Source organism: Streptomyces sp. NPDC085900, assembly GCF_044540925.1.
Taxonomy (GTDB): Bacteria; Actinomycetota; Actinomycetes; order Streptomycetales; family Streptomycetaceae; genus Streptomyces; species Streptomyces gilvifuscus.
On record NZ_JBITSP010000009.1, the window covers coordinates 286,293 to 343,963 of the forward strand.

The 57,671-nt window shown below is 70.6% G+C and carries 48 protein-coding genes and 1 riboswitch (2 of these 49 cut by a window edge); of the genes, 17 read left to right on the top strand and 31 right to left on the bottom strand.

The window, feature by feature from the left end:
• The 3 genes from ACIGDI_RS29600 to ACIGDI_RS29610 form a co-directional block, all read right to left on the bottom strand.
• Nucleotides 1–143, bottom strand: partial view of a M23 family metallopeptidase gene (locus tag ACIGDI_RS29600; protein WP_399902840.1) — the 5' portion only. Its footprint begins 631 nt before the window's first position; only the first 143 of its 774 coding nucleotides appear in the window; the start codon lies at nt 141–143; its stop codon lies off the left edge, out of view.
• 12 nt (nt 144–155) lie between these two features.
• A riboswitch (cyclic di-AMP (ydaO/yuaA leader) is annotated at nt 156–320 on the bottom strand.
• A gap of 203 nt (nt 321–523) precedes the next feature.
• Entirely contained in the window at nt 524–1,912 is a 1,389-nt protein-coding gene (locus ACIGDI_RS29605; RefSeq protein WP_399902843.1) for a M16 family metallopeptidase, read from the bottom strand.
• Nucleotides 1,909–3,303 (bottom strand): M16 family metallopeptidase, encoded by a 1,395-nt coding sequence (locus ACIGDI_RS29610; RefSeq protein ID WP_399902846.1) that lies wholly within the window; start codon nt 3,301–3,303, stop codon nt 1,909–1,911. Before ACIGDI_RS29610 ends, ACIGDI_RS29605 begins: the two co-directional genes overlap by 4 nt.
• 318 nt (nt 3,304–3,621) lie before the next feature.
• Between ACIGDI_RS29610 and ACIGDI_RS29615 the strand changes: the two genes are divergently transcribed.
• Nucleotides 3,622–6,075 carry a DNA topoisomerase (ATP-hydrolyzing) subunit A gene (locus tag ACIGDI_RS29615; RefSeq protein WP_399902848.1) on the top strand — a complete coding sequence of 818 codons (2,454 nt, stop codon included), beginning with the start codon at nt 3,622–3,624 and terminating at the stop codon, nt 6,073–6,075.
• Here the strand turns inward: ACIGDI_RS29615 and ACIGDI_RS29620 are convergent.
• Nucleotides 6,072–7,151: a CobW family GTP-binding protein gene (locus ACIGDI_RS29620; protein ID WP_399902851.1), complete on the bottom strand. Its 1,080-nt coding sequence runs from the start codon at nt 7,149–7,151 to the stop codon at nt 6,072–6,074. The genes ACIGDI_RS29615 and ACIGDI_RS29620 overlap by 4 nt on opposite strands.
• 320 nt (nt 7,152–7,471) lie before the next feature.
• On the opposite strand from ACIGDI_RS29620, the gene ACIGDI_RS29625 reads away from it, so the two are divergent.
• The 4 genes from ACIGDI_RS29625 to ACIGDI_RS29640 all read left to right on the top strand — a co-directional run bounded on the left by ACIGDI_RS29625 (nt 7,472) and on the right by ACIGDI_RS29640 (nt 9,588).
• Nucleotides 7,472–7,966, top strand: coding sequence for a DUF6082 family protein (locus ACIGDI_RS29625; protein ID WP_399902854.1), 495 nt, complete (start codon nt 7,472–7,474; stop codon nt 7,964–7,966).
• A gap of 132 nt (nt 7,967–8,098) precedes the next feature.
• Nucleotides 8,099–8,335: a hypothetical protein gene (locus ACIGDI_RS29630; protein WP_399902857.1), complete on the top strand. Its 237-nt coding sequence runs from the start codon at nt 8,099–8,101 to the stop codon at nt 8,333–8,335.
• 283 nt (nt 8,336–8,618) lie between these two features.
• A complete protein-coding gene (locus ACIGDI_RS29635) occupies nt 8,619–8,804 on the top strand; it encodes a hypothetical protein (RefSeq protein ID WP_399902860.1) in 186 nt (61 codons plus the stop codon).
• A gap of 112 nt (nt 8,805–8,916) precedes the next feature.
• Complete coding sequence (locus ACIGDI_RS29640; protein WP_399902863.1) at nt 8,917–9,588, top strand: DUF6082 family protein; 672 nt, start codon at nt 8,917–8,919, stop codon at nt 9,586–9,588.
• 44 nt (nt 9,589–9,632) lie between these two features.
• Here the strand turns inward: ACIGDI_RS29640 and ACIGDI_RS29645 are convergent, their stop codons facing one another.
• Entirely contained in the window at nt 9,633–10,799 is a 1,167-nt protein-coding gene (locus ACIGDI_RS29645) for a citrate synthase/methylcitrate synthase (RefSeq protein WP_399902865.1), read from the bottom strand.
• A gap of 110 nt (nt 10,800–10,909) precedes the next feature.
• Between ACIGDI_RS29645 and ACIGDI_RS29650 the strand changes: the two genes are divergently transcribed.
• Nucleotides 10,910–12,184, top strand: a complete 1,275-nt coding sequence (locus ACIGDI_RS29650; protein WP_399902868.1) for a citrate synthase — start codon at nt 10,910–10,912, stop codon at nt 12,182–12,184.
• 86 nt (nt 12,185–12,270) lie between these two features.
• Here ACIGDI_RS29650 and ACIGDI_RS29655 read toward each other — a convergent pair whose 3' ends face one another.
• Entirely contained in the window at nt 12,271–12,741 is a 471-nt protein-coding gene (locus tag ACIGDI_RS29655) for a MarR family winged helix-turn-helix transcriptional regulator (RefSeq protein ID WP_399902870.1), read from the bottom strand.
• A gap of 35 nt (nt 12,742–12,776) precedes the next feature.
• On the opposite strand from ACIGDI_RS29655, the gene ACIGDI_RS29660 reads away from it, so the two are divergent.
• From ACIGDI_RS29660 to ACIGDI_RS29675, 4 genes are all read left to right on the top strand, one after another.
• On the top strand, nt 12,777–14,021 hold the full coding sequence (locus ACIGDI_RS29660; protein ID WP_399902873.1) for a multidrug effflux MFS transporter: 1,245 nt from the start codon (nt 12,777–12,779) through the stop codon (nt 14,019–14,021).
• A 62-nt stretch (nt 14,022–14,083) separates the two neighbouring features.
• Nucleotides 14,084–15,025, top strand: a complete 942-nt coding sequence (locus ACIGDI_RS29665; RefSeq protein WP_399902876.1) for a sucrase ferredoxin — start codon at nt 14,084–14,086, stop codon at nt 15,023–15,025.
• 116 nt (nt 15,026–15,141) lie between these two features.
• Nucleotides 15,142–16,812, top strand: a complete 1,671-nt coding sequence (locus tag ACIGDI_RS29670) for an ATP-binding protein (protein WP_399902879.1) — start codon at nt 15,142–15,144, stop codon at nt 16,810–16,812.
• Entirely contained in the window at nt 16,812–17,492 is a 681-nt protein-coding gene (locus ACIGDI_RS29675) for a response regulator (RefSeq protein WP_272176430.1), read from the top strand. Before ACIGDI_RS29670 ends, ACIGDI_RS29675 begins: the two co-directional genes overlap by 1 nt.
• A 53-nt stretch (nt 17,493–17,545) precedes the next feature.
• On the opposite strand, the gene ACIGDI_RS29680 is transcribed toward ACIGDI_RS29675, so the two are convergent.
• The 3 genes from ACIGDI_RS29680 to ACIGDI_RS29690 form a co-directional block, all read right to left on the bottom strand.
• On the bottom strand, nt 17,546–18,607 hold the full coding sequence (locus tag ACIGDI_RS29680; RefSeq protein ID WP_272176374.1) for an ABC transporter substrate-binding protein: 1,062 nt from the start codon (nt 18,605–18,607) through the stop codon (nt 17,546–17,548).
• Nucleotides 18,608–18,703: 96 nt separating this feature from the next.
• Nucleotides 18,704–19,561 carry an ABC transporter permease gene (locus ACIGDI_RS29685; RefSeq protein ID WP_399902883.1) on the bottom strand — a complete coding sequence of 286 codons (858 nt, stop codon included), beginning with the start codon at nt 19,559–19,561 and terminating at the stop codon, nt 18,704–18,706.
• The gene (locus tag ACIGDI_RS29690) at nt 19,551–20,366 is read right to left on the bottom strand and encodes an ABC transporter ATP-binding protein (RefSeq protein ID WP_142143113.1); all 816 of its coding nucleotides are present in this window, start codon (nt 20,364–20,366) and stop codon (nt 19,551–19,553) included. Before ACIGDI_RS29690 ends, ACIGDI_RS29685 begins: the two co-directional genes overlap by 11 nt.
• A gap of 161 nt (nt 20,367–20,527) precedes the next feature.
• Here ACIGDI_RS29690 and ACIGDI_RS29695 point away from each other — a divergent pair, with 161 nt between their 5' ends.
• A complete protein-coding gene (locus ACIGDI_RS29695; protein ID WP_399902885.1) occupies nt 20,528–21,220 on the top strand; it encodes a response regulator in 693 nt (230 codons plus the stop codon).
• A gap of 46 nt (nt 21,221–21,266) precedes the next feature.
• Here the strand turns inward: ACIGDI_RS29695 and ACIGDI_RS29700 are convergent, their stop codons facing one another.
• The 6 genes from ACIGDI_RS29700 to ACIGDI_RS29725 all read right to left on the bottom strand — a co-directional run bounded on the left by ACIGDI_RS29700 (nt 21,267) and on the right by ACIGDI_RS29725 (nt 28,394).
• On the bottom strand, nt 21,267–22,859 hold the full coding sequence (locus ACIGDI_RS29700) for a cation acetate symporter (RefSeq protein WP_399902888.1): 1,593 nt from the start codon (nt 22,857–22,859) through the stop codon (nt 21,267–21,269).
• Complete coding sequence (locus tag ACIGDI_RS29705; RefSeq protein WP_399902891.1) at nt 22,856–23,410, bottom strand: DUF485 domain-containing protein; 555 nt, start codon at nt 23,408–23,410, stop codon at nt 22,856–22,858. Before ACIGDI_RS29705 ends, ACIGDI_RS29700 begins: the two co-directional genes overlap by 4 nt.
• 69 nt (nt 23,411–23,479) lie before the next feature.
• Nucleotides 23,480–24,163, bottom strand: coding sequence for a response regulator (locus ACIGDI_RS29710; RefSeq protein WP_399902894.1), 684 nt, complete (start codon nt 24,161–24,163; stop codon nt 23,480–23,482).
• Nucleotides 24,160–25,311 (bottom strand): sensor histidine kinase, encoded by a 1,152-nt coding sequence (locus ACIGDI_RS29715; RefSeq protein ID WP_399902897.1) that lies wholly within the window; start codon nt 25,309–25,311, stop codon nt 24,160–24,162. Before ACIGDI_RS29715 ends, ACIGDI_RS29710 begins: the two co-directional genes overlap by 4 nt.
• The gene (locus ACIGDI_RS29720; protein ID WP_399902899.1) at nt 25,308–25,841 is read right to left on the bottom strand and encodes a DUF1453 domain-containing protein; all 534 of its coding nucleotides are present in this window, start codon (nt 25,839–25,841) and stop codon (nt 25,308–25,310) included. Before ACIGDI_RS29720 ends, ACIGDI_RS29715 begins: the two co-directional genes overlap by 4 nt.
• 429 nt (nt 25,842–26,270) lie before the next feature.
• Nucleotides 26,271–28,394, bottom strand: a complete 2,124-nt coding sequence (locus tag ACIGDI_RS29725) for a type IIA DNA topoisomerase subunit B (RefSeq protein ID WP_399902902.1) — start codon at nt 28,392–28,394, stop codon at nt 26,271–26,273.
• Nucleotides 28,395–28,837: 443 nt separating this feature from the next.
• Here ACIGDI_RS29725 and ACIGDI_RS29730 point away from each other — a divergent pair, with 443 nt between their 5' ends.
• A complete protein-coding gene (locus ACIGDI_RS29730) occupies nt 28,838–29,068 on the top strand; it encodes a hypothetical protein (protein WP_200699702.1) in 231 nt (76 codons plus the stop codon).
• Between the two features lie 116 nt (nt 29,069–29,184).
• On the opposite strand, the gene ACIGDI_RS29735 is transcribed toward ACIGDI_RS29730, so the two are convergent.
• The 7 genes from ACIGDI_RS29735 to ACIGDI_RS29765 form a co-directional block, all read right to left on the bottom strand.
• A complete protein-coding gene (locus tag ACIGDI_RS29735; protein ID WP_399902905.1) occupies nt 29,185–30,045 on the bottom strand; it encodes a S1 family peptidase in 861 nt (286 codons plus the stop codon).
• Nucleotides 30,046–30,178: 133 nt separating this feature from the next.
• A complete protein-coding gene (locus tag ACIGDI_RS29740) occupies nt 30,179–31,714 on the bottom strand; it encodes an RNA polymerase sigma factor (protein ID WP_272176381.1) in 1,536 nt (511 codons plus the stop codon).
• A 430-nt stretch (nt 31,715–32,144) separates the two neighbouring features.
• Nucleotides 32,145–33,032 carry a FadR/GntR family transcriptional regulator gene (locus ACIGDI_RS29745; protein ID WP_390628173.1) on the bottom strand — a complete coding sequence of 296 codons (888 nt, stop codon included), beginning with the start codon at nt 33,030–33,032 and terminating at the stop codon, nt 32,145–32,147.
• Between the two features lie 162 nt (nt 33,033–33,194).
• Nucleotides 33,195–35,144, bottom strand: coding sequence for an ATP-binding cassette domain-containing protein (locus ACIGDI_RS29750; protein ID WP_399902910.1), 1,950 nt, complete (start codon nt 35,142–35,144; stop codon nt 33,195–33,197).
• A gap of 159 nt (nt 35,145–35,303) precedes the next feature.
• Nucleotides 35,304–36,062, bottom strand: a complete 759-nt coding sequence (locus tag ACIGDI_RS29755) for an NUDIX domain-containing protein (protein WP_099931797.1) — start codon at nt 36,060–36,062, stop codon at nt 35,304–35,306.
• Nucleotides 36,063–36,193: 131 nt separating this feature from the next.
• Nucleotides 36,194–38,062, bottom strand: a complete 1,869-nt coding sequence (locus ACIGDI_RS29760) for a glycogen debranching N-terminal domain-containing protein (RefSeq protein WP_399903090.1) — start codon at nt 38,060–38,062, stop codon at nt 36,194–36,196.
• Nucleotides 38,063–38,886: 824 nt separating this feature from the next.
• On the bottom strand, nt 38,887–40,416 hold the full coding sequence (locus ACIGDI_RS29765; RefSeq protein ID WP_399902913.1) for a DUF4192 domain-containing protein: 1,530 nt from the start codon (nt 40,414–40,416) through the stop codon (nt 38,887–38,889).
• Nucleotides 40,417–40,622: 206 nt separating this feature from the next.
• On the opposite strand from ACIGDI_RS29765, the gene ACIGDI_RS29770 reads away from it, so the two are divergent.
• Nucleotides 40,623–42,788: a RecQ family ATP-dependent DNA helicase gene (locus ACIGDI_RS29770; RefSeq protein ID WP_399902916.1), complete on the top strand. Its 2,166-nt coding sequence runs from the start codon at nt 40,623–40,625 to the stop codon at nt 42,786–42,788.
• A 311-nt stretch (nt 42,789–43,099) separates the two neighbouring features.
• Nucleotides 43,100–43,735, top strand: coding sequence for a hypothetical protein (locus ACIGDI_RS29775; RefSeq protein WP_399902919.1), 636 nt, complete (start codon nt 43,100–43,102; stop codon nt 43,733–43,735).
• Nucleotides 43,736–44,413: 678 nt separating this feature from the next.
• Here the strand turns inward: ACIGDI_RS29775 and ACIGDI_RS29780 are convergent.
• The 3 genes from ACIGDI_RS29780 to ACIGDI_RS29790 form a co-directional block, all read right to left on the bottom strand.
• Nucleotides 44,414–45,046: a hypothetical protein gene (locus tag ACIGDI_RS29780; protein WP_399902921.1), complete on the bottom strand. Its 633-nt coding sequence runs from the start codon at nt 45,044–45,046 to the stop codon at nt 44,414–44,416.
• A gap of 68 nt (nt 45,047–45,114) precedes the next feature.
• Nucleotides 45,115–45,816, bottom strand: a complete 702-nt coding sequence (locus ACIGDI_RS29785; RefSeq protein WP_351570234.1) for a ribonuclease HII — start codon at nt 45,814–45,816, stop codon at nt 45,115–45,117.
• A gap of 201 nt (nt 45,817–46,017) precedes the next feature.
• Entirely contained in the window at nt 46,018–46,641 is a 624-nt protein-coding gene (locus ACIGDI_RS29790; RefSeq protein ID WP_399902922.1) for a TetR/AcrR family transcriptional regulator, read from the bottom strand.
• A gap of 194 nt (nt 46,642–46,835) precedes the next feature.
• On the opposite strand from ACIGDI_RS29790, the gene ACIGDI_RS29795 reads away from it, so the two are divergent.
• A complete protein-coding gene (locus ACIGDI_RS29795; protein WP_399902925.1) occupies nt 46,836–48,383 on the top strand; it encodes an MFS transporter in 1,548 nt (515 codons plus the stop codon).
• Between the two features lie 377 nt (nt 48,384–48,760).
• Here the strand turns inward: ACIGDI_RS29795 and ACIGDI_RS29800 are convergent, their stop codons facing one another.
• From ACIGDI_RS29800 to ACIGDI_RS29810, 3 genes are all read right to left on the bottom strand, one after another.
• Nucleotides 48,761–49,678, bottom strand: coding sequence for an ADP-ribosylglycohydrolase family protein (locus ACIGDI_RS29800; RefSeq protein WP_399902928.1), 918 nt, complete (start codon nt 49,676–49,678; stop codon nt 48,761–48,763).
• A gap of 12 nt (nt 49,679–49,690) precedes the next feature.
• Complete coding sequence (locus ACIGDI_RS29805; protein ID WP_399902933.1) at nt 49,691–50,350, bottom strand: histidine phosphatase family protein; 660 nt, start codon at nt 50,348–50,350, stop codon at nt 49,691–49,693.
• A 118-nt stretch (nt 50,351–50,468) separates the two neighbouring features.
• A complete protein-coding gene (locus ACIGDI_RS29810; protein ID WP_272176391.1) occupies nt 50,469–51,074 on the bottom strand; it encodes a YdbC family protein in 606 nt (201 codons plus the stop codon).
• Nucleotides 51,075–51,233: 159 nt separating this feature from the next.
• On the opposite strand from ACIGDI_RS29810, the gene ACIGDI_RS29815 reads away from it, so the two are divergent.
• On the top strand, nt 51,234–51,767 hold the full coding sequence (locus ACIGDI_RS29815; protein ID WP_399902936.1) for a TerD family protein: 534 nt from the start codon (nt 51,234–51,236) through the stop codon (nt 51,765–51,767).
• 6 nt (nt 51,768–51,773) lie between these two features.
• Here the strand turns inward: ACIGDI_RS29815 and ACIGDI_RS29820 are convergent, their stop codons facing one another.
• The 3 genes from ACIGDI_RS29820 to nrdR all read right to left on the bottom strand — a co-directional run bounded on the left by ACIGDI_RS29820 (nt 51,774) and on the right by nrdR (nt 56,290).
• Complete coding sequence (locus ACIGDI_RS29820) at nt 51,774–52,484, bottom strand: DUF6215 domain-containing protein (protein ID WP_399903093.1); 711 nt, start codon at nt 52,482–52,484, stop codon at nt 51,774–51,776.
• 173 nt (nt 52,485–52,657) lie between these two features.
• Nucleotides 52,658–55,564: a vitamin B12-dependent ribonucleotide reductase gene (locus ACIGDI_RS29825; RefSeq protein WP_399902939.1), complete on the bottom strand. Its 2,907-nt coding sequence runs from the start codon at nt 55,562–55,564 to the stop codon at nt 52,658–52,660.
• Nucleotides 55,565–55,729: 165 nt separating this feature from the next.
• Nucleotides 55,730–56,290, bottom strand: coding sequence for a transcriptional regulator NrdR (nrdR, locus tag ACIGDI_RS29830; RefSeq protein ID WP_399902942.1), 561 nt, complete (start codon nt 56,288–56,290; stop codon nt 55,730–55,732).
• 602 nt (nt 56,291–56,892) lie between these two features.
• Here nrdR and lexA point away from each other — a divergent pair.
• A protein-coding gene (lexA, locus tag ACIGDI_RS29835; RefSeq protein ID WP_200702936.1) for a transcriptional repressor LexA crosses the window boundary here: on the top strand, nt 56,893–57,671 show its 5' portion. 1 nt of this gene lie beyond the right edge of the window; 779 of the gene's 780 nt are visible here — the first part of the coding sequence; its start codon is at nt 56,893–56,895; the stop codon is cut by the window's right edge — 2 of its three bases fall inside, at nt 57,670–57,671.

A 57,671-nucleotide genomic window follows, 5' to 3' on the forward strand; every position in this document is an offset into this window, starting at 1 on the left:
GAGTTGTCGGCGGCGAGCGCGGGTGCCGCGAGGGCACCGATCACACCGGTGGTGGCGAGGGCCGCGACGCCGGCGACCTGGGCGGTGGAACGCTTGATCCGGCTGGGACGACGGTGCTTCCCGGTGGCGCACATGAACGCCATGTACAGGCTGGTCCTTTCCTTCCCTCTCGCCTACCGGGTTAGCTGACGGGTTCGGAGCAGGAAGGTCTCCTACGGACCCCCTCGCGGCTCGCGCGGGCGTCCGATTCACCCCAGGGACTGCGGTGGGTCCCCGGCTCCCCTGGCTCGCGCCGTACGGGGACTCGGCGATGACTGTCCGGTGCCGCGGGTGCGGCGCACTGCCTGACGAACAGCCCGCATGACGCTAAGCGGGGCGCCTTTCAATCCCCAAACGGATCGCGGCTTTTGTAGCGCATCCCACAGGGCAGACAGGCATCTCTCCTTCAATTCCGCGCCAATTCGGACATAGAAGGGCCCTAGTGACAGGTCAGTCACCAGGGCCCCTCCACGCGCGCGTGCCGCTACTCGGCGGAAACCACGGTCACTTCACCGATGCCGAGCGCCTCCACCGGCGCCTTGATCTGCGCCGCGTCGCCGACGAGGACGGTCACCAGACGGTCCACCGGGAACGCGTTCACGACCGCCGCGGTGGCCTCCACCGTGCCGGTCGCGGCGAGCTGCTGATACAGCGTCGCCTGGTAGTCGTCGGGCAGGTGCTGCTCGACCTGGTCGGCCAGCGTGCTCGCGACCGCCGCCGCGGTCTCGTACTTCAGCGGCGCCACGCCCACGAGGTTCTGCACGGCGACGTCGACCTCGGCGTCGGTGAGGCCGCCCTCGGCGAGCGTGCGCAGCACCTTCCAGAGGTCGTCGAGCGCCGGACCGGTGTTCGGGGTGTCGACGGAGCCGCTGATGGCGAGCATCGACGCGCCCGTGCCGTCCGGGGCGGACCTGAGGACCTGCCCGAACGCGCGCACACCGTAGGTGTAGCCCTTCTCCTCGCGCAGGACGCGGTCCAGGCGGGAGGTGAGGGTGCCGCCGAGGCAGTACGTGCCGAGCACCTGCGCCGGCCACACGCGGTCGTGCCGGTCTGCGCCGACGCGGCCGATGAGCAGCTGCGTCTGGACGGCGCCGGGACGGTCCACGATGATCACGCGCCCGGTGTCGTCGGCGGTCACCGGCGGCACGGGACGGGGCTCGGCCGTGGAGCCCGTCCAGGTGCCCAGGGTCTCGCCGAGCAGGGCGTCCAGGTCGATGCCGGTGAGGTCGCCGACGACGACCGCGGTGGCCGTGGCGGGCCGGACGTGACGGTCGTAGAAGGCGCGTACGGCGGCCGCGTCGATCTTCTCGACGGTCTCCTCGGTGCCCTGCCGCGGGCGGGACATGCGCGAGGTCGCCGGGAACAGCTCCCTGGAGAGCTCCTTGGCCGCCCGGCGGGAGGGGTTGGCCAGCTCGTGCGGGATCTCGTCCAGACGGTTGCGCACCAGCCGCTCGACCTCGCCGTCGGCGAACGCGGGCGCCCTGAGGGCGTCGGCGAGCAGGCCGAGCGCCTTGGCCAGGCGGGAGGCCGGCACTTCGAGGCTGAGGCGGACACCAGGGTGGTCGGCGTGCGCGTCGAGGGTGGCGCCGCAGCGCTCCAGCTCGGCGGCGAACTCCTCGGCGGAGTGCTTGTCGGTGCCCTCGGAGAAGGCCCGCGCCATGATCGTGGCGACGCCGTCGAAGCCGGTCGGCTCGGCCTCCAGGGGTGCGTCCAGGAGCACCTCGACGGCGACGACCTGCTGTCCGGGGCGGTGGCAGCGCAGCACGGTCAGGCCGTTGTCGAGCGCCCCGCGCGTGGGCGCGGGGAACGCCCACGGCCTGGCCTCGCCGGCCTGGGGCTGCGGGTGGAACTCCATCGTGGCGAGCTCGCTCACTTGGCCGCCTCCTCGTTCTTGTCGCCGGCTTCGACCGTGGCCTCGGCCTCGGGGTCTTCGGGGGGATCCGCGTCCTCGGCGACCTCTCCGGAGACGGGTTCGTAGACGAGCACCGCCCGGTTGTCGGGCCGCAGGCGGGCCTTGGCGATCTCCTGGACCTCCTGCGGGGTGATCTCCAGGACGCGCTGGACGGCGGTCAGGGCGAGCTGCGGGTCGCCGAACAGGACGGCGAAGCGGCACAGTTCGTCGGCGCGGCCCGCGACCGTGCCGAGCCGGTCCAGCCACTCGCGCTCCAACTGGGCCTGGGCGCGCTCCATCTCCTCGCTCGTGGGGCCCTCCGCGGCGAACCGGGCGAGTTCCTCGTCGATGGCGGCCTCGATGACCGGCACCTCGACGTCACCGGACGTCTTCACGTCCAGCCAGCCCAGCGAGGGCGCCCCGGCCAGGCGCAGCAGCCCGAAACCGGCCGCCACGGCCGTACGGTCGCGTCGCACGAGCCGGTTGTAGAGGCGGGAGGACTCGCCGCTGCCGAGGACCGTGAGCGCCAGGTCGGCGGCGTCGCACGCGCGCGTGCCGTCCTGCGGCAGCCGGTAGGCGGCCATCAGGGCGCGCGCCGGCACCTCCTCCTCGACGACCTCCCGCAGCTGCTCGCCGATGATGTCGGGGAGCGAGCCGTCGCGGGGCGCGGGCTTGCCGTCGTGCCCGGGGATGGAGCCGAAGTACTTCTCGACCCAGGCGAGCGTCTGCTCGGGGTCGATGTCGCCGACGACCGACAGGACCGCGTTGTTGGGCGCGTAGTAGGTGCGGAAGAACGCGCGCGCGTCCTCCAGCGTCGCCGCGTCCAGGTCGGCCATCGAACCGATCGGCGTGTGGTGGTAGGGGTGGCCCTCCGGGTAGGCGAGAGCGGTCAGCTTCTCGAAGGCGGTGCCGTACGGCACGTTGTCGTAGCGCTGCCGGCGTTCGTTCTTGACGACGTCCCGCTGGTTCTCCATGGACTCGTCGTCCAGGGCGGCCAGCAGGGAGCCCATGCGGTCGGCCTCCAGCCAGAGGGCGAGTTCCAGCTGGTGGGCGGGCATGGTCTCGAAGTAGTTGGTCCGCTCGAAGCTCGTGGTGCCGTTGAGCGAGCCGCCGGCGCCCTGCACCAGCTCGAAGTGGCCGTTGCCCTTGACCTGGCCCGAGCCCTGGAACATCAGATGCTCGAAGAGGTGAGCCAGGCCGGTACGGCCCTTGACTTCGTGGCGCGAGCCGACGTCGTACCAGAGGCACACCGCCGCGACCGGGGTCAGGTGGTCCTCGGAGAGCACCACGCGCAGCCCGTTGGCCAGGCGGTGCTCGGTCGCTGTCAGGCCCCCGGTGCCTGCCTGGTCTGTGGCCGTGTGACCCATGGGCATGTACGTCCCTTCGATCGCGGATGCGGAGCTGGAAACCGCTGTTTTCCTGCCGGTCCTGCCACTGTATGCAAGCGGGCGGACCCGCGGCGAAGTTCCCGGACGACGTACGCCCACAGCGGATCGCGTAGCCTGCGGGCAGCCGCGGCGAGGGCGACCCCGCCCGCCGGGCCGGACCGCCGACACCGGGTCCCGGCCCGGGTTGTCAGTGCCGCGGTCCACAATGGTCGCGTCAGATCCCGTTCATGCTTCAGCAAGCGTGAGCCGAAGGGGACGTGAGCGACCCGTAGGCGAGCGACCAGAAAAGAGGAGCCGGCAGCGATGGCCCGCCGCAGCACGAAGACCCCGCCGCCCGACGACTCGTTCGAGGAGCGCATCCTCGACATCGACGTCGTCGACGAGATGCAGGGCTCCTTCCTCGAGTACGCGTACTCGGTCATCTACTCCCGCGCCCTGCCCGACGCCCGTGACGGCCTGAAGCCGGTGCACCGCCGCATCGTCTACCAGATGAACGAGATGGGCCTGCGCCCCGACCGCGGCTATGTGAAGTGCGCGCGCGTGGTCGGCGAGGTCATGGGCAAGTTGCACCCGCACGGCGACGCGTCGATCTACGACGCCCTGGTGCGCATGGCGCAGCCCTTCTCCATGCGCGTGCCCCTGGTCGACGGCCACGGCAACTTCGGCTCGCTGGGCAACGACGACCCGCCGGCCGCCATGCGGTACACCGAGTGCCGTCAGGCCGCCGCGACGAGTCTGATGACGGAGTCGATCGACGAGGACACGGTCGACTTCGCGCCCAACTACGACGGCCAGGAGCAGGAGCCGGTCGCGCTGCCGGCCGCCTTCCCGAACCTGCTGGTCAACGGCGCGTCGGGCATCGCGGTCGGCATGGCGACGAACATGCCGCCGCACAACCTCTCCGAGGTCATCGCCGCCGCCCGCCACCTGATCCGCTACCCGAACGCGGATCTGGAGACCCTGATGCGGCACGTGCCGGGTCCCGACCTGCCCACCGGCGGCCGCATCGTCGGCCTCGCCGGCATCCGGGACGCGTACGAGACCGGCCGCGGCACCTTCAAGATCCGCGCCACGGTCGAGATCGAGACCGTCACCGCGCGCCGCAAGGGCCTGGTCGTCACCGAACTGCCGTTCACGGTCGGCCCCGAGAAGGTGATCGCCAAGATCAAGGACCTCGTCGGCTCGAAGAAGATCCAGGGCATCGCCGACGTCAAGGACCTCACCGACCGCGCGCACGGCCTGCGCCTGGTCATCGAGATCAAGAACGGCTTCGTGCCGGAGGCCGTCCTGGAGCAGCTGTACAAGCTGACGCCGATGGAGGAGTCCTTCGGCATCAACAACGTCGCCCTGGTGGACGGCCAGCCGCTCACGCTCGGCCTCAAGGAGCTCCTCGAGGTCTACCTCGACCACCGCTTCGAGGTCGTGCGCCGCCGCAGCGAGTTCCGCCGCACCAAGCGCCGTGACCGCCTGCACCTGGTGGAGGGCCTGCTCACCGCCCTGGTCGACATCGACGAGGTCATCCGGCTGATCCGCTCCAGCGAGAACAGCGCGCAGGCCAAGGAACGCCTGATGGAGCGTTTCTCGCTGTCGGAGACCCAGACCCAGTACATCCTCGACACCCCGCTGCGCCGCCTGACCAAGTACGACCGCATCGAGCTGGAGGCGGAGAAGGAGCGGCTCAACGCGGAGATCGCCGAGCTGACCCGGATCCTGGAGTCGGACAGCGAGCTGCGCAAGCTGGTCTCCGCCGAACTGGCCGCGGTGGCCAAGAAGTTCGGCACCGACCGGCGCACGGTCCTGCTGGAGTCGTCGGGCGCCCCGGCGGCCGTACCGCTGCAGGTCGCGGACGACCCGTGCCGGGTGCTGCTGTCCTCGACGGGTCTGCTGGCCCGTACGGCGAACGGCGAGCCGTTCCCGGCGGACGCCGAGGGCAGGCGGGTGAAGCACGACGTGATCGTCTCGGCGGTCCCGGCCACGGCACGCGGCGAGATCGGCGCGGTCACCTCGGCCGGCCGGCTGCTGCGGATCAACGTCGTCGACCTGCCGCAGCTGCCGGAGACGGCGTCGGCGCCGAACCTCTCCGGCGGTGCGCCCCTGTCCGAGTTCGTGTCCCTGGAGGGCGACGAGACGGTGGTCTGCCTGACCACGCTCGACGAGTCCTCCCCCGGTCTCGCGCTCGGCACCGAGCAGGGCGTGGTCAAGCGTGTGGTGCCCGACTACCCGTCCAACAAGGAGGAGTTGGAGGTCATCACGCTCAAGGACGGCGACCGGATCGTCGGCGCGGTGGAGCTGCGCACCGGCGAGGAGGACCTGGTCTTCATCACGGACGACGCCCAGCTGCTGCGCTACCAGGCCTCCCAGGTACGCCCGCAGGGCCGTCCGGCGGGCGGCATGACGGGCATCAAGCTGGCCGAGGGCGCGAAGGTCATCTCCTTCACGGCCGTGGACCCGGCGGCGGACGCGATGGTCTTCACGGTCGCGGGCTCGCGCGGCACCCTCGACGACTCGGTCCAGACGACGGCCAAGCTGACCCCGTTCGACCAGTACCCGCGCAAGGGCCGCGCCACCGGCGGCGTGCGCTGCCAGCGGTTCCTGAAGGGCGAGGACTGCCTGTCCCTGGCCTGGGCGGGCGCCGTCCCGGCCAAGGCGGCCCAGAAGAACGGCACCCCGGCCGAGCTCCCGGACATCGACCCGCGCCGCGACGGTTCGGGCGTGTCCCTGCCGAAGACGGTGGCGGTGGTGGCGGGGCCCCTCTAGGCGGGCGGCTCCACCGGTTCCTCTTCCGGATCCTGTACGTAGCGCAGGACGCCCCACATGCCGTGCTCGTCGACGGTGTGCGGGGCGTCGCTCTTGCACGCCTCGAGCTCCTTGCCGAGGGCGGGCGCGTCGATGCCCGAGCCGATGAGGACGAGCTGGGTGAGGCGGGGGTCCTCGGGTTTCCACATCTCGGGGTAGAAGCGCAGGAAGCGCCCGACGGCGTGCACGGCGTACCGGTTGCGGGTGTCGTACGCGCCGAAGTCGACGTAGCCCTTGATGCGGTAGAGCCCCTCGGGCCTGCTGTCGAGGAACTGCATCAACCGACGCGGGTCCATGGGCACTTCGGAACTGAAGGCGAGGCTGTCGTAGGCGGCGTGCAGATGCGCGGCATGGTCGGCGCCCTGCTCGTGGTCATGGTCGTGGTCGTGCAGGTCGTCGAAGGAGAGCTGTCCGATGCGCTCCTCGCTGGGCCTGCAGTCGAAGAGGAACTCGGGGTCGATACGGCCGTAGGAGGCCGGTACGACGGCGGCGCGGTCGACGAGGGAGCGTACGAGCCCGAGGACCTTGTCGCCGTCCTCGGCACGGTCGAGCTTGTTGACGACGACGAGGTCGGCGAGCGCGAGATGCCGGTCGATCTCGGGGTGCCTGGCACGGGTGTCGTCGAACTCGGCGGCGTCGACGACCTCGACGAGACCGCCGTAGACGATCCCCGGATGCTCGCTGGCCAGCACCATGCGCATGAGTTCCTGCGGCTCGGCGAGCCCGCTGGCCTCGATGACGATGACGTCGATGCCGGTGGAGGGGGCGGCGAGTTTCGCGAGGTAGCCGTCGAGTTCGCCGACGTCGACGGCGCAGCACAGGCATCCGTTGCCGAGGGAGACGGTGGAGTCGCCGAGCGCGCCGGCGACGGCCATCGCGTCGATCTCGATGGCACCGAAGTCGTTCACGATGGCGCCGATACGGCTGCCGCCGCTGCGGTGCAGGAGGTGGTTGAGGAGGGTGGTCTTGCCGGAACCCAGGAATCCGGCGAGAACGACGACCGGGATCTGCCGGATGCCAGAACTCGGCTGACTCAACGTGCGACCTCTTTCGCGCTGCTGTGCGCCGGAGCGTGATGCCGACGGACGTACGAGCTGTGACTGCCGGACCAGGATACGAGCCGGAATAATCACCGCGAAGTGAACGATTGTTAGCTGCTTTGGCGGGGCAGACGTCTGGCAAGGCGCCGGAGTGTGCGACCCTCGCTTCCCTCCGTGCGCCTCCTCTCCGCCTCCCCGCCGATCAGAGCCGCTCGGCACCCTGGGAGACGGCAAGCGCCGCCCACCGCTCGCCGGTCCCCATCAGTCGACCCGCACCCCGACGACCGGCGGAACGGCCGCCTGATTCGGGGGTTGACATGGCCACACAGAAATGCGGAGTGTGGGGATTCGGTACCACTGTCGGGAGCGTCATCGCCGCCGCCGGCGCGGCCTTCGCGCTCGGCACGCAGCTGCGCAGGAACCGCGCTCAGAGCGAGCGACACCGCCTCCACTTCGACCTGCTCTGCAAGGCCATGGACGATCCGGCACTGGCCGCGGTCCTGGACACGTATGAGACCGAAGTACCGATCGACAGGCAAAGGCAGTTCCTGTTCGCCAACGCCCTGTACATCAATGCCCTCCACGCTCACCGGATCGGCGCGATCAGCCGGAACGAACTCTTCGGACACCTTCGAGTGATGTGTCAGAACCGGGTGTTCCGCGACTACTGGGAGGCGACTCGCCACCACCGGGCCAGTCTGGGAGAGTCCAGGGAGGCCGAACTCGGCCGTATGGTGGATCAACTCATCCGGGATCTGGACGACGCCGATACCGAGGAATGGTGGGTAGTGGGCGAACCACCGGTCGAGTAGCTCCGGTTGGACGTTTAGGGCCGGTTGGACGATTCGTGGGCGTCACTACGACAACGGCGGACTACGCACATCAACAAGCCGCTAATGTGTCCCCGCCTACCCCAACTACACGTTCCAAGGACCGGGATCCACTTGAAGATCGTGCGCCGTATCGGTGCTGCTCCGTGGGAGCGAGGCAGCCAGACCGGCCAGACTTGCCCCGACATTTTCGAGCTCAGCGACGGCAACTTCGCCGTCATCGGCCGCGAGGCCACCGCGGAACTCGACGGGGAACTTCCCCCCGACGCGGCGCGAGCCGACGACGAGCGGATCGTCGTCATCACGCGCGAAACCCTCCTCAGGGCAAAGACCGACATTCCGGAACACTGACACCGGCGATCTCTGTCCTGCAGTCACGTCCCACCCCTCCCGCGACACCATCCTGTCCCGGCAAGGGTTCTTCTCCGAGACACCACCCGGTCCCGGTAGGACTTCCCGGAGAGAAGCACACCTCTCCCCTCCGCATGAAGCGCCCACCCGGCGCTCTTTCCCGTTCCCCCCGCTTCGTTTTCCCCTCAATGGAGAGTCGATGAATATCCATCTCGGGCGAAAGGGTGCGTGCAGGCATGCACATCGGACGCGCAGGATAGTAAGGCGCCTGGACAAGCCCTGCTTGACCGGCGACAACTGCCCTGCCGCATACCTGCTCAGCGACAACAGCGTCGCAGTCATGGGCACGGTCCTCTCCGAAGAGGCCCGCAAGAAGCACCACATCCCGGAACCGCGGCCGCATCACGCCATCGTGATTGTTCCGGGTGAGCTCATCAGAGACGCGAAGAAGGGTCTTCCCGAAGCGTGAGACCCCTGGGTGCTACGCCGAACATCCGGCGTAGCACCCAGCGGAGGAGTGCGGAGCCGTTTCTTCCCCCGGCACGGGGGAACCATCCGCGTGCCTAGACCAGGGGGGACCGATGGCACGTCACGGCATCTTGCGTTCGGCACTCTCACTCAGCGCATGGACCGTCGGCGCGGCGGCGTGTCTTACCTTGATGGGCACAGTGGCCGTCGTTGTCAGCGGATGGCTCAACAGCGCCGTCGAAATGGCGAACGGGGGACGTCGTACGGCGGTACAGCGCGGCTCCGTCGGAGACTACTTCGGCGGCGTCAATGCCGCCTTCTCCGGGCTGGCAGTCCTGCTTCTGGTCATCACGCTGTTCCTTCAGCAACGCGAACTGCGCTCGCAGCGCGAGGAGCTGGCTCTCCAGCGTGAGGAACTCGCGGCGTCCCGAGCCGAGTTGCACCGCAGCGCCGAAGCAGACATGCGTGCTCTGCACGTGCAGCTCACCGAAATGGTGATGCGCGACCCTTCGCTCGCTCCGGTGTGGACCACTTATCGGGAGAACTCGCAGGCCAGTCTGCAGCAGCACCTGTTCGCCAACCTCGTCTATGCCCACTTCGTGCTCGCGCACAGTTGGGGCACGTACTCGGACGCGGACCTGGTGGCGCATGCGAGGAGCCTCCTCAGCAGTCGCGCCTTCCAGCAGTACTGGAACGCAACGCGGGAGCAGAAACGACACCTGTCGCCGCAAAGTCCGGACGGGCAGGTCTTCCAACTGTTCGAGCGGGCGCTGAACGACCTGTGACAGGACATTCAGCCGAACCCATCGCGAGCGAAGGACCGGCCCGGTCAGGTCGCCGACGGCACCGCCATCGGCGCCCCCGGCCCCACATACCGCGCCACCGGCCTGATGATCTTCCGGTCCTCCGCCTGTTCCAGGATGTTGGCGCTCCAGCCCACCGTGCGGGCCGCCGCGAACGTCGGGGTGAACATCTCGCGGGGCAGACCGCACAGTTCCATGACCACGCCCGCGTAGAACTCGACGTTCGTGTGGAGCTCGCGGCCGGGCTTCAGTTCCGCCAGGATCGCCTCCACCTGGCGCTCGACCTCCACGGCGAACTCGACCCGGGGGCCGCCGAACCCCAGGGCCACCTCGCGGAGCATCCGGGAGCGGGGGTCCTCCGTGCGGTAGATCGCGTGGCCGAAGCCCATGATGCGGTCGCCGGCGAGGACGCGCTCCCGGATCCAGGGGTTGATGCGGTCAGGTGTGCCGATGGCGTCCAGGGTGTCCAGGGCTCGGCTCGGCGCACCGCCGTGCAGAGGCCCCGACAGGGCTCCCACCGCGCCGACCAGACATGCCGCCACGTCCGCTCCGGTCGACGCGATGACGCGGGCGGTGAAGGTTGATGCGTTGAATCCGTGATCAATGGTTGAGATCAAGTATTGCTCGATCGCCCGGGCCTGACGCGGTTCCGGTTCCGAACCCGTGAGCATGTAGAGGTAGTTGGCGGCGTACAGAAGGTCTTCACGCGGCTCCACCGGTTCGAGGCCCCACTCCAGTCGGTGCAGCGCGGCGAGGAGGGTGGGTACGGCGGCGGTCGCGACGAGGGTGTCCCCACGGCGTTCGTCCGCGCCGGTGTCGTACACGGGCCGAAAACCCTTCGCCGCGGCGAGCAGCGAGAGCGCGGTGCGCATGCCGGCCAGCGGCCCCGAGCCACCGCTCGCGGCCGCGATCGCGGGCAGCACCGCGCGCACCTCGTCCGGCAGCCGCCGCAGCGCCACCGTCTCGGCGACGAACGCGTCCCGTCGCGCCGCGTCCGGCAGTTCGCCGTGGACCATGAGATGCCAGACGTCCTCGAAGCCGCGGGTCCGGGCGAGCTCCACGGCCGAGTACTGGCGGTAGTGATAGAAGCCCTCGAGCCCCCGCACGTCACCGATCGAGGTGTCGGTGACGACGACACCGGCGAGTCCTCGCGGCACGTTGACGGGCGCGGCTACTGACCTGTTGACGGACATGCTTTCCTCCCTGGACTTGATTCGACTGTCCATGCTTGACTGTATCGCTGTCAATATTGATTGAATCAATCCATCTCATCCATGCGTCGCTAGGCGGATACGGTGACCCCATGCGCGATCAAGACCCCTCCCCCGCCTCCGCGGAACGGCGGCTGACGACCAAGGAAGCCGCCGAATTCCTGGGCGTGAAGCCCGAGACCGTGTACGCGTACGTGAGCCGCGGCCAGCTCAGCAGCCGGCGTGTGCCGGGCGGCCGGGGCAGCACCTTCGACGGCCGGGAGGTGGAGGCCCTCGCCCGGCGCAACAGGCGGGAGAGCAGCGGGAGTCCGGGATCGGGCGGCGAACTGTCCGTCCGGACCCGCATCACGCTGATCGAGGAGGACCGCTACTACTTCCGGGGGGTGGACGCCACCGAACTCGCCACCCGCCACTCCTACGAGGAGGTCGCGGAGTGGCTGTGGACCGGCCGCATGCGACCGGGAACGACCTTCACCGCCCCCGAAGCCGCTGTTCTCGTCGCCCGCCGCGCCGTCGACGGCCTGCCCGAACACACCAGCCCCACGGACCGGTTGAGGGTCGCCGCGATCGGCGCCGGCACCGCGGACCCGCTGCGGTTCGACCTGTCCGAGGAAGCGGTGCTCGGCACCGCGCGCACCCTGATCCCCACCCTGGTCGCCGCCCTGCCGCAACAGGGGACCTACCGTCGCGACGAAGGCCCGCTGGCCCAGCGCCTGTGGTCACGGCTCAGCGGCCGGGACGCCGACGAAGCCTCGCTGCGCGCTCTCGACACCGCGCTCGCCCTCCTCGTCGACCACGATCTCGCCGCCTCCACCCTCGCCGTGCGCGTCGCCGCCTCGGCCCGCGCGCACGCCTACGCGGCCGTCTCCGCCGGGCTGGGCGTGCTGGAGGGGCCCCTGCACGGAGCGTCCAGCGGGCTCGCGCACCGGCTGCTGATGGACGTACTCGACGAGGGCGACGCGGGTCCCGTGATCGCTGAGGAGCTGCGGGCCGGCCGTCGCATCCCCGGACTCGGCCACCGTCTCTACACGGGCGAGGACCCACGCGCGCGTGTCCTGTTCGGCCTCCTGGAGGAGATCCCGAACGCCGGCCCCGCGCTCGCCGCGGCCCGCGACATCGTCGCCACCACCGCCCGCCACACCCCGCTGCACGCCAACGTCGACCTGGCCCTCGCCGTGCTCACGGTCTCCTGCGGCATGCCCGCCACCGCGGGCGAGACGATCTTCGCCGTGGCCCGTACGGCGGGCTGGATCGCCCACGCCCTGGAGGAGTACGGGGAGCGCCCACTGCGCATGCGTCCGAGCGGGCACTACGTGGGCCCGAAGCCGCCCCAGCCCATACCGCTGCCCCAGCCCCTGCCGGAGTGACTGATCACCTCACCATGAGGTTCGGCATCGCCGCAGTCGGATGATCCGCCGTATCCCGGTTCCGGTCGGCGTCCAACCCGCGGTCGTCATGATGGGCCTTGTTCGTCCGCGGTGAGCCGCTGTTCCAGGTGGCTGAGCAGCTGGGTGCACTGCCGGACGGTGTCGAGGTCGTCGCCCAGGATGGCGGCGAGTTCCCGTCCCCAGGCGGCGCGGAGGACCTGGAGGTTGGCCGCCGCGCGCTCGGTCGGGCGCACGGCGACGCCGCGACCCTCGGTGGCGGCGCGGGACACCATCCCCTTGCCCTCGAGGCTGCGCAGCGCCGTGCTGACGTTGGTGCGCTGCAGTCGGGTGCGGCGGGCGATCTCGCTGGGCGCGGCCCCGGGATACAGATCGACGACGCGCATCACCTGCCGCTCGGTCTCGGTCAGCGTCACGACCTGCGGGCCTTCCGGAGTGCGGGCACGCACCAACCGGCCGACGTTGAGGATCAGATCGGCGAGATCGGCGAGCGGGTCACCGGCGTCCGTACCGACGGCGTCTTCTGTGTCGCGAGGCATGGCGTCACCCTACTGGATTATGTCATCATAATTATGTGTCCATAATCAATGACGGAGACCGGTCTGCGATCGCCACGGCGGAGGGCGCCGGCGACGCGAAGCCGACGAACCCACGAGGCCGCGCGCGGCTGGCCCTGATCCTCGGTTCCTTGAGCGCCTTCGGCGCGCTCACGATCGACATGTACCTCCCGGCCATGCCCGACATGGCTCACCAACTGCACACCAGCGCACAGCTGGTCCAGATGACGCTGACGGCGTTCGTCGTCGGCCTGGCCCTCTTCCAGGTGATCGTCGGTCCGCTGTCGGACGCATGGGGTCGGCGCCGCCCGCTGCTGGCCGGTATGGCGCTGTACCTGGCGGGGTCGCTGTGGTGTGCGTTGGCGCCCTCCGTCGGCTGGCTGATCGCCGGCCGGGTCCTGCAGTCGCTGGGCGCGGCGGCCGGCACGGTCCTGGCGCGGGCCATCGTGCGGGACCTGTTCTCCGGCACTGCCATGACCCGGTTCTTCTCGAGCCTCATGGTCGTCAACGGCGTCGCCCCGGTCCTGGCGCCCGTCCTCGGCGGCCAACTGCTGACGCTCACCACCTGGCGCGCGGTGTTCCTGGTGCTCGCCGCCGTCGGCGCCGTCCTGCTGCTCGCGGTGGCCTTCGCGCTGCCCGAATCGCTGCCGGACGCCAACCGGGCGCCGGCCCATCCGCGCGCGACGCTGCGGACCTTCCGGGCGCTGGCCACCGACCTCCGGTACATGCGGTACGTGCTCGCCGCGGCACTGATGTTCGCCGCCGCGTTCGCCTACATCTCCGGATCGTCGTTCGTCCTCCAGGACGCCTACGGGCTCACGGCCCAGCAGTTCGGTCTCGTCTTCGGCCTCAACGGTCTGGGCATCGTGCTGCTCGGGCAGGTCGGCGGCATGCTCGTCGGCCGCGTCGCCGGCGAGCACACCCTGCTGCGCGTCAGCCTGACGGTGGCGACCCTCGGCTCCGCCGGCGTCCTGGGCTGCGCCGTGTTCCGCCTCCCGCTGCCGCTGCTGCTGACGTGCCTCTTCCTGGTGGTGTCCATGCTCGGCATCGTGCTGGCCAACGCCACGTCCCTGGCACTGGGCGGCCACGGTGCGGCCGCTGGAGCCGCCTCCTCTCTGCAGGGGCTGCTGCAGTTCCTCGTCGGCGGCCTCGCCGCCTCCGCCATGAGCCTGCCCGGCCAGGTCACCGCGGTGAGCATGGGCACCACCATGGTCGTCTGTGCCGCGGCCGCGCTGGCTGTCCTCCATGTCCGCCATGCATGAATCAATCTGCTCGCCGGCCGCCAGGCAGCCATCTCGAGCCAAGTCAGGTTAGGCTCACCTCTGTGAGTACGTGCTCAACCGCTTCCCAGGAGCTCGACGAGCCCCTCGCGGGAACCGCGGCCACCGCTCGGACCTGGCTGCTGCTGGAGCAGCCGGGCCCTTGGGGCGCCAAGGCGCTCACATCGAGCCACCTCGATCCGGCACTGGGCCGCGCCCTGGAAGCGGCCGTCAAGGGCACGGGCGTACGCATCGCGCTGATCCGGCGTCCCGGCCGCCACGCCGACCTCGGGACGCCCGCCGCGCGGCAGGTCTACGCGGCCCACACCGTGCCCGGCCGGGGGTGGCTGCACTCCGCCACGATCCACGAGCCTCGGGACCTGCTCGACCTCGACTTCGCGGCGCTCGGCAGGGGCGAGCACCGGACCTTCGACTCGGTACTCGGAGCGCGGCCGTACACCGGCGACCCGCTCGCCCTCGTCTGCACCAACGGCAAGCGCGACCGCTGCTGCGCGCTGCTCGGCCGTCCGCTCGCCGCCGAACTGGCCGCCTCGGGCGTCGAGGGCGTCTGGGAGGTCACTCATCTGGGTGGTCATCGCTTCTCGCCGACCCTGCTCGTCCTGCCCTACGGATACGCGTACGGCCGCGCCGAGGCCCACGCCGTCAAGCAAGTCCTGCACAGCGTCCAGGAAGGACGCGTCGTCGTCGAGGGATGCCGCGGGAACTCCGCCTGGGAGCGGCCCGGCCAGGCGGCCGAGCTGGCCGTGCGCACCGCGGTGCGCGAGTACGCGGCGGACGCACTGGCCGTCGTGGGGACGACCGGTGCGGCTCCGCGCTGGGAGGTGACCGTCGCTCACGCCGACGGACGCCGCTGGCTCGTCGTCGTGACCCAGGGCGCCGCGGCGCCTCCCCGCCCGGAGAGCTGCGGGACGTCGATCCTGGGGTCGCCCGCGCGCATGGACGTCGTCGAGGTGCGCGAACTGGTCGCGACGGCGCTCGCGAGTTGATCGTGCCGGTCAAGGCATCGACCTGCGTGACTCAACATTGATCAAGCGGTACTGATCAAGAGATGCACGCCACACCCCCTACGGCGGCTCCGGCCCTCCCACGTACCGTCATGGGTATGAGATCCACTCCGCCCGCCCGCCGCCTGCGTCTCGGCATGCCGAAGCGGGTGTTCTCGCAGGTCCTGCTGATGCAGGTGGCGATCGCCGCGGGGGTCGCGGTACTCGCGACCGGCCTGTTCCTCGCGCCGCTGAGCAAGCAGCTGGACCAGGAGGCGATGCGCAGGGCCCTGGCCATCGCCGAGACGACGGCGCAGGACCCGCAGATCGCCGAGGGCGTGCTCACCACACCGCCGAGCAGGAACGGTCCGGTGCAGAGGGAGGCCGAGCGGATCCGGCTGGCGACGAACGCCGAGTACATCGTCGTGCTGAACACGCACTGGGTGCGCTGGTCGCATCCGACGGCCTCGGAGATAGGCCGGAAGGTCTCGACGAGCCCCAAGGAGGCTCTGGCGGGCAACGAGGTCATGGAGATAGACCGGGGCACGCTGGGTCGCTCCGCCCGCGGCAAGGTGCCGCTCTACGACGCCCGCCATCGCATCATCGGCGCGGTCTCCGTCGGTATCGCCTACGACAGTGTGCGGGCCCGGTTGCTGAGCGCGATCCCGGGGCTGCTCGCCTACGCGGGCGGCGCCCTGGCCGTCGGAGCGCTGGCCGCCTGGCTCGTCTCCCGCCGGGTCCAGCGGCAGACCCGCGACCTGGCCTTCTCCGACATCTCGGCGTTGCTCGCGGAGCGCGAGGCGATGCTGCACGGCATCCGGGAGGGTGTCGTCGCCCTGGACCGCACCGGCCGTGTACGCCTCCTCAACGACGAGGCCCGCCGTCTGCTGAGCATCGACGAGGAGGCCGTCGGCCGCTCGCCGGACGAGGCTCTCGGCGAGGGGCGGACGGCCGACATCCTGGCCGGCCGGGTGACCGGCACCGACCTGCTCACCGTCCGCGGCCAGCGTGTCCTGGTCGCCAACCGCATGCCCACGGACGACGGCGGCGCCGTGGCCACCCTGCGCGACCGCACCGAGCTGGAGCAGCTGGGCCGGGAGCTCGACTCGACGCGCGGCCTGATCGACGCGCTGCGCGCCCAGGACCACGAGCACGCCAACCGCATGCACACCCTTCTGGGCCTGCTCGAACTGGAGATGTACGACGACGCCGTGGAGTTCGTCGGCGAGGTGGTCGGCGACCACCGTGCCACCGCGGAGCAGGTGACGGAGAAGATCCGGGATCCGCTGCTCGCGGCTCTGCTCGTCGGCAAGGCGACCGTGGCGGCCGAGCGGGGCGTCGCCCTGTGGATCTCGGACCGGACGCGGCTGCCGGACCGGTTGATCGACCCGCGGGGGCTCGTCACGGTCGTCGGCAACCTGGTCGACAACGCGCTCGACGCCGTCGCGGGGACCCTTCACGCGCGCGTGGAGGTCGAGTTGCGCACCGAGGGCCGTACCGTCGTCCTCAGAGTGCGCGACACGGGGCCCGGGATCCCGGCGGAACAACGCGAACTGGTCTTCACCGACGGCTGGTCCACGAAGGAGGCACCCGCGCACCGCGAGCGTGGCATCGGGCTCTCCATGGTGCGCCGGCTCGCCGAGAGACAGGGCGGCAGCGCGACGGTGGGCGAGGCGCACGGCGGCGGCGCGGAGTTCACCGTCGTCCTCCCGGAGGCGCTCGCCGAGCCCGAGCCGGTGCCGGCCGCCAACGCCGCCAAGGACACGGTCGCCGTCAAGGAGGAGTCGTGATGATCGAGGTCCTGGTCGTGGACGACGACACCAGGGTGGCCCAGGTCAACGCCGCCTACGTCGAGAAGGTACCCGGCTTCCACGTCGCCGGTGAGGCGCACAACGCGGCCGAGGCTCTGCGGCAGTTGGAGGCGCTGCCCCAGCTGGACCTGGTCCTCCTGGACCACTATCTGCCCGACGAGACCGGCCTCGCGGTCGTCCAGGAGATGCGCCGGCGAGGCCACCAGACCGACGTGATCATGGTGACGGCGGCCCGGGACGTGGCGACGGTGCAGGCCGCGATGCGGCACGGCGCGCTGCAGTACCTGGTCAAGCCGTTCGCCTTCGCGGGGCTCCGCGCCAAGCTGGAGGCGTACGCGGAGCTGCGCCGCAGGCTCGACGGCGGCGGCGAGGCCGAACAGGCCGAGGTCGACCGCATCTTCGGCGTCCTGTCGGCGCCCTCGGATCCGGGGCTGCCCAAGGGGCACTCCCCCACCACCGCCGAGCTGGTGCGTCAGGCCCTGATGAACGCCGAGGGGCCGCTGTCGGCCCAGGAGCTGGCCGACCGGACCGGGGTGAGCCGCCAGACCGCCCAGCGCTATCTGAAGCTCCTGGAGCGCACGGGGCGGGCCCGGCTGACCCTGAAGTACGGCGACGCGGGCCGCCCTGAACACCGTTACGTGTGGGCGACCCGCGCCTGAGGGCACGGCCCGGTTGGGCGGGGGAAGGGACCGTGCCCCTCCTCCATACGGATTCAGCCCTTGGCCTTCTCCACGAACTCGGTGGTGAAGGTCTTGCTGAGATCGACCTTGGCGTTCTTGATGTTCGGGTTGAACGCCTTGAGCACCTTCTCGACGGTCTCGGGGCCGTTCGCCGGCATCACGCCGTCCTTGGTGAACATGGGCAGGGTGCTCTTGACGGCCTGCGCGTAGAGCGCCTTGTTCCCCTGGGAGTAGTCCGCGGGCATCTTGGCGGCTATCTCGGAAGCGCTGTGCGTGGACATCCAGTTGAGCGTCTTGACGAATGCATTGACCAACTTCTGGACGGTGTCCTTGTGACCGTTGACCCAGTCCGTCTGCATGTACAGGCTTGACGACGGGTACGGGCCACCGAGCGCCTTCTGGGACCCCTCGGGAGTCCGCATGTCCAGCAGGACCTTGCCCGCCTTTTTGTCCAGGATCGTGGCGACGGTCGGGTCGGTCGTCATGCCGCCGTCGATGGCGCCCTTCTGCAGCGCCGCGATGAAGGTCGGCCCGGCACCGACGGCGACCGGCGTGAAGTCGCTGACCTTCACTCCGTTTTTGACCGCGAGGTACTTGGTGAGGAAGTCGGTCGAGGAGCCGAGCCCGGTGACGCCGAGCTTCTTCCCCTTGAAGTCCTTGGGCGAGGTGATGTCGCCCGCGGCCTTGTTCGAGACGATCTCCACCTCGCCGGGCGCCTGCGAGAACTGCACGACGGATTCGACGTATTTCTGCTTCGTCTGCAGGTCGAGCGTGTGGTCGTAGAAGCCGACGGCTCCCTGGACCTGCCCCGAGACGAGCGCGGTCTCGGCCTGCACGCCGGCCGGCTCGCTCAGCAGTTCCACGTCGAGTCCCTCGGCGTCGAAGTAGCCGAGTCGCTGGGTCAGCATCGCGGGCAGGTAGATGACCTTGTCCAGGCCGCCCACCATGATCTTGACCTTCGTACCCTTGCCGTCGCCCTTGCTGCCGGCGTCGGCGGAGGTGCTGCTCGCCGCGTCGTTGGCGCAGGCGGTGAGGGAGGACAGGGCGAGGACGCCGACGGCGGCGAGGGCGGTGATTCTGGCGGACTTGCGCATGGTGGTTCACGTCCTTGTGGATGGCGGTGCGGGAGCGAAGCGGTCAGGGAGCCTGCGGAGGCGGAGGGGCCAGGGCGCCCAAGAGGGCGGTCGTGGCTAGGAGTTCGTCGGCTTCCAGCGGAAGACGCGGCGCTCGACGAAGGTGAGCAGTCCCTCGGCCGCCAGCGCGACGACGGCGAGGATCACCATGGCCGCGTACACACCGGCGGCGTTGAAGGTGTTCTGGGACTGCGCGACGAGCAGGCCGATGCCCTTGGTGGCACCGATGTACTCGCCGACGATGGCGCCGATGAGCGCGAAGCCGAAGCTGACGTGGAGGCTGGTGAAGATCCACGAGGTGGCCGACGGGATGACGACCTGAAGGGTCACCCGACGGTCGCTCGCGCCCAGGATGCGGGCGTTGGCGACCAGGTTGCGGTCGACCTCGCGGGCGCCCTGGAAGGCGTTGAAGAACACCGGGAAGAAGACCAGGACGACCGCCGAGGCGACCTTGGACGCCGGGCCGAGACCGAACCAGATGAGGAAGATCGGCGCCAGGATGATCCTCGGCATCGAGTTGAGCACCTTGATGTATGGACCAAGGACATCGGCGAGGAAACGGATCCGCCCCAGGGCGATGCCGAGCACGACACCGGCGACCACGCCGAGCACCCAGCCGAGCAGCGCCTCGTAGAGCGTGTACCAGATCTGTTCGCCCAGGGAGCCGAGCGCGGTGCCGTGGGTGACCCAGGTCCAGATCTGGTCCCAGATCTTCGACGGCATCGAGAAGTTGAACGGATCGATGACCTTCGCGCGGGAGAACACCTCCCACAGGCCGAGGACGGCGACCAGAAGCAGGACGCGGGTGGCCGTGACGACGATCCTGCGTCTGCGGGCGGCACGCGCGCGTGAGTGGGCGCGATCCGGGGTCTTGACGGTGTCGACGACCGGCGTGCTGAGAACCTCAGGCGACATCGGCGGCACCCCTCTCGCGGGTGATGCGGACCTCTTCGCCGAGGGACTCCCAGATCTCGCGGTAGATCTCGATGAACCGCGGCTCCAGGCGCACCGACTCGACCTTGCGCGGCCGCGGCAGGTCGATGTCGAAGACGTGCTTGACGGTGGCGGGTCCGGCCGTCATGACGACGACCTTGTCGGCCAGCGCGATGGACTCCTCCAGGTCGTGGGTGACGAACACGACCGAGGCGCCCGTGCCCTCCCACAGCTCCAGCAATTCGTCCGACATCAGCGCCCTGGTCTGCACGTCGAGCGCCGAGAAGGGCTCGTCCATCAGCAGGATCTCGGGGTCGTTGACGAAGGTGGCGGCGAGCGCGACGCGCTTGCGCTGACCGCCGGAGAGCTGGTGCGGATAACGGTCCTCGAACGCGGCGAGTCCGACCCTGGCCAGCCACTCGCGCGCCTTCTGCTTGGCCTCCGCCTTCGGCACACCGCGGAAGCGGGGGCCGGCCATGACGTTCGACAGGACGGTACGCCAGGGGAAGGTGGCGTCCTGCTGGAAGACGAAACCGACCTTGTCGCCGACGCCGCGCACCGGTTCCCCGGCGACCAGGACCTCGCCCTCGGTGGGCTCCTCCAACCCGCTGACCAGGGTCAGCGTGGTCGACTTGCCGCATCCGGTCGGTCCTACGACGGCCACGAACTCGCCGCGCCCGACGGTGAGGTCGAGTTCCCTCACCGCCGTGTGCAGACCCCCCGACGGGGTCCTGAAGATCTTGCTCGCGCCCCGCAGCCGGATGGCGGGGCTGGTGTCTGCGCTCATGGCCGGGGACGGTAGATGTGGTCCGGGACACAGCAGCAGCCTTCTGAGCGCATGCCGTTCTTTTGCTTGCAACAGACTGTTGTGCTCATTTTGCTCGCGCTACAACAGCGGAGCCGAAACACGGGCTTAACGCCCGCCAGGCCTTGACAGAAAGAGGCCCGATGATTGACGTCCTGGTCGTGGACGACGACTTCCGCGTCGCCGAGATCAACGCCAAGTACGTGGGAAAGGTTCCCGGTTTCCGGGTGGCCGCCCGCGCGCACAGCGCTGCGCAGGCGCTGGCCACCGTGCAGCGCGGCGGTGTCGACCTGGTGCTGCTCGACCACTACCTGCCCGACCAGACCGGCCTCGACCTCGTCCACCGCATGCGGGAACAGGGCCACGGCACCGACGTCATCATGATCACCGCGGCCAGCGACGTGACGACGGTGCAGACCGCCATGCGCCTGGGCGCCCTGCACTACCTGGTGAAACCGTTCACCTTCGCCGCCCTGCGGACCCGCCTCGACTCCTACGCCGCCCTGCGCCGCACGGTCGACCGGGTCGGCGGCCGCGGAATCGCCGGTCAGGAGCAGGTGGACCGCATCTTCGGCGCCCTGCGCACCGCGCCGGCGCCCTCCTCACCGGGCCTGCCCAGCGGCCACTCGGAGCCGACGACCGACCTGATCTGCCACGTCCTGCACGACGCCGACCACCCGCTCTCCGCCCACGAGGTCGCCGCCGAGACCGGCCTGAGCCGCTCCACCGCCCAGCGCTACCTCCGCCACCTCGAACAGGCCGGCCGCCTGCGCCTGTCCCTCAAATACGGCGACACAGGCCGCCCGGAACACCTGTACGCGTGGGTCGCGCCCTGACGGGCGGACCGCACGCTGTGCATTACGACGGCGAGGGCGCCCTCGGTTAGGCGGCCCCCGCCCCCGTCAGTGACCGCACCTCGGTCTCCGCGTGCTTGGCCTCGTCGGGAAGCTCGGCCGAGGTGACCGTGCCGAGCCAGCCCGCCAGGAAGCCCAGTGGGATCGACACGATGCCGGGGTTCTGGAGGGGGAAGTACTGGAAGTCGACACCCGGGAACAGTGAGTCCGGGCTGCCCGAGACCACCGGCGACAGCGCCACGAGCGCGAGTGCGGGGATCAGCCCGCCGTAGACGGCCCACACCGCGCCCCGGGTGGTGAAGCCCCGCCAGAACAGCGAGTACAGCAGCACCGGCAGGTTCGCGGACGCGGCGACCGCGAAGGCGAGGCCCACCAGGAAGGCGACGTTCATGTCCCGCGCGAGGAGGCCGAGGGCGATCGCGACCACGCCGATACCGACCGAGGCCACGCGCGCCACCGCCACCTCGCTGCGCGGCTCGCCCCGGCCGCGGCGCAGCGATGCGTAGAGGTCGTGAGCCACGGACGCGGAGGACGCGAGGGTGATACCGGCGACCACCGCGAGAATCGTGGCGAAGGCGATGGCCGCCACGACCGCGAACAGAACAGTTCCGCCCGTGGAGTCGGCACCGCCGCCCAGGTCGAGGGCGAGAAGCGGGACGGCCGTGTTCCCGGCCGCGTTGGACCCACGGATCGAATCCGGCCCCACGATCGCCGCCGCGCCGAAGCCCAGGACGATCGTCATCAGGTAGAAGCCGCCGATGAGCCCGATCGACCAGAGCACCGAACGCCGGGCCGCCCGCGCCGTGGGCACGGTGTAGAAGCGGGAGAGGATGTGCGGCAGCCCCGCGGTGCCCAGTACCAGGGCGAGCCCGAGGCTGATGAAGTCCAGGCGGGCGGTCCAGTCCGCCCCGTACTTCAACCCAGGGGCCAGGAACGCGTCACCGTGACCGCTGCGCTCGGCCGCCGTCTGCAGCAGCCTGTCCACATCTCCGTGGAACCGCAGCAGGACGAGGACGGTCAACGCGACCGTGCCGCCGAGCAGCAGCACCGCCTTCACGATCTGGATCCAGGTGGTGGCCCGCATCCCGCCCATGGACACGTAGATGACCATGAGCGCGCCGACGCCGACGATGGTCCACGCCCGCGCACCCTGGCTCGTCCCCCCGAGCAGCAGCGCCACCAGGCTCCCAGCGCCCACCATCTGTGCCACCAGGTAGAGAACGGACACGGTGACCGAGGAGGTTCCCGCCGCGACCCGCACCGGCCGCTCGCTCATCCGTGCCACGATCACGTCCGCGAGGGTGAACCGCCCGCAGTTGCGCACGAGTTCGGCGACCAGGAACAGCACCAGCAGCCAGGCCACGAGGAAGCCCACCGCATACAGCAGCCCGTCATAACCGAACAGCGCGATGAGCCCGGTGACGCCGAGGAAGGATGCCGCCGACATGTAGTCCCCGGCGATGGCAAAACCATTCTCCAGTGGAGAGAAAAGTCGCCCCCCGACGTAGAACTCCTCCGCCGAGCCATGGCGGTTGCGGCTCACCCAGGTCGTGATCGCCAGCGTAACGGCGACGAACCCGCTGAACAGCAGTATCCCCAGAGTCTGGTGATGACCCGTCACGAGGCACCGCCCTGGACCGAGCGTGTCCGCTCCTGGGTGTCCCAGCGCAGGTCGAGCGCGGCCCGGTCCCTGCGCAGCCGCGCATGCCGTGCGTAGGCCCAGGCCAGCAGGAACGTGGTGAGGAACTGCCCGAGTCCCGCCACCATGGCGACGTTCACGGCGCCTGCCACCGGCCGCGCCATCAACGCCGGTGCGGCCGTGGCCGTCACCACGTAGGTCACGTACCAGGCGAGGAAGAGGAAGACTCCCGGCACCACGAACCGTCGGTAGCGGCGGCGGACTTCCTGGAACGCCGCGCTGCGCTGTACCTCCAGGTAGACGTCCGCCGCCGCTGCCGCGCGCACCTCCCCGGCTCGGCGCGCGGACTCGGCCGCGGGTACCGCGGCTCCGGTCGGCTCGCCCCAGCCCGAGGCGAGCGCGTCATACCAGGGATCGTCGTACCTCATGTCCCCGGACACCACGGCACGCGCTTGGCCACGGCCCGTGCGGTGTTCGGCAGAACCTTCGGCGCCGGCCCCACTGCCGCGGGGGCGGCCGTTGCTTGACTGCATGCCCAAGGATGGACAGAACGGGAAGATCCATGACTTCTCTTCCCTGTTCACTTCACCCCATCAGGTGACTCAATCCGCTGGTGGGCGCGCGATTCCCTTCGCGTAGGCGTAACGCACCGCCTGAGCACGGTCCTTGAGGCCCGTCTTGGTGAAGATGTTGTTGATGTGGGTCTTCACGGTCGCCGTGGACACGTGCAGCCTGCGTCCGATCTGGGTGTTGTTGAGTCCCTCCGCGATCAGCACCAGCACCTCGATCTCCCGTGCGGTCAGCCCGTCCGGCGGCTCCGCCGGGGGCGCCGGACGCGGCTCTGGCTCCGACAACCGCTCCAGCAACCGCCGTTGGATGCTCGGTGAAAGCCCCGCGTCCCCGGACAGCACACTGTGCACGGCCCGTACGATCTCGTCCCCTCCCGCGTCCTTGGTGAGGTAACCCCGCGCCCCCGCGCGCAAGGCCGGGAACAACGACTCGTCGTCGGCGAACGTCGTGAGCACCACGACCTGCGTGCCGGGGTGCTCCTCGCGAATGCGCCGGGTCGCCTCCACGCCGTCGCACCGCGGCATGCGCAGATCCATCAGCACCACGTCCGGGGCGAGTTCGGCGACGAGCTTCACCGCCTCCTCCCCGTCTCCCGCCGAACCGACGACCTCGATCCCCGGCAGCAGGCCCAGCAGCATCACGATGCCCTCACGGACCACGGTCTGGTCGTCCGCGACGACCACCCGTGCGGTCCTGGTCTGCGCCTCTTCCGTCATACGGGCACCTTCAGCGTCACCACGAATCCCCCATCGTCCGGCCCGGCCTCCAGCGAGCCGCCCAACAGCTCGGCACGCTCGCGCATGCCCAGCAGACCGTACCCGGCGCCCGACCCGGTCAGGTCGCCAGGCGAGCCGCCCGAGTCCCTCACGTCCAGCGTCACTTGGTGGTCGCCGTACTCCAGCCGTATGCGCACCTTGGCCCCCGCCGCGTGTTTGCGCACGTTCGTCAGGGCTTCCTGAGCGACCCTGCGAACGGCCTGCGAGGCCTCCGCCGGCAGCGGCCTGCGCTCACCCGCAATGGTGACCTCGGCACCGGCCGACGTACCGACGAGCTGCGTCAGGAAGTCCTCCAGCGGAGTCAGATCACCGCGCAGCGCGGACAGCGCCTGCCGGGTCTCGTCGAGTCCGTCGCGGGCCATGCCGCGCGCCGCCACCACCCGTTCGAGAATCTGCTCCCGGTCGGCTCCCCGCTCGATGAGCAGCCGGGCCGCCTCCAGGTGCACGAGCTGCGCCGAGAGGCTGTGAGCGAGCACGTCGTGGATCTCGCGCGCGATCCTGGCCCGTTCCGCGAGCGCCGCCGACTCGGCCTCGGCGGCCCGCGCGGCGCGCTCCTGGGCCAGCAGTCGCTGGGCGTTGCCCCGGGCCTCGGCGTCGAGGCGCAGGGTGTATCCGGCGAGCGCCAGTCCGGCCGTCGTCACCGCGGTGGTCAGCCACACGTCGTTGTTCACGGCGGCGTAGGCGGCGAGGGAGACCGACGTCACGGGTACGGCGGCGGCCAGGGGCAGGCGCTCCAGGGCGCTGACGGCGCAGCCGCACCACAGGACGAGGGCCGCGGTCCTGAAGCCGGCTGCCTGTCCTACGACGGCGAGCCCGACTAGAGCGGCCATGAGCACGAGCGACGGAAGGAGTCGGTGGGCGAGGGTGGTGCGCCAGAATCCCCAGGCGGCACCGCCGGCCAGAAGGACGCCCGCCACGGCGCCGACCACACCCCACCCGTGGACGTGGGTGCTCTCGTAGGCGCCCCACAACAGCATGCCGAGCACCAGCAGTCGTACGAGCCAGGCGAGCAGCCGCCGGGGCCGTGAGGTCCCCGCACGGCCCAGGGCCTCTCTGGAGGGCCAGTGTGTCCAGGCGTTCTCCGTCACACACGCTCCTTCGGGGCCGACCGGACCGTGAAGTCACCGTACGCCGTGGTCGCCGCGGTCACGGCCGGAGCCGGAGCGACGGACCCGGACCGCCACAGGAGGATCCCGGAGCGGACCAGGAGGGTGGCGGCGAGGGCGAGGAGCAGGGCAGAGCTGTCCTGGTGGACACCGACTGCCGTACCGAGGGCGAACAGGCCGACGCGCAGGGCGATGCCGACGATCCATACGGTCACGCTCGCCTTGGTGCTCCTGCTCCACACTGCGCCGTCCGGCTCCGCCCATATGCGGGTGGTCCAGGCCCAGCCGGCTCCGGTGGCGAGGCCGATCAGCAGCTCCGCGCCGAGCAGGACGAGAGACGCGGTGCGGTGGTGGGCGTCGACGATGCCGGGCTCGCGCAGCGCGACGAAGCCGAGGACGACGGGGACCAGCCACCAGCGCCGTCCGGCGCCTATCCGCTGGGCGCGGAACTGGCGGACGACCACCAGAACCACCACGGCCGCGATCGCCAGCGCGTTGACAAGCCCGGACATCGGTGCCTCCGTGAGCGAGGAAGGGAGATGCGACAGCGAGTGCTGTCGACGCCTTCGACGCTACGGAAATCCGCAGGCCGGCAGATCGGAGCCGGGGTGGACCGTGGGTGGATTCGTGCGGTGCCGCGGTCTCCACCCACGGGTGGAGAACCCGGCTCTGCCCGGGCCGAGCCTCCCCGCGCCGAGCCCCGCCCACCGAGCCGTGCCCGGGTCAAACGCAGCCCGCCGAACCCTGCCCGGGCCAAGCCCCGTCAGCCAAGCCCCCGTGCCGAGCCCTGCCCGGGCCAAGCGCGCCCGCCAAGCCCGGCCCACGCCGAGCCCCGGCCCGGCACCAGGCCCCGCTGCACTAAGCCGAGGCAGTTGGGACCAGCCAGGCACGGGCCACGGCCGGGCACCAGCCGCGGCCGCAGCCGCAGCCGAACGCCACGCCTACGCGTCGATACGCGAACGGTCCAGCGTCGCCGCCGAGCTGGAGATGAACTCCTTGCGCGGTGCCACGTCGTTGCCCATCAGCAGGTCGAAGACCGTCTCGGCCGCGTCCAGGTCGGAGAGGTTGATCCGGCGCAGGGTGCGGTGGCGGGGGTCCATGGTCGTCTCGGCCAGCTGGTCGGCATCCATCTCACCGAGACCCTTGTACCGCTGGATGGAGTCCTTGTACCGGACGCCCTTGCTCTCGAATTCGAGCAGCTTGTCGCGAAGCTCCCGGTCCGAGTACGTGTAGACGTACTTGTCCTGGCCCTTCTTCGGCTGGACCAGCTCGATGCGGTGCAGTGGCGGTACCGCGGCGAACACCCGGCCGGCCTCGACCATGGGCCGCATGTAGCGGTGGAAGAGGGTCAGGAGCAGGGTGCGGATGTGCGAGCCGTCGACGTCGGCGTCGGTCATCATGATGATCTTGCCGTAGCGGGCCGCGTCGATGTCGAAGGTACGGCCGGAGCCGGCCCCTATGACCTGGATGATCGAGCCGCACTCGGCGTTCTTGAGCATGTCGGTCACGGACGACTTCTGGACGTTCAGGATCTTGCCGCGGATCGGGAGCAGCGCCTGGAACTCGGAGTTGCGGGCGAGCTTGGCGGTGCCGAGCGCGGAGTCGCCCTCGACGATGAAGAGCTCGCTGCGGTCCACGTCGTCGCTGCGGCAGTCGGCGAGCTTCGCCGGCAGCGAGGAGGACTCCAGGGCCGTCTTGCGGCGCTGGGCGTCCTTGTGCTGGCGGGCGGCGATGCGCGTACGGGCGGCGGCGACGGCCTTCTCCATGACGACGCGGGCCTGGGCCGCGGCGTCACGCTTCGTGGAGGTCAGGAACGCCTTGAGTTCCTTGGTGATCACGGTGTTCACGATCCGGCGGGCCGCCGAGGTGCCGAGGACCTCCTTGGTCTGGCCCTCGAACTGCGGCTCGGCGAGACGCACGGTGACGACGGCCGTCAGCCCCTCCAGGGCGTCGTCCTTGACGATGTCGTCCTCGGCCACGCGCAGCAGCTTCTTGCTGCGCAGGACCTCGTTGAGGGTGCTGGTGACGGCCGTCTCGAAGCCCGCGACGTGCGTGCCGCCCTTGGGGGTGGCGATGATGTTCACGAACGACTTCAGGGTCGTGTCGTAGCCCGTGCCCCAGCGCATGGCGACGTCGACGTCGAGTTCGCGGGTGACCTGGGTGGGGGTCATCTGACCGTGCTCGTCCAGGACCGGGACCGTCTCCTTGAACGTGCCCTGGCCGGAGAGGCGGAGGACGTCGCAGACCGGCTTGTCGCTCGCCAGGTACTCGCAGAACTCGCTGATGCCGCCGTCGAAGCGGAAGGACTCCTCACCCTTGCTGCCGCCCTCGCCGAGGCCGAACTCGTCACGGACGACGATGGTCAGGCCGGGCACCAGGAACGCCGTCTGGCGGGCCCGGCCGTGCAGGTTGTCCAGGGAGAGCTTGGCGTCCTTGAGGAAGATCTGGCGGTCGGCCCAGTAACGCACGCGCGTGCCGCTGCGGGTCTTGGGGATCTTCTTGGCCTTGCGCAGGCCACTGGCGGCCTCGAACTTGGCGTCCGGGCCGTTGCCCGCGAAGGCGCCGGGCACACCGCGGCGGAAGCTGATCGCGTGCGTGTGGCCGCCGCGGTCGACCTCGACGTCGAGGCGGGCCGACAGCGCGTTGACCACGGAGGCGCCCACGCCGTGCAGACCGCCGGACGCCGCGTACGAGCCGCCGCCGAACTTGCCGCCGGCGTGCAGCTTGGTCATGACGACCTCGACGCCGGACAGGCCCGTCTTGGGCTCGACGTCGACCGGGATGCCCCGGCCGTTGTCCCGGACCTCCACCGAGCCGTCGTCGTGGAGGATCACCTCGATGTGGTCGCAGTAGCCCCCGAGGGCCTCGTCGACGGAGTTGTCGATGATCTCCCACAGGCAGTGCATCAGACCGCGGCTGTCGGTCGATCCGATGTACATACCCGGACGCTTGCGCACGGCCTCGAGCCCCTCGAGGACGAGCAGGTGCCGCGCGGTGTAGTTGGAACCGTCCCGCTCTGCTCCTGCCAGCAGCGCTGTGGACGACACGGACGTTTCGGCGGTCACGCGGTTCGCTCCTCGCTGAATTTCAGGTGAGGCCCTTTTGGGTAAGGGCGCGGCCTTGCTTGCCGTGAAGAGGGTACCGAGGCCTGGTAGAGCCGTTGTAACGCCACCCTCGTGGCGAAACACAGCCTAGTCCAGGGTCGCATACATGTTCGATCCCTCGATGGGGTGAAGTACACATCACGTTCCATTGGAGGCATGAACCATTTAGGCTCCGGGCACGTCCTCATGAACAACCGGCAAGCCAGCCGGGAGGACTGATGTTGACAGCCAGAGCGAACCCGTAAGACACACAGACACGCAATACGGCACATTCGCCGCCAACCGGCAACAGACAGCCGGCCTCGAAAGATTTCTTTCGAGGAAAAGCCCCGGGCGGGAACAGTTTGGGGCTGGTTGGATGTTGACCCTGGTACGACAGCTCGTCGAGCTAGAGAAGAGGCGACGTGACTACTGTTCTGACCCCCGCGAGCCCGCTGACGGCCGCCGATCGCTGCGACCGTTGCGGCGCGCAGGCCTACGTACGCGTTGTCCTGCTCAGCGGCGGAGAGCTGCTCTTCTGCGCCCACCACGGTCGCAAGTTCGAGCCGGAACTCAAGAAGATCGCCGCTGAGATACAGGACGAGACGGAGCGGCTGACGTCCGTTCCGGCATCAGCAACCGAAGAAGAGCGCTGACACTTCGCGTTGACGACGAGCCGACATCCGGTTCAGGCCGGCATACGGGCGGCGCGGCCCCTGCATTCAGGGACCGCGCCGCCCGCGCTCGTACGGAAACCCCCGCTAGGGCTCCGTCAGCGGCTCTCCAGGGCGTCCGTGACGCCGCTCCCTCCCGGAGCCCCCAGCGCCCGTACGACCTCGGACACGCGCGTGTAGACGCCCGGGCTGCCCGCCCGGCCGCAGCCGCTGCCCCAGGACACCAGCCCGATCAGCTTCCCCTGGGCCACGAGAGGGCCGCCACTGTCTCCCTGACAGGCGTCCCGCCCTCCCTGCGTCTCTCCGGCGCACAACATGCTCTCGGCGACATAGGTGCCGTCGTCGCGGCCCGGGTACGCCTTCTCGCACTGTGCGTCGGGCAGTACGCGCACGCGTGCGGCGTGCAGCGTGCGCGCGTAGTCACCACCCCCCGTGAGGTCACCCCATCCGTAGACCACGGCGCTCGTGTCCGGCTCGTACGCCGGATCACCGGCCGCCGCCATGGCGACGACCGGGCTCCCCGGGAGCGGCTCGGCAAGGGTGAGCAGGGCGAAGTCCCCCGCGTTGGTTTCGCTGTCGTACCCGGGATTGACCCGTACCTCGCGCACCGCGATCTCTCGGCCCCGGTCCGAGAGCAGGTCCGTGCGGCCCGTGATGACTTTCAGGTCCCGCACGCGGTTCGGCGGCGCCCCCAGGACCTCCTCACCCATGCAGTGCGCGGCGGTGAGCACGACCGTGGGCCCAACCGCCACGCCGCCGCAGAACTGCCCCGCGCGCGTACCCCCGAACCGGTCACGGCTGGACAGCGCCACCGTCCACGGACTCTGGGAGATGTCGACCGGGAAGCCGCCCACGACGACGTCGGCGGGCGCGGGAGCGGCGGACAGCAGCGGTATCGCGGTCGCGGCAGCCGCCAGGACCAGCGGCCGGGTCAGTGCCCGGACAGACGGACGACGCATACACGTTCCTCACTCTCGGTTGTCTTTGGAGACCCAGAGTGATCCAGCGGGGGGCGCGCCGCACCCGCGCGACGGCGCGACAAGGCCCGGTTCCGCGTGCGGAACCGGGCCTTGGGTGTCGTACGGGCGCGACCTAGTCGAGGTAGTCGCGCAGCACCTGGGAACGCGACGGGTGGCGCAGCTTCGACATGGTCTTGGACTCGATCTGGCGGATGCGCTCACGCGTCACGCCGTAGACCTTGCCGATCTCGTCGAGGGTCTTCGGCTGACCGTCGGTGAGACCGAATCGCATGGAGACGACGCCCGCCTCGCGCTCGGACAGGGTGTCCAGGACGGAGTGCAGCTGCTCCTGCAGGAGCGTGAAGCTGACCGCGTCGGCCGGGACGACGGCCTCGGAGTCCTCGATGAGGTCACCGAACTCGCTGTCACCGTCCTCGCCCAGCGGGGTGTGCAGGGAGATGGGCTCACGGCCGTACTTCTGGACCTCGATGACCTTCTCCGGGGTCATGTCGAGTTCCTTGGCCAGCTCCTCCGGGGTGGGCTCGCGGCCCAGGTCCTGGAGCATCTGGCGCTGCACGCGCGCGAGCTTGTTGATGACCTCGACCATGTGCACCGGGATACGGATGGTGCGGGCCTGGTCGGCCATGGCGCGGGTGATCGCCTGACGGATCCACCAAGTGGCGTACGTGGAGAACTTGTAGCCCTTGGTGTAGTCGAACTTCTCGACCGCGCGGATCAGACCGAGGTTGCCCTCCTGGATGAGGTCCAGGAAGAGCATTCCGCGGCCGGTGTAGCGCTTGGCCAGGGAGACCACCAGTCGGAGGTTGGCCTCCAGGAGGTGGTTCTTGGCGCGGCGACCGTCCTCGGCGATGATCTCCAGCTCGCGCTTGAGCTTCGGGGCCAGCTTGTCGGCGTTGGACAGCTTGTCCTCGGCGAACAGGCCCGCCTCGATGCGCTTGGCGAGCTCGACCTCCTGCTCGGCGTTGAGCAGGGGGACCTTGCCGATCTGCTTGAGGTAGTCCTTGACCGGGTCGGCGGTGGCACCGGCGGCGGCGACCTGCTGGGCCGGGGCGTCGTCCTCGTCCTCGTCGGACAGCACGAAGCCCGCGCTCTCGGCGCCCTCGGGCTCGTCGCCGGCCTTCGGGGTCTCCTCGAGAACTTCTTCCTCGATGACCTCGGCGTCGTCCTTCTTGGCGCTGGTCTTCTTGGCCGCCGTCTTCTTGGCGACCGTCTTCTTCGCGGCCGCCGTGGCCTTCTTGGCGGGGGCCTTCTTGGCGGCAGCGGCGGTGGGGGCGTCTTCCTCGACCGGCGTGTCGGCGGCGGGCGCCGCCGCGGGAGCGGTGGCGGTGGCCTTCTTGGTGGTCACCGTCTTCGCCGCGACCGTCTTGGTGGCGGTGCGCTTGGCCGGACTCTTAGCTGCGACGCTCTTTCGGGTGCGCTTGGGCTCCGCGGCACTGACCATCAGCGTCACACCCTCTTCCTCGAGGATCTGGTTGAGGCTGCGCAGTACGTTCTTCCACTGAGTGGCCGGAATCTGGTCAGCTTCGAAGGCCCGACGCACATCGTCGCCGGCGATCTGCCCCTCGGCCTTTCCCCGCTCGATGAGAGCCATGACAGAGACGGACTCGGCGATCTCCGGCGGGAGCGTACGGGATGTGCTGGCCGACACGAACAACCTCTCGGAACGTTGGAAAACGGCTTCCGGCCCCGTCCAGGACGGACAGGAGCCGACCGCCGGCTTTGGGGATTGGGCCGACGGCGCGGGCGGGGGCCGGGAAGATGCACAGCGCCGTGAACGGCGTCCATATTCCTTCCTCGGCTGTCACCTCTTAGGTCATCGCGCTGTTCCCGCGAGCGTTACGCCCAATCTGCGTGGCCCGAGTCACACCCCGTAACCGGTCAAAAACCGCCAGACAAGGGCAGAGACGGCCACCCATGCCTACTACCCGGGGTCGCGCCCTGAAACACACGCCCCGTCGCACCGTCGGACTCCGCAGGATCCGAGAGATCCTGCGGAGTCCGACGAGAGACGGTTCGCCGACCGGGCGAGGCCCCAGGAGGGGGAGGCTTCCCCGGCCGCTCCACCCGCGGGTCCGCGCTCAGTGTTCGCGCGGTGCGGGCACCACACGCTCCACCTCGGGGTGGACGGTGAGCAGTTGACGCATGGCCGCCTCGGCGGCCGCGCCGTCGCCGGTCGCGAGCGCGTCGGCGATCCTGCCGTGGTGCGCCAGGGACACGTCGTTGGGCCGGTCACAGCCCGTCACCGGGCTTCCGGAGACCTGGAGAGCGGCCGACACGATCCCGGAGAGGTGCTCCAGCATGCGGTTGCCCGCGAGCTGGATGAGCAGGGAGTGGAACTCGGCGTCCGCGCGGGAGAACGTCAGGGCGTCGCCCTGCCCCATGGCGTGCCCCATGATCTCGACCATGTCCGCGAGCCTCTGCTGGACGTCCTCGCGTCCGTGTCCCGCGGCCAGGCGCGCCGCCAGCGGTTCGATCGTCCAGCGCAGCTCGCTCAGCTCGCGCCGCTGGTCGTCCCGCTGCGGCCCGAAGGCCCGCCACTCGATGATGTCCGGGTCGAGGAGGTTCCAGTCGCTGACGGGACGCACGCGCGTGCCGACGTTCGGGCGGGCGCTGACCAGGCCCTTGGCCTCCAGGACGCGGAGCGACTCACGGACGACGGTGCGCGAGACCTCGAAACGCTGGCCGATCTCCTCGGGCACCAGCGGGCGGTCGGCGCCCAGGTCGCCGGAGACGATCATCTGACCGAGCTGCTGAACGAGTTGGCCGTGCAGCCCGCGTCCGCGGCTGCCCGCGGCACGCCGGCCCACGCGGCCCAGCTCCGGGTCCGCGCTCTCCCATACGGGGGCTCCGACGCGGTCGGCCACGGAGGCCTCGGCGAAGGGGTAGCGGTCGAGTTCGCCCGGGCCGGCGAGACCGGAGTCTGCGGAGCGGGCGGCGGTCATCATGGTGTGCGCAAGGGTACTCACGGATCCTTTGTCGGCCTCGCTCTCAACTGCCTTGAGGTCTTTGGTGAAAAGCACACGAAAGGGTGATCGCTCACCCCGTCGCAATTGACGCCTTATCGGAAAGAAATGGGCTTTCCCTGGGGAGTTGTGCGCAGGGTGGGGCGAAAGCGCGCGAGGCGGTCGTCATCGGACCCTGCTGCGCAGGGTCGTGAGCACATATGCGCAGAGCAGAGCGGCCAGCGACAACGTCAGGGCGCCGCCCACGGGTTGGACGAGCACCCGCGCCAGCACGGACAGATAGCGCTCTCCGCCGAAGGGCCACTGCAGCCAGAGCGTCTCGCGCAGCCGCATCGGGAATCCTGCCGCGGTCCGCACTGACGATCCCGCCAAGGCCTTTTGTACGAGGGGAACGACGACGACCGGTACCGCGAGCACGGCCGCCAGGCCCGCCGTGGTGGAGCGGAAGATGCCCGCCGCCAGCACCCCGGCCCAGGCGCAGCCCAAGAGGAGGCCCAGCCAACTCGCGCTCAGTGACGGCCAGTACGCGGGAACCTGCGCGAGCTCCCGTCCGTATACGAGATAGAGCACTTCGGCGTCGCAGCCGACCGTGAGGAAGGCCAGCATCAGCGCGGTGGCGGCGGCGACCAGGAGTTTCGCGGTGAGCAGCCCCAGTCGGCGGGGCACGGTGCCGCGGTCCGCCGCCAGTGCGGGGTGGCGGAACTCGTCACCGAAGGCCAGCGCGCCCAGCAGTCCCGCGCCGAGCGCGGCGGGCGGCAGGGGCAGCTCCCGGGGCCAGGCGGCCAGCAGGCGCGCCTGCGGAGTGTGTCCGATCCGGGCGAGCAGTACGGCGGTGACGGCGGACACGACGAGCACGGCGGCCGCGGTGAGGAACCCGGTGCCGATGCCGGTCGCGCGACGGATCTCGTAGCGCAGGGGGCGGAGGGGGCTGGGGGCGGATCGTACGGAGATGGGGGGTGGGAGGGGGGTGAGGGCGAGACGGCGGGTGTCGGCCGCGCGCGGCCTCAGCGCGGGGTCGGCGCCGGAAGCCGAGTCGGCGTGCGCCGAGAGGTCCTGTGTTGCGGCCGTTTCCCGGGCGCCGTCGGCCGCGGCCGTGTGGTGCGGTGGGGTTTCGGGCTGACCGGTGATGTCCCGCGGGGCGGTCCCGGGCTTCCCCGTCGTGTCGGCGGTGGAGTGCGGGAGCGGTCGCCCCGAGGCGTCGGCGTCATCGGGCTCCGCGGCGGGGTACGCACCCGCGCCGGGCCCCATGTCCCCGGTCTCGTCGGCGAGTTGGTGTACGAGGATGCCGTGGCGGAACGCCGTCTCGCCGACGTCGGCGCAGGTACTGCCGTACACGCAGAGGCGGTTGCCGCCCTCGCGGACGATCTCGACGGAGCGCCGGGCGGCGCGCGCCTCCTTGGCCAGGAGGGCGGCGAGGCGTGGGGCGTACGGGCTGCGGACGGCGACCCGGGGGCGCAGCCGCGTGCGGGCGAACTCGCTCACGTCCTGGTCGGCGACGATTCTGCCGCGCTCCAGGGTGACGACCCGGTCGGCGTTGCGGGCGGCCTCCTTGGGGTCGGACGTGGTGAGCAGGACCGTGCCGCCCTGCGCCGCGTGGGCGCGCAGCGTGCCGTGCAGCCAGCGGGTCTCGCGGGTGGAGAGGTCGTCGGCCGGGTCGTCGAGCACGAGTGTGTGGGGGTCGGCGAGCAGGGCGCAGGCCAGGCCTAGGCGGCGGTCCATGCCTCGCGAGAGGTTGCCGAGGCGCTCGTCGCGCAGGCTGACGAGGCCGACCGTCTCGAGGACTTCGTCGGCACGGCGGACCGGTACGCCCGCGGCGGCGCACAGCATGCGCAGATGGCCGCGGACGGTGCGGGCCGGGTGGCCCGGGACGTCGCCGAGGAGTACGCCGACCTCGCGCGACGGGTGGGCGATGCGGTGCAGCGGGCGGCCCCTGAAGTAGGTGAAGCCGCGGCCCTGTTGGAGTTCGAGCATGAGTCTGAGCACCGTCGTCCGGCCCGATCCCGGCGTGCCGAGGAGTGCGGTGACGTGGCCCGCGCACGCCTCGAAGGAGACGTCGTCGACGACGGGCGGAAGGTCCTTGCGGGGGTTGCTGGTCAGTCCGAAGGCCTGGATCACCCGCAGCAAGATAGCGCGCTATGTCCGTTTTTCCGGGCATCGCGTGGCCGCCCCACCAGCCGCGATCGGTCCGCTCGGAACCGTGTTCGCCGCTCGCTCCTCAGCCCGGGGCCGCAACGGTCGCCGTGCCGGGCGGAGATGTCGTTCGCGGGTTCGGCCTCACACTTCGGGGCGCAGCATGGGCGGGTTGAGCAACGTGGCACCGCCCGCCCGGAACAGCTGCGCCGGGCGGCCGCCCTGTCGCGTGGTGGTACCGCCGGTGGGGACGAGGAAGCCCGGTGTTCCCGTCACCTTGCGATGGAAGTTGCGCGGGTCGAGGGCCACGCCCCACACCGCCTCGTAGACCCTGCGCAGCTCTCCGACGGTGAACTCGGTGGGGCAGAACGCCGTGGCGAGGGAGGAGTACTCGATCTTGGAGCGTGCGCGTTCCACCCCGTCGGACAGGATCTGGGCGTGGTCGAAGGCGAGCGGCGCCACCGGTTCGCCGTCGCGGCCGTAACCGCCCTGCTGCAGCAGCTCGTCGACCGGCGCCCAGCGGGCGTTGCTGGCGTCGCCGCCGGCGCGTGGGGCGGGCAGATCGGGGGCGAGGGCGAGGTGCGCGACGCTGACCACCCGCATCCGGGGATCGCGCTTGGGGTCGCCGTAGGTCGCGAGCTGCTCCAGGTGGGCGCCGTTGTCCTGGGCGGGGACCGCGGGATCGTGGGCGCGCAGCCCGGTCTCCTCGGCCAACTCGCGTGCCGCCGCCTGCGCCAGGTCCTCGTCGGCCCTCACGAAACCGCCGGGCAGTGCCCAGCGCCCCTGAAAGGGTGGTTCGCCCCTGCGCACCGCCAGCGCGCACAGGGCGTGGCGGCGCACGGTCAGTACGACCAGGTCCACGGTGACGGCGAAGGGCGGAAAGGCTGACGGGTCGTAGGGCATGCGGCGATCATAGTCGTCTGCCTGACGATAAACACTCCCTTCGTCGGCCGCTTCGGTGACTGATCCACTTCTTTCCGGTATGCGTCTCGGCGTCTGCTGCCTGTGGGGGTGCGGTGGGTTGTCGTGCCAGGTCACACCCCCAGTTGCAGCCCGTCGGCCGCTTCCTCGACCATCGCGAGGCCGAGCCGGCTGACCCTCACGGAGAAGGGGGCGTCGTTGATCCGCAGCCCTGTCAGGACGATCTCGCCGAGGGGCGCGCTGTGCACGGGACGCAGCGTGACGGTGCCGGCGGGCGCGTCGGGGCGGATGCCCGCCAGTGTGGACAGCAGGAACACCCCGGTCGCGGCCGCGGTGGCCGCCGGGCGGCAGGCCGCCGGGTGCGGCAGAGGGACGCTGTCCTCGGTGCGCCGCACCCCCGCGTACATCTCGGGCAGCCGGTGATCGAAGGCCTCGGCCGCCGCGAGGACGCCCCGCAGCAGAGCGTTCGCCTCCTTCTCGTATCCGGCGGCGGCCAGGCCGGCGATCGCCACCGCCGTGTCGTGGACGCGCACGGCACCGCTGCGGTGGCCGAACGGGTTGTGCCCGGCCTCCTTCGCGCCCAGCCCGCGCAGCCCCCAGCCCGAGTCCATGGCCGGCCCGCCCAACAGGCGTGCGAGCTGTTCCGTCTGCGCCTTGTCCAGGAGACCGACGGCGAGTTCGCCGCCGCCCAGCAGGCCGGTGTCGAGGAGATGGGCGGCGCCCGACCCCAGGTACGGCACCGGAGTGCCGTCGGGCGCGCGGGCCGCCACCGGCCGGCCTCCGCCCAGGTCGTCGATCCAGAACTCCTCCCGGAACGCCGTCCGCAGCTCCCGCGCCCACTGCCGCAGTCCGGCGCCGCCCGGCCGGCCGCAGGCGTCGAGCAGGTCGGCACCGAGCAGGGCCGCACGGTGGGCGTGGGCCTGCGTCTCGCAGCGGACGGGGCCACTGGGGTAGGGATCTCGCAGGTAGGTGCCGTCGCCCACGGTGTTCAGCAGCCAGGTCAGACAGCGCTCGGCCGCCGGCAGCAGCTCCGCCGTCTCCCGCTCGGGGAGGCCCCAGCGACGGGCCTCCGCCAGCAGTGTGGGAAAGAGCAGCGTGGCTTCGGTACCTGTACAGCCCGGCGGCAGGTGCGGCCCGGCGTCTCTGCGCGGCCCGGGAATCATGCCCGACCGCGGCCCGGAACCGGCGAGTTGGGCACGGGCGAGAGTGCGCAGGGTGCCCGCGGCGAGCCGGGTGCCGAGGGACAGGGTCATCCGGGCCGCAGCCAATGCCTCGGCGGGGGCGGGCCCGCAGCGCCAGGGTGCTCCGGCCGCGAGATACGTGTCGGAGGGATGTGCCGGGTCGCGCAGCAGCAGGGCCCGGAGATCCTCGATGCTCGTCCGCATGAGCGGCCGGATCCTGGAGTCGTCGCCTGACGCAGACGCGGCGGCGAACGGACTCGTCGCGGCGTGGCCCGCGGCGCGGAGAGGCCCCGCTCCGTCGGGCCGCACCCGCAGCTCCAGGCTTCTGCTGCCACCCGGCGCCAGCTCGAACTCCCAGCGCAGCAGCCCCGCCGAGGCCAGCGCGTCCGAGGGCGGCGGGTCCGCGGTGACCGAGGAGGTGCCGGTGGGGCAGGACCAGCGCAGGCCCGAGTCGTGGACGGTGGCGGGCAGTTCGGGGCCACCGGTGCCGGACGCGATGGCGCCGAGATCGGCGAGGTCCGTGCCGAGAGCGACCTCCAGTGGGACACGCAGGGGGCGCGGAGCCGCGCTGTGCAGGGTGATCCGCTCCGTCCCGTCGGCGTGCCGGACACGCTCGACGACGACGTCCGGGTCCGGGCCGGAGTGCGGGGAGACCCGGAGCGTGCCCACGAAGAGGGCTCGGTCGGCCGAGGTCATCCGGGCCTGGACGGCGAGTGGTTCGCGACCGGCCACACGGACCTGGCACCGGGAGAGCACGCGCCGGCCCGCACGGTAGAACCCCTCCATGCCCTCGCCGTTCAGCTGCCCCTGCTCCGGAGAGATGACGAGGCCCGGCAGGGCGACACACACGAGCGCGGCGTGCGTGGACGGCAGCTCGCCGGACCGGCGGGACGGTGGGGGCACCGGTGCGGGGGAGCCTCGGTGCGCGGGGGCGGCAGCGGGTGGCGGTGAGGCGGGTGCGCGGCGGGGCCGACCGGGTGGCGGTGGCGGGTTCCGTTCCTGCCCTGACGGTGCTCGTGGAGGGTGGCCCTGGGTTGGCGGGAGGTCGCTGGTGACGGCGGGGGGCGGGGGCCGGTCCTGGCCGGCCGGGGGCGGGAGGGGCGGGGCCTGTCCGGCGGGGGGTGCGGGAGGCCGGTCCTGGCCAGTCGGTGGCGGAAGGTGCGCGGCCTGTCCGCCGGAGGAAACGGAGGGCCGGTCCTGCCCGGCCGAGGGTGACGAACGCCGGTCCTGTCGAGCGGATGGCGGCGGGGTCGGCAGGTTCTGTCCGGTCAAGGGCGAGGCAAGCAGGTCCTCGCTCGTGAGCCGGGGCTCGGGCGGGCTGGGGTGGTTCGAGGGTGTCGGCTGATGCATGCGGTGGCTTCTTCTGCGCTCTGTGCCCCTCGGGCGTGGGCGGCGCCGGGCGGGGGCTCCGGACGAACGTGGGGCGTGCGGCGGCGCGACCCGTCCGGGTGTTCCGCCACTCAGGTGAACGGGGTGGGACTCCTCCGGGTCACGGCCGTGACGGGCCGACCCGGCCGAATGGCGGTGCCCGTGCGAGGTGCCTCCGACGCTTCCCCGCTGTCCGGCGTACCTGCCCGTGCGGCCTCCCTCGCGTCGGCAACCCGCCGAAGGCGAGCGGCCGTTGCTCATGCCTCTGCCTCGTCGCTCCCATGGGCTCCGGGACGCGTGCTTCCGAGGCGGTTGTCACCCCTGCGTGCGGTCCCCCTTCCGGATGTACGCGATGTACGCGGGCGGGGAACGGTCACCCCGCCACCCCGTGCGGCCACCCTCGCCGAGCGCGGCCGGTTCACCGCCGTACCGCTGGAGCGGGAGCGGCGTCGCGGACGGGAAGCGTCCTCCTGGGCCGGGGCCAGTCCGGTGTCCTTGGGTGCGGCCTCCTTCTGGTCGTCGCCGTGTCGGGCCGGAGCAGCTCCGCGGTCCCGGCGTTCCGCTCGCAGGCAGCGGCGGACCGACTCGGGGTCCAGGCCCTCGTTGCAGGCCTGGTGCAGGAGGCGGGCGAAGAGGTAGCCGGGGTCCGCGCCCAGAGCCATGGCGAGGGCTTCGCGGGCCTCCAGATCGTCGCCGGTGGACCACGCGACCCAGCCGGCGAGGGTCAGCGGCGCGGCCGCGTGTTCACCGTAGGGGCCGACGCAGCGGCGGGCCAGGGCCCGCCAGAGTCGCAGGGCGGGTGCGGCCTCCTCCCCCTCCATCCACTCGGCGGCACGGTCGCGGGTCACACGGTCCTGCAGGCCGAGGATCAGCGCGGCGGCCTCGTCGTGTCCGAGCAGTTCGTCGTCACGGAGGTCCGCGGTGAGCGTGCCGGTGACCGTCGGCGCCGCGGCCAGACGCCGCATGATCCGCTCGGCCAGCCCGAGCGTCTCCTCGGCCACCGCCACACGGTGGGCGGCGTCCAGAATCCTGGGCACCAGGCTCGTGCTCGCGGTGTCGAGGGCGATCTCCTGTGTCAGGGCGGCCCCCGTCTCCCAGGGCTGCAGCCTCGCGCGCAGTTCCCGCAGCGTGCCCCGTACCTGCAGGCCGGCGTAGGTGGCGGCAGCGGCGAGCACGGACGTACCGGGCAGGCCCATCGGGAGGCCTTCGGGCGGACAGCAGCTCTCGTTGACGCAGCAGTACGACCAGAAGCGGCCGTCGGAGATGCACAGGGCCTCGATCACCGGTACGTCGAGCTGCCCGCACTCGACGCGCAGTTTCTGGGCCAGCGGGCGCAGCCGCTCCATGACCTGGCGGCCCGACTCGCCCTTCGCCGGTTCCTGACACAGATAGGCGACCATCTGCTCGGGACGGGCTCCTCGGCGCTCGCTTCCCGTCACCAGTCCGTGCGCCAGCTGCCGTGCGACGGACGCCCAGTCGTCGGCGCTGGTAGGAATGCCGAGCCGGGCGCGACCGCCGAACCGGCCCCGGCTCTCCCTGTCGTGCAGGGCGACCAGGACGATGCTGTCCTCGGGGCGGTAGCCGAGAAGATACGGCAACGCGTCGGCCAGTTCCGCCGGGGTGCGCAGGGTGACCTGGTGCTCGGCTCCGTGGCTTTCGTAGGCCGTCGGTCCGATGTGCGTTTCCGGCGGCAGGGAACGGCCGTGGGTGTCGTGCGGCGCGCGGTCCTCGTGCCCAGCCGCCTTGTCGTTTTCGGATGATCCGGTGGTTTCGCTGTGGTTCGTCATGCGCAGACGATCTCGCGGATCACGAGACTCCACTTTGCCCTGTGGATAAGTCCGACCAGGGACACGTCAACCTGACGTCGACATTCCACAACTCACATATCAGGAGGGGGAGTTACTGGTCCTCCGGCAGTATTACCGGCTTCCTTCCACACCGCCCCGCACCCGCTTGACCCGGGTTGTCAGTCCCGTCCTGTTTGATGGGACGCATGGAGCACACGAGCAACGCGGAACTCCGGGCCGCCGCCGACGCGGTCCTCGCCCGCCTGGTAGGGGACGCCGGTGGTACGGCCCGGCTGCGCGAGGACCAGTGGCGGGCGATCGAGGCGCTGGTCGCCGAGAAGCGCCGCGCGCTCGTCGTGCAGCGCACGGGGTGGGGCAAGTCGGCGGTCTACTTCGTGGCCACGTCGCTGCTGCGGGCCCAGGGCAGCGGCCCCACGGTGATCGTCTCACCGCTGCTCGCGCTGATGCGCAACCAGGTCGAGGCCGCGGCCCGGGCGGGCATCCACGCCCGGACGATCAACTCCTCCAACACGGAGGAGTGGGGCACCGTCGAGGAGGAGATCGCGGCGGGCGAGGTCGACGTGCTGCTCGTGAGCCCGGAGCGGTTGAACAACCCGGACTTCCGGGACCAGGTGCTGCCCAAGCTGGCCGCCGCCACCGGGCTGCTCGTGGTGGACGAGGCACACTGCATCTCCGACTGGGGGCACGACTTCCGCCCCGACTACCGCCGGCTGCGCACCATGCTCAGCGATCTTCCGCCGGGCGTACCGGTACTCGCGACCACCGCCACGGCCAACGCTCGGGTGACCGCCGACGTGGCGGAACAGCTCGGGACGGGCGGCACGTCGGACGCCCTGGTGCTGCGCGGGCCGCTCGACCGGGAGAGTCTGAGCCTGAGTGTGCTGCGGCTGCCGGACGCCGCGCACCGGATGGCCTGGCTCGCCGACCATCTCGACCAGCTGCCGGGTTCCGGGATCATCTACACGCTCACCGTGGCCGCCGCCGAGGAGGTCACCGCGTTCCTGCGGCACCGCGGGCACCCGGTCGCCTCGTACACCGGCAAGACGGAGAACGCGGACCGGCAGCAGGCCGAGGAAGACCTTCTGGCCAACAGGGTGAAGGCCCTCGTGGCCACGTCGGCGCTCGGCATGGGCTTCGACAAACCGGACCTCGGCTTCGTGGTCCATCTCGGTTCGCCCTCCTCCCCCATCGCCTACTACCAGCAGGTGGGGCGCGCCGGCCGCGGCGTCGAGCACGCCGAGGTGCTGCTGCTTCCCGGGCAGGAGGACGAGGCCATCTGGGAGTACTTCGCCTCGCTCGCCTTCCCGCCGGAGGATCTGGTACGTCGCACGCTGGACGTCCTCGCACACGCCGACCGCCCGCTGTCGCTGCCCGCTCTGGAGCCCTTGGTGGAGCTGCGCCGTTCCCGGCTGGAGAGCATGCTCAAGGTGCTCGACGTCGACGGGGCGGTCAGGCGGGTCAAGGGCGGCTGGACCGCGACCGGCCAGCCCTGGACGTACGAGGCGGAGCGGTACGCCTGGGTCGCGCGGCAGCGCAAGGCCGAGCAGCAGGCGATGCGCGAGTACGCGTCGACGACGGACTGCCGGATGGAGTTCCTCCAGCGTCAACTGGACGACGAGGGCGCCAAGCCCTGCGGTCGCTGTGACAACTGCGCGGGCGCGCGGTTCACCGCGGACACGTCCTCGACGGCGGTGGACGCGGCGCGCGCCGACCTCGGCAGGGCGGGCGTGGAGGTGGAGCCGCGCCGCATGTGGCCGACGGGTCTGCCGGCGATCGGCGTCGATCTCAAGGGTCGTATCCCGGTCGGCGAACAGGCCGCCTCGGGGCGGGCGTTGGGCCGTCTGTCGGACATCGGCTGGGGCAACCGGCTGCGCCCCATGTTCGCGCCCCAGGCCCCGGACGAACCGGTGCCGGACGACGTGGCGAAGGCCGTCGTGGGTGTTCTGGCCGACTGGGCCAAGGGACCCGGCGGCTGGGCCCCTGGCGTGGCCGACGCCCAGCCCCGCCCGGTGGGCGTGGTCAGCGTCGCCTCACGCACCCGGCCCCGCCTGATCGGCTCCGTGGCCGCGCGCATCGCGGAGGTGGGCCGACTGCCGCTGCTGGGCTCGGTGGAGTACACGGACGACGCGCCCCGGCTCTCCCGCAGCAACAGCGCCCAGCGCCTCAAGGCCCTGGCCGGCGCGCTGATCGTGCCGCCCGCCCTGACCGCCGCTCTCGCGGAGGCCGGTGGTCCGGTTCTCCTCGTCGACGACTACACCGAGACAGGCTGGACGCTCGCGGTCGCGGCTCGCGCGCTTCGTCGGGCCGGTGCGCAGGGGGTGCTGCCCCTGGTGCTGGCAGTCCAGGGATGATCTCGACGGGCACCGGGCACGGTGACGCACACCCTTTCTCTGGACCACCTGTGTTCCAACGGTGTACGAACGCGAGGTGAACGGTCGCCTCATGCGTCGCGGCCGTGACCACGGGGTAGGGATATAAACCACGTACCGTCATCTTCCGGTCAGTGGCCCCAATTGCTCGTTGCCGCATCCAAGTTCGACAGGAAGAATTGAACTCCGCTCCCCGCACGGCTCGTCCGTGGTCCGGTAGGGCTCTGCTGCGGTGCGCGCTCCCCCGAATCCGACCTCGCCCTCAGTGTGGGCGCGTAGCCGAAGGGAGGACCGTGACCTTCGGATTCGCTCCGTCCTCCGCGGCGTCCACGTCGACGTCTGCCGACCTGTCCGCCGCATCCGCCAACCCTCTCGTCCGCATGCTCGAACCGGCCGAGTGGGCCGCCGCGGGCATCCCACTGCTGCGCAATCCCCGAGAGGTCGTCAGCGGACTGCACTCCCGGCATCGCCCCGGGCCGGCGACGGCGATCGTGGCCGTCCTCGACCCGGACGAACGGCTGTGCGCCAGCGCCTCGTTCACCCGCCGCCCGGCCCCGGCCGACGGCTGGATGTTCCGCAACGCGCTGCTCGCCCAACTTCGCAGGGTCATCCCGCACGACCTGCGCCGCCGCACGCCGGTGCGCACCGCCGTGCTGCTGTACTGCCGCGAGGGCGACGCGCGTTGGACCGAGGAGGACGGCGCGTGGATGTGGGGCCTGCGTGACGCGTGCACGCTGCACGGGCTGCGTTGCGGGGCGTACATTACGCTGACCCGGGACGGCTGGCAGGTGCTCGGGGAGGGCCGTGGTGGGCGCCGGCCGAACACGGATTCGGAACCGGAGCCCTTCGGGTTGTCCGAGGCACCCCCTCCGCTGCCGCGCACCGGCGGCGCCGCCTCGGAGGTCCTGCGGCGCGCTGCGGCTCGCTGAAGCACCGGCCGGCCGCACCATCCGGCCGTGCGCACGGCCGATCCGCTCGGCCGCCCGCACGGCCGATCCGCTCGGCTGGCCGGCCCGCTCGGTCGGCCTGCCCGCTCGGTCGGCCGGGCCCACAGTCTCCGTGAGTCCCGACGACGCCCGGGTACTCCGCACGTCCCGACGGCGCCCAGGCTTTCCGCGCGCCTTGGGCGACACGGAGTCCTGCACTGCGTCCCGGCACTCTGGAGCCTCACAGCGTGGCTCGGCAACCCGAAGTCCAGCACCGTGCCACGGCAACGCGGAGTCCCGCAGCGTGACTCGACAGCCCCGAGTCCCGCAGCGCCTCGGCAACGCCGAACTCGCACGCCTCGGCCACGCGAAGCCCTCCCGCACGCCTCCACAACGCCGGGTGCCCCCGCACGTGTTGACGCCGCCCGGTCTCACCGTGCGCCGTGTCTCACCGTGCGCCGTGTCTCACCGTGCGCCGTGTCTCACCGTGCGCCGTGTCTCACCGTGCGCCCTGTCTCACAGCGCGCCCGGCCTCTCCCCGCGCCCCGGCCACCAACTGCCGCACGCGCCCCCGGCGCACCCCCGCGCACGCCAAAGCGCCCGCCGTGCCGGTGCCGCCGTAGCGGCACCACCGTCACTCGGGCGGCGTTGCCGTCGCCCCTCGGACGTGTCGGAGCCGGCTCAGACGCCCGCGCCGAGCACCGAGTTGATCTGCTGCGGGTCGCCGCAGACGATCAGCAGGGCACCGGCCCGACCATGGGCCAGCTGCAGCGCCGTAGCGGCGGCCGAAGCGGGTCCGCCGTTGACGGCGACCACGACGACCGGGCGTCCGGCGGCACGGGATGCGACGGCGGCGTCCGCGTAGAAGACGTCGTCGCCAGCGTCGTGCTGGGCCCAGTAGGAGGCTTCACCGAAGGACAGTTCGTGGGCGGCCCACGGGTGCTGTTCGCCGGTGGTGATGACGAGTACGTCGCCGGGCGTCCGCCCCGAGTCCAGCAGCAGGTCCACGGCCTCTTCGGCGGCGTCGAGTGCGCCTTCGGGCGAAGCCGGGATCAGCTGGATCTGCGGGGACGCCGGAGCCGCGGCGGGGGCGGCCGGGGCCGAGGGCCCGGGCTTGACCGCGGTCACGTCACGCGACGTACGTTGCGCCGGCGCGGTGGGCCGGAGCGGACCAGGACGACCGGGCCGCGACGGAGCCGCGGGACGGGGACCGGGTACAGGACGAGGGGTCGGCGCGGTACGGCCACTGGCCGGAGTGGCGCGGGGACCCTGGGCACTCTCGTGAATCTGAGGCTCCTCGGGAATGAGAGGCATGAGCTGATATCTATCAAACGTTGGTGCGGCTCGCGTCAGCGGGTGGCACATGCGTGCGAGCGGAATCGTCAGAAATCGAAGCCGAGCTGACCCTCGATTTCCGGAACGCCTCCGTCCGCCCAGCTGCGGACCTTCTTGAGATGCCGCCACTGGGGCAGCGCATCAAGATACGCCCACGACAACCGGTGATACGGGGTGGGCCCCCGCACCTCCAGTGCGGCCTTGTGCACGGGCGACGGATACCCGGCGTTGTCCGCAAAACCGAAGTCTGCATGGTCGATACCCAGTTCGGCCATCATTTTGTCGCGCTGAACCTTGGCGATCACCGAGGCCGCCGCCACCGCCACACACGACCGGTCGCCCTTGATGACCGTGCGGACCTTCCAGGGCATCCCCAGGTAGTCGTGCTTGCCGTCGAGGATCACCGCGTCCGGGCGGACCGGCAGAGCCTCGAGGGCACGCACCGCCGCCAGCCGCAGGGCCGCGGTCATTCCCAGCTGGTCGATCTCCTCGTGCGAGGCGTGGCCCAGCGCGTAGGAGGTCACCCACTTGCGCAACTCCTCGGCGAGCACGGTGCGGCGCTTCACGGTGAGCAGCTTGGAGTCGGTGAGGCCTTCGGGAGGTCGGCGCAGTCCGGTGACCGCCGCGCAGACGGTGACGGGCCCGGCCCACGCGCCGCGCCCCACCTCGTCGACACCGGCAATGATCTTCGCTCCGGTCGTTGCGCGAAGGGAGCGCTCGACGGTGTGAGTAGGGGGTTCGTACGGCATGGCGCCCTTAGCGTACGCCTCGCGGATCACCGGCGACACCCCGGCTCCCCGAGCCGCGTCACCACCGGCGCGTCCCCCGCTCGGCCGCCGCTCGGCCGCCGCCCGGCCGTCGCCCCCTCGCCGCTCGGAGGCCACTCAGCCGCCGCCCCGCCGTCGCCCAACGCCCGCCCAGCCCCGGCACCACCGTCGCCCAACCCCCACTCACCCCCCGCTCGGCCGAAGCAGCGGAACCATCAACTGGTCGACCATTTCCTCGAGATCACGGTCGCTCCATTCACTCCCGCACATCTTGGAGCGGTACATCATCATGGCGGGGACGGCGTCGAAGACGTAGCCGTTCGCCGCGTCGGACCGTACCTCGTTCCGAGCGATGCCCCGTGTGATGACCTCGCGGAGCAGCTTGAGCGTGGGCTCGACGATCCCGTCGAAGATCACGCTATGGAACCGTTCCGCCTGCGCAGGGTTGCACTCGTGAACCACGGAGCGGACGGCGTACCCGGGGCGCGAGAACATCGCGTCCCGCGCCTGGCGGCACAACAGGAGCAGGTCCTCGCGCACGCTGCCCAGATCGGGCACCTCCTCGATGCGCGGCAGGGCCGCCTTCAGGGCGTCCGCGACGAGGTCCTCCTTGGACGGCCACCGACGGTAGACAGCGGCCTTGCCGGTCTGGGCGCCGGCGGCGACGCCCTCCATGGTCAGACCGTTCCAGCCGACCGTGCCGAGCTGATCGAGGGCGGCGTCGAGGATGGCGCGTTCGAGCACGGCGCCGCGCCGACGGGGGGAGGCCGCCTGAGCGGGGGCGGCCGTCCAGCGCGAGGTAACCATCTGATCTGTCTCCAACGAGCGGGTGAGCGTGGGGGCTTACGGGGCGAGGGTGGGGGGCGTCACGCGACGGCAACGGGGGGACGTGCCGCGCGACACCGATTTAAGTGAACGCTTGCGTTCACTATCGGGGACTCACTACCTTTGACGCGACAGTGAACGCGGGCGTTCACTAACACTTCCGTGGGGGACCCATAGTGACAACCTCTCAGTTGATCAAGGATCAGAAACCAGGTGCGGCCCGCCGGGGCGGCCGTCCCGGCGTCGCGCTCGCGGTCATCGCGGCCTGCCAACTCATGGTCGTACTCGACGCGACGATTGTGAACATCGCGCTGCCGCACATTCAAGACGCGCTCCAGTTCAGCACGACCGACCTCACCTGGGTAGTCAGCGCCTACACGCTCACCTTCGGCGGCCTGCTGCTCCTGGGCGGCAGGGCCGGCGACATCCTCGGCCGTCGCCGGGTCTTCATGACCGGCATCCTGCTGTTCACCCTCGCCTCGCTCCTCGGCGGCCTCGCCCAGGAGCCCTGGCAGCTGCTGGCCGCGCGGGTCCTGCAGGGCATGGGAGGCGCGATCGCGTCGCCCACCGCGCTGGCGCTCATCACCACCACGTTTCCCGAGGGGCCCGAGCGCAACCGGGCGTTCGGCGTCTTCGCCGCGGTCTCCGCGGGCGGCGGTGCCATCGGGCTGCTCTCCGGCGGCATGCTCACCGAGTGGCTGGACTGGCGCTGGGTGTTCTTCGTCAACGTGCCGATCGGCCTGGTGATCATCCTTCTCGCGCCGGTCTACATCAACGAGTCCGACCGTCACTCGGGGCGCTTCGACATCGCGGGCGCCGTGACCTCGACCGCGGGCATGGCCTCGCTCGTCTACGGCTTCATCCGCGCGGCGGACGAGGGCTGGCGGGACAGTCTGACCATCGGGTCCTTCGCCGCCGCCGTGGTCCTGCTGTCGGCCTTCGCGCTGATCGAGTCCCGGGCCAAGGAGCCGATCACGCCGCTGCGGATGTTCGCCGACCGCAACCGCTCGGGCACGTACGTGATCATGCTGAGCCTGGCCGCGGCGATGTTCGGCATGTTCTTCTACATCGTGCTCTTCGTGCAGAACGTGCTGGGGTACAGCCCGATCCAGGCCGGCCTCGCCTTCCTGCCGGTGACGGTCGTGATCGCGCTGGGCGCGGGTCTGTCGCAGCGCTTCCTGCCCAGGTTCGGCCCCAAGCCGTTCATGCTCACCGGCTCCGCGCTCGCGGTGATCGGACTGACCTGGCAGACCATGATCAGCTCCAGCAGTTCCTACGCCGGCGGGGTGCTCGGTCCGATGCTGGTCTTCGGCTTCGGCATGGGCCTGAACTTCGTGACGCTGACGGTCACCGCCGTCTCCGGTGTCGCCCAGCACGAGGCGGGCGCGGCCTCGGGCCTGCTCAACGCCATGCAGCAGGTGGGTGGTTCGCTCGGGCTCTCCATCCTGACGACCGTCTTCGGCTCGGCCAGCAAGGACGAGGCGTCGAAGCAGCTTCCGAAGTTCCTCGCCGGCGGTTCGGCGGAGCAGAAGGCGGAGTTCGCCAAGACGCATCAGCTGCCCGGCACGTGGGGGCACGAGGTGCTCGCCCATGGCATCTCGGTGGGCTTCATCGCCGCGGCGGCCATGGCCGTACTGGCGCTCGCGACCGCCTGGCTGGTGATCCGGGTGCGCAAAAGCGACCTGGAGGCTCTCGCCGGGACGGCGGGGCCGGGCATCGGCTGACCCGATCCCGCCCGCAGAGGGACGGCCGGACCGGGTCCAGGGGACCGACGGCGAGGACGCCGGTCCGGCCGTCCGCACACCCGCGGCGCCGCGCGCCGCCGACGCTACTGCCGCCACCGCCACCGCTGCCGCCAGGAACCGCACGCCCCCTACCCCTGCTGCCAAGAACCGCATGCCCCACCCCCAGGACTTACGTGTGCCACCCGCGTGATCTCCCCCCGCCATCAGCGGGGCCGACACACGCACAACGCACGGTCCGTCACGCAGAGTTCCCGACGAACACGGAGAGTTTTCAGCCAGCCGCCTCGCAGCGACGCCGGCCCGGCTGAACAGAAGCCGAACAGCACCCGGTGCCGCTCCACCCCTCACACCGACCCTCAGGCCGAAGCCGCTCGCACCCTCGGTGTCCAGTCCGGCAGTGCCTCGGTCCGGGCGGTCCAGTCGGCCGGTGGCAGCCCAGCCCTCGCCGAGGCGACCACGCCGCCGACGATCGCGCAGGTGGTGTCCACGTCGCCGCCGACCTGGGCGGTCGTCCAGAAGGCCCGCTCGTAGTCGCCGAGGGCCCGCGCGGCCGACCAGAGGGCGAAGGGCACGGTGTCGTGGGCCGTCGTACGCCGTCCGCAGCCCAGTACGGCCGCGACGGTGCCCGGGTCGCCGTAGTCGAGCATGTCCCGGGCGCGCCGCAGTCCCGCGCCGACGGCGCTCTTCGGGACGAGGGCGACGACGCCGTCGAGGAGGGCCTCGGGGCTCGGCGGTCCGGCGGGCGCGGCAGCCAGCGCGGCGGCTGCGGCCACGGCCATGGCGCCGACGACGGCCTCGCGGTGCTGGTGCGTGGGGTAGGCGGAGATCTCCGCCTGGTGCGTCGCCTGTTCCGGGTCGTCCGCGTACCAGGCGCCCAGGGGCGCGATCCGCATTGCCGCGCCGTTGCCCCAGGAGCCCTGGCCGTTGAAGAGCGCGGCGGCCAGTTCGCGCCAGTCGCCGCCTTCTCGGACGAGCCGCAGCAGACGGTTGACGGCGGGACCGTAGCCCCGGTCGAAGTCGTGGTGGTGGGCGAAGGAGTGGGCGAGGGCGTCCTGGTCGATGCGGTCGTGGGCGGCGAGGACGGCGACCACGGAGCAGGCCATCTCCGTGTCGTCGGTCCACTGCCAGGGACCGGGCGGCAGCTCGCGGCGCTTGAGCAGCGGGTAGTTCGCCGGCACGAAGAACTGCGAGCCCAGGGCGTCCCCGACGGCCAGTCCGAGGAGGCTGGTCAGGGCGCGCTCCAGGCGCCCGGCGGAGGAGGAGTCAGGGATCATATGCGCGCCACTCTATCCGGTGATCCCGTACGGCTCCGGGTCCCGCCAGCGTTCGAAGGGCCGGTCGAGCTGGTACTTGCCGTCGTCCCCGAGAACGAGCATCCGCATCTCCGCGTTCCCGGGGTTCGACAGCGACTCGAACTCCGCGACCGTCCAGTGGAACCAGCGCATGCAGAACAGCCGCATGGCCAGGCCATGGGTCACCAGCAGCACGTTCGGCGGGTGGTCGGGGTCCTCGAAGCTGCGGAAGAGGCTCTCCAGGAAGCCCCCGACCCGGTCGTACACGTCGGCGCCGGACTCGCCCTGGGCGAAGCGGTAGAAGAAGTGGCCGTACGCGTCCCGGTAGGCCTTCTGGAGGCGTACGTCGTCGCAGTCCTGCCAGTTTCCCCAGTCCTGCTCGCGCAGCCGGGGCTCCTCGCGCACCCGGATGAGATCGGGGTCGAGGTGGAAGGAGCGCAGAGTCTCGTGGGTGCGCCGGTACGGGGAGACGTACACGCTGACGCGCTCGCGGCCGAAGACCTCCCGCAGCCGTTTGCCGGTCTCCTCCGCCTGCTCCCGGCCACGCTCGGTCAGTGCGAGCGCGTGGTCGGGTTCACGCTCGTACACGGTGTCATCAACATTGCCGGTTGACTCCCCGTGCCGGACAAGGACGATGCGCCGTGGTCGTGCCATGCGGAAACCCTAGATCGAGTGACGGCTGATCGTTCACTCGTACGGGCTCCATACGGCGTAGGTCACATAGTTTCCGCATCGTGGGCCGCATCCGGGGAGGCGACGAGCGGGTCCGTCGTCAGACTATCCAGGTCGGTTCCAGCGCCACGATGTCCCCGCTGAGGGCCGCCACGTCCGCTTCGATCTGGGCCCGCAGGGCGAGCCGCTCGACGCGCTCGGCGCGGTACTTGCCGTGTTCCGCGGCCGACCGCCACATCGAGAGCACCAGGAACTCGTGACCGGGGGCCTCCCCGAACAGCCCGCGGATCATGCCCGGCGAACCGGCCATGGCGGGGTTCCAGACCTTCTCCTGCATCAGGGTGAAGTGCTCGGCGCGCTCCTCGTGGACGCGGCACAGGGCCACGCGCACCAGGTCGGCGTCCGTGAAGCGCGGCTCGAAGCCGGTCTTCACGTCGAAGCGGTAGTCGAAGAGCTTGACCTGGGTGTCCTTGAACGTGCCGGACTGCGACGCGGCGAGCCGGTCGTGGGAACGCGCCATGAAGGAGTCGTAGAAGGAACGGCTCTCCCAGAAGGAGAAGATGTGCGCCACGCCCGGCCGCCCCCGGCTCCAGCCACCGCCCTGTCCCCGAAACCCCGGCTCCCCCAGAAGCCCCGCCCACTTTCGCTGCCCCCGCTCGAACCCGCGGCGGTCCACCACGGTGCAGCGAATCCACTTGACCAGCACCGCGCCATCGTAAGGCCAGGAGCGTGGCGCCGGTCACGCTCCGGCGGACAGCTCCGGGGCACGCGTGCCCACGCGCGTGGCAGGATGGACAATCGGCCTTGTGCGCACGGCAGTTCGGGCCGGACTGGGTACATGCGGAAACGGGGAAGGGGAAACCTGGTGAACGCCCTCAACAAGGGGATCCGCAAGGTCGAGATCGCGGTCAAGTGGGACCCGAGCCCGGCGGGGCAGCCGCCGACCGATCTGGACATCGTCGCCGCCACCTATCCGTCGGGCGACCCGTACGGCGATCCCGCCTACGTGGTGCACTTCGACAGCCGTTCTCCCGACGGCACCATCTATCTCAACCGGGACAGCAGGGACGGCAAGGGCTTCGGTTGGGACGAGATCATGACGCTGGAGCTCGACCGGCTCAGCGAGCGGTACGCGCGCGTGGTCGTCGGCGTCGTCATCCAGCCGCGCCCGGAACCGCGGACCTTCGTCAGCGTGATCAACCCGGGTCTGCGCATCCGCGAGGGGTACAGCGTCCTGGCCGAGGACGACTTCGGTGACGTACTCGGCGCGACGGCGGCGACCGTCGCGGAGTTCGTCCGCGACGAGTCCGGAGCGTGGGACTTCCATCCCGGAATCCATGGCCACGAGGACGACCCGGAGACGTTCACCAGGACCATGGGCCACGCACGCCAGCCCTGATCCCCCTCAGCCCGTACGCCAGCCCGGAACCGTCGGCAGTACCTGCTCGGCGACGCGGAACAGCGCCGTGTCGTCGGGCGTCGCGAAGTCCTGGCGCCAGAGGGAGACTTCGTAGAAGCCGCCACCGTCCTTCGCGTCCCTGGCGACCAGCAGGCTCCTGGCGATGCCGCCCGGGCCGGTGCTGGCCTTGCCGCCGCCCAGGTTGAAGCTCAGGGCGATGGTCCGGTCCGAGTAGAGGATCGCGGGATGTCCGAGGACCGTCCTGCGCTGCGCGGTGGCGCCGAGGAAGGCGGCCATGTCGGCCACCGGGATGTCGTCGTCGGACACCGAGAGCTTCAGGGAGTACGTCTTCAGATCGACGTCCGCCTCCGGAGTGCTGGTCTTGCTGCCGTCGGCGGAGGTGATGGTGCTCTCGTTGCCGTCGGCGGTCTGCGCGTACTCGTCCGGGGTGCCGAGCAGCGCGGGCAGGTCCGGGCGGTTCAGGGCCGTGCACAGCTGAGCGCCGGTCACGCCCTTCGACGGCTTGGTGTGGTGCGCGGCCTCGCACTTGGCGGGCCCGCTCTTGCCGGGCCCCTGCCGCAAGGTCCCCCCGAGCGCCCACAGGGCCAGCGCCAGGCCTCCGACCACCACCACCGCGGCGATCGCCTGGGCCCCCGCGCTCATGCCCTTCTCGGGCTCACTCGCTGCTCTTCCGGAGTCGGCGAAACCGTCGACCATGTCCCCCACGTTCCCCACCCTGCCGTTCGCGCCGGTCGTGCGCCGGGGGAGCCTAACCTGTGAGCGCCCTTTGGGGGAACAAGTTTTCGCTTTTCAACGAAAGGGGGCGGTGGAACCGGAACCCGGCTCCACCGCCCTCCTCTCACAGCCGACTCAGCGGCGCTCGCGCGGCATCAGCTGCAGCCGCTGGTCGAGCCGCAACCCTCGCAGATGTAGCAGGAACCGGCGCGCTGCATCTTCGTACCGCAGGAGAAGCAGAGCGGGGCGTCGGCCTGGATGCCCAGCTGCATCTCCACCAGTTCGGCGCTGGTGTGGGCCTGCTTCGGGGCGGGCTTGGCCGCCTCGACCTCGGCACGCGGCGTGGCGACGGCCTTCAGCTCCTGGGCGCGCGGCGCCGACTGGGCCAGACCCTCGACGTCGACCTCGTCGTCCTCGATGGACTGCTCGTACGAACCGGTCTCCAGGTGACGCTGGCGCTCCTCGGCGGAGTGGATGCCGAGCGCGGACCGCGTCTCGAAGGGCAGGAAGTCCAGCGCCAGGCGGCGGAAGATGTAGTCGACGATCGACTGCGCCATCCGCACGTCCGGGTCGTCCGTCATGCCGGCCGGCTCGAAGCGCATGTTGGTGAACTTCGAGACGTACGTCTCCAGGGGCACGCCGTACTGGAGGCCGACGGAGACCGCGATGGAGAAGGCGTCCATCATGCCCGCGAGGGTGGAGCCCTGCTTGGACATCTTCAGGAAGACCTCGCCGAGACCGTCGTCCGGGTAGGAGTTGGCGGTCATGTAGCCCTCGGCGCCGCCGACCGTGAAGGACGTGGTGATGCCGGGACGACCCTTCGGGAGGCGCTTGCGGACCGGGCGGTACTCGATGACCTTCTCGACCGTCTCGCGGATGGTCGCCTCGGCCTTCTCCGTGACCTCGGCCTTCTCCTTCTCCTTGGTCTTGGCGGAGAGCGGCTGGCCGACCTTGCAGTTGTCGCGGTAGATGGCGAGCGCCTTGACGCCCATCTTCCAGGCCTCGAAGTAGACCTCCTCGACGTCCTCGACGGTCGCCGACTCCGGCAGGTTGACCGTCTTGGACAGGGCGCCCGAGATCCACGGCTGGATCGCGGCCATCATGCGGACGTGACCCATCGCGGAGATGGAACGCTCGCCCATGGCGCAGTCGAACACCTCGTAGTGCTCGTGCTTGAGGCCGGGGGCGTCGATCACGTTGCCGTGCTCGGCGATGTGGGCGACGATCGCCTCGATCTGCTCCTCCTGGTAGCCCAGGCGGCGCAGGGCCTGCGGGACCGTGCCGTTGACGATCTGCATCGAGCCGCCGCCGACCAGCTTCTTGAACTTGACCAGGGCGAGGTCGGGCTCCAGGCCGGTGGTGTCGCAGGACATCGCCAGACCGATGGTGCCGGTCGGGGCGATGACGGACGCCTGGGAGTTACGGAAACCGTTCTTCTCGCCGAGGCGCAGCACGTCCTGCCAGGCCTCCGTGGCGGCGGCCCAGATCGGCGTGTCCAGGTCGTCCACGCGGACGGCCTGGGTGTTGGCGTCGGCGTGCTGCTTCATCACGCGGTTGTGAGCCGTCGCGTTGCGGGCGTAGCCGTCGTACGCGCCGACGACGGCGGCGAGTTCGGCGGAGCGCCGGTACGACGTCCCGGTCATCAGGGAGGTGATGGCCCCGGCGAGGGCGCGGCCGCCGTCGGAGTCGTAGGCGTGGCCGGTCGCCATCAGCAGGGCGCCGAGGTTGGCGTAGCCGATGCCGAGCTGGCGGAACGCGCGCGTGTTCTCGCCGATCTTCTGGGTCGGGAAGTCCGCGAAGCAGATGGAGATGTCCATCGCGGTGATGACGAGCTCGACGACCTTCGCGAAGCGCTCGATCTCGAAGGACTGCTTGCCCTTGCCGTCGTCCTTGAGGAACTTCATCAGGTTCAGCGAGGCGAGGTTGCAGGACGTGTTGTCCAGGTGCATGTACTCGCTGCAGGGGTTCGAGCCGTTGATCCGGCCGGACTCCGGGCAGGTGTGCCAGTGGTTGATGGTGTCGTCGTACTGGATGCCCGGGTCGGCGCAGGCCCAGGCGGCCTCGGCCATCTTGCGGAACAGGGTCTTGGCGTCGACCTCTTCGATGACCTCGCCGGTCATCCGCGCGCGCAGGCCGAACTTGCCGCCCTGCTCGACGGCCTTCATGAACTCGTCGTTGACACGGACCGAGTTGTTGGCGTTCTGGTACTGGACGGACGTGATGTCGTCGCCGCCCAGGTCCATGTCGAAGCCCGCGTCACGAAGGGCGCGGATCTTCTCCTCCTCCTTCACCTTGGTCTCGATGAAGTTCTCGATGTCGGGGTGGTCGACGTCGAGGATGACCATCTTGGCGGCGCGGCGGGTGGCACCACCGGACTTGATGGTGCCGGCGGAGGCGTCGGCGCCGCGCATGAAGGAGACCGGACCGGAGGCGTTGCCGCCGGAGGAGAGCAGCTCCTTGGAGGAGCGGATGCGGGAGAGGTTCAGGCCGGCGCCGGAGCCGCCCTTGAAGATCATGCCCTCTTCCTTGTACCAGTCGAGGATCGACTCCATGGAGTCGTCGACGGACAGGATGAAGCAGGCCGAGACCTGCTGCGGCTGGGGCGTGCCCACGTTGAACCAGACGGGGCTGTTGAAGCTGAAGATCTGGTGCAGGAGGGCGTACGCCAGCTCGTGCTCGAAGATCTCGGCGTCCGCGGGAGAGGCGAAGTACTTGTAGTCCTCGCCGGCCTTCCGGTACGTCTTCACGATGCGGTCGATCAGCTGCTTGAGGCCGGTCTCGCGCTGCGGCGTGCCGACCGCGCCGCGGAAGTACTTGCTGGTGACGATGTTGACCGCGTTCACCGACCAGAAGTCGGGGAACTCCACGCCGCGCTGCTCGAAGTTGACCGAGCCGTCGCGCCAATTGGTCATGACGACGTCACGGCGCTCCCAGGTCACCTCGTCGTACGGGTGCACGCCGGGGGTGGTGTGGATGCGCTCGATACGCAGGCCCTTGTTCGCTGCCGCCTTGGTGCCCTTGGCGCGGGAACTCCGTGCCGGACCGCTCGCCGTCTCTGTCATGCCGCCTCCCTGTACGGGCGAAAACGCCCTGAAGTGCCACGATGTTCCCGAGGCACAGTGTTCTGTCTGGTGTTGCGGGCACCCACTCGCTACCGCCCGCAACAGGTCTTCATCGCCGCCGATCCGGCCGGATCCGGGATCCTGGCCCGGTTCCGGCCCGCCGGTTCAGTCGGCGGCGTGGGCGGGCTCGGGGACCTGCACGGTCCCTCCTGGCCCGCCGTCGTCTTCCTGGCTCCCCGCGTCAGCGCCCTGGCGGTCTTCGTCGTCCGCGGCTGCGCTGCGCGCCCCGTCCCTCAGTTCCGCGATGGCCGCCTCGAAGTCCTCGAGCGAGTCGAACGCCCGGTAGACGGAGGCGAACCGCAGGTAAGCGACGAGATCGAGTTCCTGCAACGGGCCGAGTATGGCCAGCCCCACGTCGTGGGTGGTCAGTTCGGCGCTCCCGGTGGCCCGCACCGCTTCCTCGACCCGTTGGCCGAGCTGGGCGAGCGCGTCCTCGGTGACAGGCCGTCCCTGGCATGCCTTGCGCACGCCGTTGATGACCTTCGTACGGCTGAAGGGCTCGGTGACTCCGGACCGCTTGACCACCATGAGCGAGCACGTCTCCACGGTCGTGAAACGACGGGAGCAGTCAGGGCACTGGCGGCGCCTGCGGATCGACGTGCCGTCGTCGGTCGTACGACTGTCGACCACACGGCTGTCGGGGTGCCTGCAGAAGGGGCAGTGCATGAACTCCAACCCTCCTCACGGCACAGCAGACTCAATAGCCTCGCCGGGCCTCACGGGCCCCTCGAAGCAGCCCCAAGCATAGGCGATCTCGGAGGTGCGGAAGCCACCGGGTATCGCAAAGAAACACAACTTGTGGGCTGGCGTAGCCATCCAACCACTAGATGTAGGGCTTGGTTCATAAACCCAGGCCATCCCGCGTGTCGCGCACAGAGAGGCTGACACCAGGTACCCGGAGCCGCTCCGGATAACCCACGAGCGCTCGGACACGGAACCCGGGAGTGCACAGGCGTACCGTTCCGGCACATGCGGAGATAGCGTGGGCGCCGCAAGGAGAGCGCGTGGGACTCCCGCACAGATGGGGGGCCGTTCCCGGTTGACGGGATGCCGGATGGCAGACTGGGCCGACGACCTACGAGGCCGTCCCCCCGGCGGTGAAGAGTACAACAATGCGCCCCTTTGTCCGCCAGGAAACGCGTTAGCCATACACCCAGACACATGATCAAGTCAGGCGATCCATACTTTTTCACTCGAACGTGTGTTTGGCGCAACCTTTCGAAAGCAACTACCGTTGTCCAGCAGGGAGACCATCGAGAGGGGCCGACGTGACCACCACCGCAGACAGTGCCACCATCACTGCCCAGGACCGCTCCCAGGGCCGACTCGAGCCGGTGCATGCGATGAACGAAGCCGTGAACCCAGAGGCGCACAAGCGGTCCCTGCCGGGCCGACCTCCAGGTATCCGGGCCGACAGCTCGGGGCTGACCGACCGGCAGCGCCGGGTGATCGAGGTCATCCGCGATTCGGTGCAGCGACGCGGCTACCCGCCGTCGATGCGGGAGATCGGCCAGGCGGTCGGCCTCTCCAGCACCTCCTCCGTCGCACACCAGCTGATGGCACTGGAACGCAAGGGCTTCCTGCGCCGCGACCCGCACCGCCCGCGCGCCTACGAGGTCCGCGGCTCCGACCAGGGCGCCACCGTGCAGCCCACCGACACCGCCGGCAAGCCGGCCGCGTCGTACGTTCCGCTGGTCGGCCGTATCGCCGCCGGTGGCCCCATCCTCGCCGAGGAGTCGGTCGAGGACGTGTTCCCTCTCCCCCGCCAGCTGGTCGGCGACGGCGAGCTGTTCGTCCTGAAGGTCGTCGGTGACTCGATGATCGAGGCCGCGATCTGCGACGGCGACTGGGTCACCGTCCGCCGTCAGCCCGTCGCGGAGAACGGCGACATCGTCGCGGCGATGCTCGACGGAGAGGCCACCGTGAAGCGCTTCAAGCGCGAGGACGGCCACGTGTGGCTCCTGCCGCACAACGCCGCCTACGAGCCGATCCCCGGCGACGACGCGACCATCCTCGGCAAGGTGGTGGCCGTGCTGCGGCGCGTCTG

Excerpts from the sequence above, each read along its gene's own strand:
- ACIGDI_RS29675 (WP_272176430.1), top strand. The coding sequence starts at position 16,812 with ATGATCGAGGTCCTGGTCGTGGACGACGACACCAGGGTGGCCCAGGTC.
- ACIGDI_RS29610 (WP_399902846.1), bottom strand. The coding sequence starts at position 3,303 with ATGCCCATGGGTCACACGGCCACAGACCAGGCAGGCACCGGGGGCCTG.
- ACIGDI_RS29650 (WP_399902868.1), top strand. The coding sequence starts at position 10,910 with ATGCGCGATCAAGACCCCTCCCCCGCCTCCGCGGAACGGCGGCTGACG.
- ACIGDI_RS29735 (WP_399902905.1), bottom strand. The coding sequence starts at position 30,045 with ATGCGTCGTCCGTCTGTCCGGGCACTGACCCGGCCGCTGGTCCTGGCG.
- nrdR (WP_399902942.1), bottom strand. The coding sequence starts at position 56,290 with ATGCACTGCCCCTTCTGCAGGCACCCCGACAGCCGTGTGGTCGACAGT.
- ACIGDI_RS29615 (WP_399902848.1), top strand. The coding sequence starts at position 3,622 with ATGGCCCGCCGCAGCACGAAGACCCCGCCGCCCGACGACTCGTTCGAG.
- ACIGDI_RS29670 (WP_399902879.1), top strand. The coding sequence starts at position 15,142 with ATGAGATCCACTCCGCCCGCCCGCCGCCTGCGTCTCGGCATGCCGAAG.
- ACIGDI_RS29790 (WP_399902922.1), bottom strand. The coding sequence starts at position 46,641 with ATGGTTACCTCGCGCTGGACGGCCGCCCCCGCTCAGGCGGCCTCCCCC.
- ACIGDI_RS29690 (WP_142143113.1), bottom strand. The coding sequence starts at position 20,366 with ATGAGCGCAGACACCAGCCCCGCCATCCGGCTGCGGGGCGCGAGCAAG.
- ACIGDI_RS29705 (WP_399902891.1), bottom strand. The coding sequence starts at position 23,410 with ATGCAGTCAAGCAACGGCCGCCCCCGCGGCAGTGGGGCCGGCGCCGAA.
- ACIGDI_RS29710 (WP_399902894.1), bottom strand. The coding sequence starts at position 24,163 with ATGACGGAAGAGGCGCAGACCAGGACCGCACGGGTGGTCGTCGCGGAC.
- ACIGDI_RS29805 (WP_399902933.1), bottom strand. The coding sequence starts at position 50,350 with ATGGCACGACCACGGCGCATCGTCCTTGTCCGGCACGGGGAGTCAACC.
- ACIGDI_RS29685 (WP_399902883.1), bottom strand. The coding sequence starts at position 19,561 with ATGTCGCCTGAGGTTCTCAGCACGCCGGTCGTCGACACCGTCAAGACC.
- ACIGDI_RS29825 (WP_399902939.1), bottom strand. The coding sequence starts at position 55,564 with ATGACAGAGACGGCGAGCGGTCCGGCACGGAGTTCCCGCGCCAAGGGC.
- ACIGDI_RS29655 (WP_399902870.1), bottom strand. The coding sequence starts at position 12,741 with ATGCCTCGCGACACAGAAGACGCCGTCGGTACGGACGCCGGTGACCCG.
- ACIGDI_RS29770 (WP_399902916.1), top strand. The coding sequence starts at position 40,623 with ATGGAGCACACGAGCAACGCGGAACTCCGGGCCGCCGCCGACGCGGTC.
- ACIGDI_RS29695 (WP_399902885.1), top strand. The coding sequence starts at position 20,528 with ATGATTGACGTCCTGGTCGTGGACGACGACTTCCGCGTCGCCGAGATC.
- ACIGDI_RS29720 (WP_399902899.1), bottom strand. The coding sequence starts at position 25,841 with ATGTCCGGGCTTGTCAACGCGCTGGCGATCGCGGCCGTGGTGGTTCTG.
- ACIGDI_RS29680 (WP_272176374.1), bottom strand. The coding sequence starts at position 18,607 with ATGCGCAAGTCCGCCAGAATCACCGCCCTCGCCGCCGTCGGCGTCCTC.
- ACIGDI_RS29755 (WP_099931797.1), bottom strand. The coding sequence starts at position 36,062 with ATGCCCTACGACCCGTCAGCCTTTCCGCCCTTCGCCGTCACCGTGGAC.
- ACIGDI_RS29640 (WP_399902863.1), top strand. The coding sequence starts at position 8,917 with ATGGCACGTCACGGCATCTTGCGTTCGGCACTCTCACTCAGCGCATGG.
- ACIGDI_RS29785 (WP_351570234.1), bottom strand. The coding sequence starts at position 45,816 with ATGCCGTACGAACCCCCTACTCACACCGTCGAGCGCTCCCTTCGCGCA.
- ACIGDI_RS29780 (WP_399902921.1), bottom strand. The coding sequence starts at position 45,046 with ATGCCTCTCATTCCCGAGGAGCCTCAGATTCACGAGAGTGCCCAGGGT.
- ACIGDI_RS29645 (WP_399902865.1), bottom strand. The coding sequence starts at position 10,799 with ATGTCCGTCAACAGGTCAGTAGCCGCGCCCGTCAACGTGCCGCGAGGA.
- ACIGDI_RS29800 (WP_399902928.1), bottom strand. The coding sequence starts at position 49,678 with ATGATCCCTGACTCCTCCTCCGCCGGGCGCCTGGAGCGCGCCCTGACC.
- ACIGDI_RS29820 (WP_399903093.1), bottom strand. The coding sequence starts at position 52,484 with ATGGTCGACGGTTTCGCCGACTCCGGAAGAGCAGCGAGTGAGCCCGAG.
- ACIGDI_RS29765 (WP_399902913.1), bottom strand. The coding sequence starts at position 40,416 with ATGACGAACCACAGCGAAACCACCGGATCATCCGAAAACGACAAGGCG.
- ACIGDI_RS29625 (WP_399902854.1), top strand. The coding sequence starts at position 7,472 with ATGGCCACACAGAAATGCGGAGTGTGGGGATTCGGTACCACTGTCGGG.